Source organism: Bradyrhizobium sp. SRS-191, from assembly GCF_024586915.1.
Classification (GTDB): domain Bacteria; phylum Pseudomonadota; class Alphaproteobacteria; order Rhizobiales; family Xanthobacteraceae; genus Bradyrhizobium.
In genome coordinates this window covers 282,349-338,603 of record NZ_JANBVS010000008.1, presented here as the reverse complement: position 1 = coordinate 338,603, position 56,255 = coordinate 282,349, and the positions used below count along the sequence as shown (strand labels likewise).

Sequence of the window (56,255 nt, the reverse complement as noted above, 5' to 3'; positions counted from 1 at the left end):
CGCAGCGGATCTACGCCGATCTGCCGTTCCCCGACGGCGCCACCGACATCGTGTTCGATGAAACCCGGCCTTATCTGTCCTGCGTCGTGCCGCTGGCACTCGACGCGACGCAGGCGTTCTTCGCAAAGGAAATGACCGCGACCGGCTGGCAGCCGCTGACGGCTGACGCCGCGGCGCGCTGGCCGAATGCGGATCTCAGCGAGGCCACGCCGAACGGTGTGCGCGCCTTCTACAACCGCGTTGCTGACGACGGCCCACGCCGCCAGAATCCGGTGATGCTGACGCTGACCCGGCGGGCCGACGGCAAGACCAATGTCGAGATCCGCATCGCGCCATTCGCACTTCCGGCCCAGCTCGAAGCCGGCGACGACCGCGCCGGCCTGCCGATGCCGAAGCCGACCAAATCGTCGCAGAGCCTCGGCAGCGCGACCTCCGCGAACCGGCAGGCCAAGGGCGCCGTGATCGCCGAGCTGCCGACGGTGCTCGCCTTCTACACGCGTGAGCTGCCCGCTCGCGGCTTCCGGATCGATACGGCCCTGCCGGGCACGCCTGACGACGTGACGCTCAAGGTGGCCTCCGCCGAGGAGACCGGGACGCTCAAACTGTCGCGCAGCTACGATCTCACCATGGTCGAGATCTCGATGCGCGCGACCGAAGCGGCGCTGGCCGCGCGCGCCAAGGCCAAGAAGGACGCCGACGACAAGTTCATGGCCGACGCCGCCGCGATGGCCAAGCAGGTGATCGCCGCCGACGAGGCGCGCCGCGCGCAGCAGGCCGGCGCGATGTCGGATGCACCGGTCAAGACGCTGGCCGACAATCCCGCGCCGATCGCGCTGCCCGAGACCGCAGAGGCCGTCGAGTTCGACGGCAGCCAGGGCCGGCTGGAGTTCAAATCCAGCTCATCGGTGAAGGCGCTCGCCGGCTTCTTCCGCTCGACCCTGAAGGCGGCCGGCTACAAGGAAGCGCCGACCGTGATCGACAATCCGACCATGGCTCACCTGGAGTTTGCCGCGAAGGGCAAGTCGGTCAGCTTCACGATCATGCAGATGGGTCCGAAGGTGAACGTGACGGCCGATGGCACCGGCCTGATCGCGGCCGCCAAGCCGGCCGCCGCCGCGCAGCCGGCCAAGGACGCCACGCCGCTCGAAGCCGATCCGTCCTCCGCGCTGCCGGTGCCGAAGGAGCGCAGCGCGACCTCGCTGTCGACGTCGAAGGCCCCTGGCTTCGATCAGCCGGTCCGCTTCCAGCTCGAGGCCAGCGTGCCGGCCGAGCTGAGTGCCGTGCTGGCGTTCTACCGCGCCGAGCTGACGAAGCTCGGATGGCGGGAGAAGTCCGAGGGGGCGCAGACCGGAGCCGACAAGGCACGGCTCGCCTTCGCCTCGCCGCAAGGGCCCGCCGTCCTGACGCTCGGCCGCGCCAGGGGTGAGACCTCGGTCAATCTGGTGCAGAAGAACACGGACGCCGCGGCGAAGGCCGAGATCCTGCCGAAGCCCGGCCAGGCCAAGCTGATGCTCGGCAATGTCGGCGAGACCGACGCGGTGCTGACGATCAACAAGCAGACGGTCAAGATCTTAGCCGGCACCGGCAGCCCGAAGACGCCCAGGGGCCCGCTGCTCGATTTGCCACCCGGCAAGTACCGCTACGAGGTCAGGACCGGCAGCCGCGCTCCCTTCAACGACACCATCGAGATCGGCGCCGGCGATGTCTGGGGCCTGATGGTCGGCCCGACCGGACAGGCCCTGCCGCTGCCGCTGTACTGAGCGTTCGAACGCTCCGTTCACAACCGATCGAGACCCTGCTCCAGGCCGCCCCAACGGGCGGCCTGACGCACTGGAAGGCCCTCCGGAGCGGCGTTTCGAGGCGCCTTCCGGACACCTCCCAAAAGCCGTCCGAATCGGCGTTTCGCAGGCCTCGAAGAGGGCTCCCGAACGGCTTGAAAAACCGTTAAAAAAACCTATTTCTTCAATGTCTTAGGACACGCCTTTTTGCGCTAGGCGCGCCCCGTCTTTCATGGCACAAATAGCGTTCTCAGCACCCCAGCGCGACCTCGCCCTACGGGACCCCTTCAAAGGCCTCACATGACCGAACCCGCCCGGCAAACCATCGCCGACACCGAGCCTGCCACCGCGAACGAATACGGCGCAGAATCGATCCGGGTGCTGAAGGGCCTGGATGCCGTGCGCAAGCGCCCGGGCATGTATATCGGCGACACCGATGACGGCTCCGGCCTGCATCACATGGTCTACGAGGTCGTCGACAACGCCATCGACGAGGCGCTCGCGGGCTATGCGAGCCGCGTCGAGGTCGTGCTCAACGCCGACAATTCCGTCACCGTGCGCGACGATGGGCGCGGCATTCCCGTGGGCATCCACAAGGACGAAGGCGTCTCCGCGGCCGAGGTCATCATGACCCAGCTGCACGCCGGCGGAAAGTTCGACCAGAACTCCTACAAGGTCTCCGGCGGCCTGCACGGCGTCGGCGTGTCCGTCGTCAACGCGCTGTCGAGCAAGCTCGAGCTGCGCATCTGGCGCGAGGACAAGGAGCACCTCATCGTGTTCGCCCATGGCGACGCTGTGGCACCGCTCCAGGTCGTCGGCGATACACCCGGCAAGCGCGGCACCGAGGTGACGTTCCTCGCCTCGACCGACACCTTCAAGACCGTCGAATACGACTACGCCACGCTCGAGCATCGCCTGCGCGAGCTCGCCTTCCTCAACTCCGGCGTCCACATCATCCTCTCCGACATGCGCCACGCGGTCGAGAAGCGCGAGGAGATGTTCTATTCCGGCGGCGTCGAGGAGTTCGTCAAATATCTCGACCGCAACAAGAAGGCGATCGTTCCCAATCCGATCATGGTGCGCTCGGAAGCCAACGGCATCACCGTCGAAGCCGCGCTGTGGTGGAACGACAGCTATCATGAGAACGTGCTGTGCTTCACCAACAACATCCCGCAGCGTGACGGCGGCACCCATCTCGCCGGCTTCCGCGGCGCGCTGACGCGCCAGGTCAACGGCTATGCCGAGGCCAATGCGAAGAAGGAAAAGATCGCGCTGACCGGCGACGACTGCCGCGAAGGCCTCACGGCCGTGCTGTCGGTGAAGGTACCGGATCCGAAGTTCTCGTCGCAGACCAAGGACAAGCTGGTGTCCTCGGAAGTGCGGCCCGTGGTCGAGAACGTCATCAACGAGGCGCTGTCGGCGTGGTTCGAGGAGCATCCGTCGGAGGCCAAGACCGTCGTCGGCAAGGTGATCCAGGCCGCCGCCGCCCGCGAGGCCGCGCGAAAAGCGCGCGAGCTGACGCGCAAGAATCCGCTCAACAACATCGCATCATTGCCCGGCAAGCTTGCCGACTGCCAGGAGAAGGATCCGGCCAAGTCCGAGCTGTTCATCGTCGAGGGTGACTCGGCCGGCGGCAGCGCCAAGCAGGGCCGCAACCGCGAGTTCCAGGCGGTGTTGCCGTTGCGCGGCAAGATCCTCAATGTCGAGCGCGTGCGTCCCGACAAGATGCTCTCCAGCGAGCAGATCGGCACATTGATCACCGCGCTCGGCACTGGCATCAGCGACGACTTCTCGATCGACAAGCTGCGCTATCACAAGATCATCGTGATGACCGACGCCGACGTCGACGGCGCCCACATCCGCACCTTGCTGCTGACCTTCTTCTATCGGCAGATGCGCCAGATCATCGATCGCGGCCATCTCTACATCGCCCAGCCGCCGCTCTACAAAGTGACGCGCGGCAAGTCCGAGCAGTATCTGAAGGACAATCGGGCGCTCGAGGACTATCTGATCAACGCGGGCCTCGATGACTGCGTGTTCAAGACATCCGACGGCGAGGAGCGCAAGGGCCGCGACCTGCTGACGCTGGTCGATGAGGCTCGAAACGTCCGCAACGTTCTCGGCAATCTGCACAGCCGCTACGACCGCAAGGTCGTCGAGCAGGCGGCGATCGCCGGCGTGCTGCGCGCGGAGATCACCCGCGACATCGCCACCGCCGACGCCGCGGCCGAATACATCGCCAAACGGCTCGACGTGCTGGCGGAGGAGGTCGAGCGCGGCTGGATCGGCCATTTCGTCGAGGGCCAGGGTTTTACCTTCGAGCGCACAGTGCGCGGCGTGAAGGACGTGGCCGTGATCGACGATGCGCTGCTCGCCTCGGCCGACGCCCGCAAGCTCGACGACTACGCCGCCCGCCTGCAGGACGCCTATGCCAAGCCCGGCTTCCTGCGCCGTGGCGATACCCAGACCGTGATCCACGGCCCGGTCGACCTGTTCGAGGCCGTCACCGATTCCGGCCGCAAGGGCATCGCCATGCAGCGCTACAAAGGGCTGGGCGAGATGAACCCGCAGCAGCTCTGGGAAACCACGCTGGATACCGAAGCGCGCACGCTGCTCCAGGTGAAGGTCAAGGAGGTCGACGAGGCCGACGACATCTTCACCAAGCTGATGGGCGACGTCGTCGAGCCGCGCCGCGAGTTCATCCAGGACAATTCGCTGTCGGCCAACGTGGACGTGTAGCCCTCTAGCGCGGCCCGACAACATCGTCGTTGCCGGGCTCGGGATCGACGACGATCTTGAATTGCGTGATCGCGCCAGAAATCCGGCGCAGGACGCGCGCCGCTGCTTCCACCGATGGCCCCGCCTTCGACGCGTCGAAGTCGTCGTAGACGGCATTCCTGGCACGGTGACGCATCCTCATCAGTTCCAGCAGATCAAGGCGGAGCGCAGCATCGAACATGGCTGGCCTGCCTTTGTCCCCGTGCATCGGCCGGGAGACCCGGTCGATCAGATCCTTATGCCAGGCGTCGCCGGACGGGCTGGTCTCACCAAGGATGTCGAGAACGCGTTTGATCGCCTTCTCCAGCAGAGTGTATCCCGTTTCCATCCCATGCAGGAACGCATTCGAACGCTCCCATGCGGTATCGGGATCATCGGAATCGAAGCCACCCCGCTCGAACGTCCGGATTGCCATGCCGAGCTGATTGGTGGCACTGGCCAGGTCAGCCTCCACATCGCTCCAGCGATCATCGCTCATGGCAAGATGACCGAATGACCGGCGATGCGCGCCAGCAGGCGCTCGCTCACCTGAGACCTGAGATGTATATCGGCTGGTAGATCATGCTGACGGCACAGGTCCTCGACGAATTCAACGGCAGCGACCTCCTGCTCGGGCGGAACATCGACGATGACGTCGAAATCGCTGTCGAATGACAGGCGCTGCTGGGCGACCGATCCAAAGACGATGAAGTGGCCGCCGCATCGCTTCGCGAACGCCCTGAGACCCGTCATGACGGCCTCCGCCGCCCGCCGCCGTCTTGCGGTCTCGCGCACCTTCCGTTCCGACACTGTGACCACATCGGTCATGGCGACTCCTTGCGTGAATATCAGCGTTCCCGAGACCGAACACAATGCCTCGCCGGGCCGGGATTTGACCGGGACAGGCTCGAGCCGCGCCGGTGGCCGGCCCGCCTTAGCCGTGTTATTCACTCGACCATGCGGGTTGCGCCCCGCCCGGCGTTGCCCTGTTACCCTCTCAGAACGGACCTTTCGCGCATGGCGCCCATTCAATACATCGTCGAGGGCGGTCAGCGGCTCAAGGGCGCGATCGAGCCGTCGGGCAACAAGAACGCGGCGCTGCCGATCATCGCCGCGGCGCTGCTGACCGACCATCCGGTCACGCTCGACAACGTGCCGCGCATCCGCGACACCGAGACGCTGGTGGAGCTGGTGCGCTCGGTCGGCGCCTCCGCCGAATGGCGCGGGCGGAACCGGCTCGCGATCCATGCCAAGGACATTCGCGCCGCCGATCTCGATCCCGACCTCTGCGCGCGCATTCGGGCCTCGATCCTGCTCGCAGGTCCCCTGCTCGCCCGCTGCGGCGAAGTGGCGCTGCCGCCCCCCGGCGGCGACGTCATCGGCCGCCGCCGTCTCGACACGCATTTCCTCGCCTTCGAGCAGCTCGGCGCCACAGTCACCGCAAGCGACAAGATCGAGCTGCGCGCCTCCGGCCTCAAGGGCGCCGACGTCTTCCTTGACGAGCCCAGCGTCACCGCCACCGAGAACGCGCTGGTCGCCGCCGTCGCCGCGCATGGCACGACCTATCTGCGCAATGCGGCTTCGGAGCCGCATGTCCAGGATCTCGCGCATTTCCTGGTCGCGCTCGGCGCCAACATCGAGGGCATCGGCACCAACACGATGGTGATCCACGGCGCGAGCACGCTCGGCCAGGCGTCCTATGCGATCCAGCCCGACCACATCGAGGTCGGCTCGCTGATCGGGCTCGCCGCGGTGACCCGCTCGCCGCTGCGCATCGTGCGCGCCGGCACCGAGCATCTGCGCTCGATCCGCATGGGCTTCGAGCGGCTCGGCATCATCTGCGAGGTCTCCGGCGACGACTTGGTCGTGCCTTCCGACCAGACCATGAAGATCCGGGACGATTTCGGCGGCCACGTGCCGAAGCTGGAAGACCAGCCCTGGCCGGCCTTCCCCGCCGATTTGATGTCGATCGCGATCGTCACCGCCACGCAATGCGAGGGCGTGATCCTGATGTTCGAGAAGATGTTCGAGTCCCGGATGTTCTTCGTCGACAAGCTGATCTCAATGGGCGCCCGCATCGTGCTGTGCGATCCGCACCGCGCCATCGTGTCCGGCCCGAACCGTCTGCGCGGCGCCCGCGTCGTCTCTCCCGACATCCGCGCCGGCATGTCCATGCTGCTCGCCGCGCTCTGCGCCGAGGGCACCTCGATCATCGACAACGCCGACCAGATCGAACGCGGCTACGAGCGCATCGACGAGAGGTTGAATGCGCTGGGAGCCAAGATCACGCGGGTGCCGGAACGGGGACGGTAATCTCATTCAAGCAATACCGTCTCCGCGACATTGGCGAGAGACCGTAGGGTGGGCAAAGAGCCGCCGCAAGGCGGCTCGTGCCCACCATCGAGCCGCACACGACGCCCTCACGGCGGGCACGGCGCGAGCGGCATCGTACGCAACTGAGACACCGTGGCGCGCCTTTGCCCACCCTACGCATCGTGATAAACGTCCTGAAACATCAGCATGCGCCCGAGCTGCTGCTCGCTCTGACCCGGAAAGCCGCAGCGCGCTGCGAATTCATCAGCATCCCGATAGGTCCCGAACAGCCAGTCCCAGATCGGCAGGTCGCCGTAGTTGCCCGCGTGCACGTCAAGCTCGTGGTGCAGCGAATGCAGCTCCGGCGTCTGGACGAAATATTTCAACCAGCGCGGCGATTTGTAGTTGGCGTGATAGAAGAACTCCCCGGTCGCCGCGAACAGGTTGAACCACAACGCGCCCGCGAACGAGCAGCCGAGCAGCGGGAACAGGATGAGCGCGGCGAGCATGCCGTCGGCCAGGATCTCGATCGGGTGCTTGTAGAACGACGTCACCGTCTCGATGCGGCTCGGCGAATGATGGATCTGGTGAAACAGCCGCCACCAGCCGTTCATGTGGCGAATGCGGTGCCACCAGTAGCAGAAGAAGGTGCCGACGAACCAGGCGATGAAGCCCTGCAACATCGGCGAGCGCAGGGTGCGCAACTCAAACAGCGAGCTGCCGTCGACGAGATGCATCCACAGCCCGCAGGTCATGAGCGTGATGCCGACCTGCGACAGCGTGACGATCAGCGCCCGGCCATACCAGCCGGGGGCATTCGGCAATTCGCGACCGGGGGCGACGCGTTCGAGCGTCATGAAGGCCGCGGCGCTGGCGGCGGTCAGCAGTGGAGGAATGACGAGCGAGGTCATGGCGGCTCACCTGGGATCGCGGATCCCATGATCGCGATCCGCTCTGGCCGCCAGGACAGCACCAGACGTGTGCGCTCGTCGATGACACGTACGTGCTAGGTGGGCGCTCGGCTCCCGGTGAGCCCCGGCGCAACTACTTCAGCGCTGCAATCAGCTGGCTGCGCTTGCTGATGCCGAGCCGCTCATAGATCACCCGGAAATGATTGCCGACCGTGTGCTCGGAGATGCCGAGGCGGGTCGCGATCGTCTTGTCCGGCAGACCCATCAGCGCGAGATCGACCAGCTCGCGCTGCCGCTCCGTCAGCTTGCCGAGATCGAGCCGCGGCGCCGCGACCTGCTCGGTGGCAAGGAACAGCGCGTGCAGCACCGGCGCGATCAGGTTCAGAGACATCCGAACCTGCTGCGGCTGGTCGGCCACGACCCCGGCAAAGCTGAGATAGGTGCCGGCACTGGCGAAGGGATCGATGACTCCGTGCCCCGCGACGACACCCAGCGACAGCTGCCTGATCTCGTCGAGCTCGCGCGCGGTCGCGAATGACGGAGGATCGGAGGGATCGAGAATGAACGCCGCGCGGTTCTGCACCCACCAAGCAAAGCAGCCGCGCGCGCCGAGATCGAAGCTCTCTTCGAGCCCCGCCACGAAATCGTCCGGATAACCCGATGTCACCAGATTTTGCATTCTGATACGGCCGCCGACGAGCCGGCCATAGGCGCCGAGAAAGCGCTGGAACGGAAAGAAGCGGCGCAGCGGCCCCTCGACCCAGGCGAGGATCTGATCCTCGGTCACGGTCCCACCCGGCACGGCACCGAGCGCCTCGATCCAGGCGTTGAGGTCGGGCCGAGACTTCTCCGCGTCCCCGAGCCCGGACTTGCCATCCTTCGCGCCACGCACGCTCATCCCCCTGGTCCTGACATCTGATTATAGCACAAACGGCCTGCCTTACGCCGCGATCAGCGGGTAAAGTCGTGTCGACGTCATCCACTCTCTGCAAGATCATGACAGGTGTCTGCTTAGCTTCGGTCACGCACGACGCGCTCCGCGCGCTGGTGACGCGCGACGACGCCGCGTCGCTGGCGATCTTGCGCACAGCGGCAGCCGACGCCGACCAGTTCATCCGTCGAACCGCGATCGAGATCATCGGCCGGCACCCGAACGGGCAGGGCCTGCGCGACGTCGTCTTGACCGCACTCACCGACACGTCCGACTATGTCGTGCGCGCAAGCTGCGAGGTCATCAAAGACTGGGCATGGAATGAGGCCCACGACGCCGTGGCGCGCTTGCTGCGCACCCGGTCCCCAGCCACGCGACAAGTCGCTATCCGAGCGCTGGGCACGATCTGGCGGCCAACGGACTTTGAAGCGGTCCATCGCATCTACAATTGCGATGCCGATCTGGCAGTGAAGCGCGAGGCCGCATGGGTGTTGCGCGCACAGGCCACGGCCGCCGATTGGCAGCAGCTGTTCGAGGATTTGCGCGGCGACGACCTGCCTCGGCATCGCGTATGGGCGTGCGAACTGGCCGCCGCGTTCGGCGCCCCAACGACGATTCCCATCATGGACACGCTGTGCGCCGATCGCGACGGCCATGTTCGGAAGGCGGCGGAGAAGGCCATCACCACGCTCCGCGCGCGTCGCTCGGATGACGACAATTCCGATGCCGTCGGCATAGAGCGCCGCTAGCCGAGGCCCCCATGCAGGACGTACGTCCACGATCTCGTTCCACGCAGCAAGCATGACCTCGATCGCGCCCGCGCGGCCGTCCAGGCCGGCTATCCCACCGTTGCCCCGATCCTGCCGCAGCTGACGGCATGGCTGCAGGACGGCAATTGGCCCGTGGCTCACATTCTCGCGCCGTTCCTTGCCGCGATCGGCGCCCCCATGGCGCCGCACATCTGGCATGTCCTGAGATCGGACGATCAGGCCTGGAAGTATTGGATCCTCGGCTGGATCATGCCGTCGCTTCCGGAGGATGTCGCCGCGCAATTCCGCCCGGAGCTGGCGCGCCTCTGTCATGCGCCGACGGAGAGCGAACGACAGGAAGAGCTCGACCATCAGGCGCGCGACGTCCTCGTGCATTTCGGGTAGTCTTGACCATCGAGCACTGGCGGGACAGCCGAGGCAAAGACAATGGGGCTGGTACGCAAGTGGCTTTCGAGGTTGATCGGCAAGCCACTCAAAATCGATGACGCGTTCTTCGGGCGCCTCGTCTCCATGGGATCCTACTGGGAAGCGAGGCGGCTATTCTCGCCCACGGGAGTCGAAATCGAGCTCTTCATCGACGCCCCCGGCGAACGGCAGCCGCCCAATGCACAACAGCGCGAGTTCTTCGCATGGGTCAAGCACCACTACGTCGAGATCATGGGAAATGTCCCTCAGGTCGCACGGCCCAGGTATGAGCGGTGGTTTCGAAGATCGATCGACGTTCCGTTCGAGGCGGAATTTATGCTGACCAGCTTTTCGATTCCGGCTCCGATGGAGGGCCCGGCCGAGTGGGAGATGTCGTTCGACTCGCGGACCGATCCGAACCACATATTGGTCGTAGAGCTCCGTGGCGCAGAAGCGCTCGTCGCCCGCATGGATGGCTGAGGCTGGCAAGGCCAGCTCAGCCAAGCCCCCAGCGGGTTGACTACCGCTTTTCAGAATTTTCGCTTGCTTTATTTCCGAACTTCAGAAATACTACACCCATCCCGTCCTCATGAGAGGGACGCTTCGCGATCGTCACGGACCGTTGAGGGTGGGATGCGATGGATGCGGCGGCTCACAGCGTGCACTTGGGTAGCGCCCCGAGGCTGGTACGTGGACGAATGAGACGTCGCATACGGCGAAATCGTATGGTCCTGGCCTCCCGACGCTGAGGTCAAGCCGGCGGGCGATCCGCGGGTGACGGTGGCCAACAAGCCCGGCGCACCGAGGAGAGTACGTATAGCCGTTCCAACCATTGCGCAGGGAAGGCCGGTTGTGCGGCCCACCTGTGGTGACTGCCGCCTGCTACTTCTTTTGCAGGCGGGCCATGGGTGTGGTCAAGCACCCGGCCTTCCCTGCGCCCTCTCACTTCCGAGGGCCGCCGATCCGGTAGAGCTCGGGCGCGAAACGCGCCGCGAGACCGCGGAGCCGCGGGCGACAAGATGCGACGCGAAACATGATCGTCGATACCCAGGCCAAACTGCGCCCACACGCCGCACGGCCATGCCGTGAAACATGCCGCGGTGATGTGCATGCGCTCGCCAAGGCTGCTATAGCCGCGCCCATGACCCGCAGCATTGGAACCGAGACCGCGCCGCCGGAAGCGCCGGCACCACCGCTCGCCCTCGAACTCTGGGAGACGATCCGGCTCGCCGCGCCGATGGCGCTGACGCAATTGTCGCAGATCGCGATGATGTCGACTGACCTCGCCCTCATCGGCCGGCTCGGCGGCGATGCGGTCGCGGCGGCGGCTCTGTCCGGTACCGTGTATTTCGTCGGCTCGACCTTCGGCATGGGCCTAATGTCGGCCGTTGCGCCGCTGGCCGCGCAGGCATTCGGCGCTGACGATGCCGGACTGGTCCGCCGCGCCTTGCGTGTGGGACTGTGGACCGGTCTTTTCATCGCGCTGCCGATCATGCTGATCGCGCTGAACGGCGAGGCCATCCTGCTGGCGCTCGGGCAAACGCCAGGCGTGGCGCATCTCGCGCAGGACTATCTGGCCGGCCTTGCCTGGGGCGTCGCGCCGATGCTGTGGTTCCTGGCGTTGCGCAGCTTCATGGGTGCGGTCAATCGCCCCGAGCCGGTGCTCTGGATCACGCTCACGGCGATCCCGCTCAACGCACTGCTGGTGTATCCGCTGCTTTACGGCCATTGGGGCTTTCCGCAACTCGGCCTGACCGGCGTCGGGCTCGCGACATCGACGGTGAATCTTGCAACCTTTCTCGCCGGGCTATGGTTTGCCGTCGCGCGTCCGCCCTTCCGCGACTATCACATCCTGGCACGACCGGGACAGATCGACTGGCCGCTGATGCGGCAGTTGCTGATCATCGGCGCACCGATCTCGTTGTCCTTTCTGCTCGAATACGGCCTGTTTTCGGCGGCCGCGATCCTGATGGGGCTGATCAGCACGCCCGCGCTGGCCGCGCATCAGATCGCGCTGCAGATCACCGCGATCCTGTTCATGGTGCCGTTCGGCATCAGCATGGCCGCGACCGTGCGCGTCGGCCATGCCGCCGGACGCGGCGATGCACATGGCGTCCGCCGCGCCGGACTGATGGCGCTGCTGCTCGGCTTCGTCCTCGCGGTCGCGTTCACGCTCGGCATCATCCTCGCGCGGTTCGACATCGTGCGGCTGTTCATCGGCTCCGGCGGTGCCGATGCAACAGCGACGGCGGCGCTCGCGGCCACGCTGCTGCTGGTCGGGACGACCTTCTTCATCACCGACGCACTGCAGACCATCGCGGTCGGCGCGTTGCGCGGCATCAAGGATACGCGCATTCCCTTGCTGCTTGCCGTGCTCGGCTATTGGCTGATCGGCTTTCCGGCCTCTTACGGGCTGGGCCTGCACACTGCGCTCGGCGCGATCGGCATCTGGATCGGGCTGTCGCTCGGCACCGCGATCTACGCCGCACTGCTCGTGCTGCGCTTCCTGCGGCTGTCGCGATGATGTCAGGCTCCGGCGGTATCGGAGCTCTCCACCGGCTCCGGCCGGTGCGGCTTGCCGGTCGATGTGCCGGCCCACTCGGCGACCACGCGCTCGAGGTCGATCAAGTTCTGCCGCATCTGGTCGAGCGAGAAGCCGAGCGCGAAGAAGCGCTCGGCGGCATCGCCGGGCAGGCCGCGCGTGAGTCCGTCGCTGCGCACGGCCGCCACGGCTTCCGCATAGGCCTTGACGGCGACGTGAACCGGCCAGATCGCCGGCGGGCCGGAGCCGTTGCGGATAGCCGCGGCAGAACCACGCAGATAGCCCGCGATGGCGTCGCTGACGCGCGTCACCGGTCCCGACAGGCGCGCCTGCAGCTCCGACGGCAGCGGCACCACGCTGGCGCGGCCGATCATGACGACGTCATGGCGCAAGCGCAGAATGGTCCGCAGCAGCGGACCGGTGTCGGCGCCGGACGACAGCCGCGCAGAACGTTCGCGCTCGGCCTCGGCGCCGGTGGCGTTCAGTTCTCCCCAAGCGGTGCCGATGCCGTCCTGGATCCGGTGCAGCGCGTCGTTGTCGCGGCCGCGCGACAGGCCGGCGAGCAGCTCGGTGAAAGCGGCTGCGATCAGTTCGAGCAGGCGTCCGGCGGCGCTACGCATCTGCACATGGGCGCGGGACGGCAGCACCACGAACGACACGGCAAGCCCGGTGAGCGCGCCGACGGCGACCTCGAACACGCGATCGACGGCCGAACCCAGCGGGTCGAGATGACCCATGGTCGGCACCAGCAGCACGATCACCGCGGTGACGGTCGCGGCATTGAGACTCGGATTGAGCGCAGCGATGAAGGCAAGCGGCGTCACCGCCAGAATCAGCATGCCCAGCAGTTGCAGCTCGCCGGAATGCGGAATGAACACGGTGATGGCGCCGCCATAGATCGCGCCGCCGATGGTGCCGAACATGTAGTCGCGCGTCGCCTTCAGCGAGCGCCCGACGCTGCCTTGCGTGACGATCAGCGAGGTCAGCACCGCCCACAGCGGCAGCTTGAGCTGGAGCGCGGTGGCGATGGCAAAGGCGAGCGTCGCCGCCACCGTGCCGCGGACGGCGAGCGACATCTGCGCCTTGCGGGCGCGCACCCGGCCGAACAGCTCCTTCATCGACGGCATCAGTCACTCACCTCGAACGGACCAGCGCGGTCCCGGCATGGCAGCTCTTCGCGGCGCGGAACCGGCTTGAAAGGCGGAATCAGTCTGCCTACGGTCGCCGCAACGATGTGAGGAAACACGATGGCCCAGGAAACCGCAACGCTCGCCGCCTATGTCGCAGAGCTGAAATATGACGATATCCCGCCCGAGGTGCTCGACCGCGCCAAGGTGCTGACGCTGGATTTTCTGGGCAGCGCGATCCGCGCCCGGCGCGAGGCGGAATCGACACCGTCCGTAGTCAACATGCTGGCGGCTCTGAAGCTCGATGCGGCGGGCGAAGCCACCGTGTTCGGCGATGGCAGAACCTGGACGCCCGCGGTGGCGGCGCTGCTCAACGGCACGATGGGGCATTCGCTCGACTTCGACGACACCCACGCCGATTCCTCGCTGCATCCGAGTGCGCCGGTGGTCCCGGCGGCTTTCGCCGTCGGCGAGATGGTCGGTGCGTCCGGCCGCGAGGTGCTGACCGCGATTGTCGCCGGCTACGAGGTGTGCTGCCGGCTCGGCAACGCACTCGATCCGACCTCGCATTATGCCCGAGGCTTCCATCCGACCGCGACCGCCGGCACCTATGGCGCCGCGGCCGCTGCGGGCAAACTGTTCGGATTGTCCGAGCAGCAGCTGATCTACGCGTTCGGCGTCTCCGGCAGCCAGGCCGCGGGATCGCTGCAGTTTCTCGTCAACGGCGCCTGGAACAAGCGCTATCAGGTCGGCGCCTCCGCGATGAACGGCGTCATTGCCGCGACGCTCGCCAAGAACGACTTCGTCGGTGCGATCGAATCCGTCGAAGGCAAGCACGGCCTGCTGGTCGGCTACACCGACACGCCGCATCATGAGAAGGCGGTCGCGGGTCTCGGCACGACCTACGAGACGATGAAGATCGGTGTGAAGCCCTATCCGAGCTGCCGCTACACCCACGCCGCGATCGACGCCATCATCGCGCTGCGCCGCGAGCACAATCTCACTCCCGACCAGATCAAGCGCGTCGAGATCGGCCTGCATCGCAACGGCATCACCTTGACGGGCGACGCGAGCACCAAGCGGCATCCGACCTCGATCGTCGGCGGCCAGTTCTCGATGTTCTTCACCGGCGCGCTGGCGCTCGACCAGGGCCGCTTCGGCTGGGACGACTACACGAGGCTCGGCGACAACGCGATCAATACGCTCGCCGACAAGTTCGACGTCGTGCAGGACGACAAATTGGAAGGCCGCAGCCATCCGTTCGGCGCGCGCGTCACCATCACAACCGAGGACGGCGTGCACGAACGCCTGCATGACGATCCCTCGGGCGAGCCGACCTCGTTCCCCTCGGCGCAGGCGATGAGCGACAAATTCATCACCCTCGCCCGTCCGGTGCTGAGCAGCCGTGCGCAAACCTTCGCCGATGCGATCTTGTCGCTGGAGCGGTTCGAGCGTGTCGAGCAGGCCACCGCTTTGGGGAGAACGTAGCGCATGCGTCATTCCCCTCGCGTCGCCGCGATCACCTCGCTCACCAGCTGCGCCACGCCGTCGGCCTCCGGCGGCCAGTTCACGGTGCGGCCGAAGCGCGCGATGACCAGGCGCTCGGAGGGGATGACGATGACATATTGACCGATCGTGCCCTTGGCGAAGAACGCATCGCGCGGCCAGCCATGGGAGATGCGGTAGTTGGCGCCAAAGCTGTCGCCGCGATTGGTCCAGAAGCCGGCGCCGAGGCCGACGAAGGCACCGGGTGTGGGAGTGGCGACATAGTCGACCCAGCCTGCGGGCAGGATACGACGGCCGCCGAGGACGCCGTCGTCGAGATAGAGCTGGCCAAGCCGCGCCCAGTCGCGCGCCGGGGCCAGCATCTGGCTCGAACCCTCCGGCGTGCCGGCGGCATCGAATTCGATGGTGACGTTGCGCATGCCGAGCGGATCGAACAGCTCGCGGTGCGCGAAGCGAAGGACATCCGAAGCACTGCCGCCGGCGGCGTCGCGGATGAGATGAGAGAGGATGACGGTGTTGCCATCGTGATAGTTGCTGGTGGTGCCCGGTGCGGTTTCGAGTGGAATGGATTCGGCGTAGGCGGCCCGATCGGGCTCGACGAATTTCATCCGGTTGACCGGCTCCAGCGCCGACAGCAACGAAGCCTGCAACGAGCTGCCGAGCGCGAGCCCGGCGGTGTGGCGGAGGAGATGATCGACGGTGATGGCCCGGCGCGGGTCGCCCTCTCGCTGCCAAGCCGCGACCGGCGCCGGCGCGTCCAGCGCGAGCTTGCCCTGGCGGATGAGAATGCCGATCAGGGTCGCGGTCATCGACTTGGTCGCGGAGAACCCGAGCAAGGGCGTCTCGATCGTGTAGCCCGGCGCATACCGTTCGGCGATCAGCTTGCCGTCCTTGAGCACGACGACCGCGTGCGTCCGCCGGAACGGCGGCGCCTCCGGCTCGGCAAAGGCATGGTCGAGCGCTGCGGCGAGGGCAGGCGTGGCCGGCGGCACGACATGCGGCGGAGCGATTTCCGGCAGGAGAGCCGGCTGCGGCTGCGACGGCCGGATGGTCGGCCAATCCCCACCCTCGCCATGATCCATGTGGCAGCCGAGACCGTCGCGAAACACCGCGCGGCTGCGGCCGAGCCCGAGCAGGGTCACGGTGACGTTCTTGGCCGGGCGATCGACGCGGACATCCATCGCCCAGGTCAGCAGGCCCGCACCGGGCATGGCGGACCGGGTCTCGGACAGGACACGGTCCGGGTCGAGGCCGGAGACGAATGTCTCCGAGCACAGAACGCTGGCGATGAAGCCCGTCGCGACTTTCGGCACGTCCCGGGCGCGAGCCGCTCCGAGGGCGGCAACAGTAAGAGCGGTCACGGCGGTGGCAGTGAGCAGCAGGCGGCGGCGGGTCATGGAGAGCTCCGGCAGAGGGACCTGCCGGACCACACCGCGACGGGAGCTTGGAGGCTCGCCGATTTCGAAAGATGCACTTGCCGGAATTGGCGAAGGTCTCGCCGATTTCGGAAATCCTCTGTGATTTCAATGCTGAAATCATCACGCCGGCGCCAGCCGCAGGCGCCGGAACTCGGTCGGCGTCACGCCCGTCGCGGCCTTGAAGGCGCGGTTGAAGGGGCCCAGCGACTGGAAGCCCGCGTCCAGCGCGATGGTGATGACGGGCACCTCGGCCTGGGCGGGATCGGCGAGCGCGGCCTTGGCCTCCTCGATGCGGTGGTTGTTCAGGAAGGTATTGAAGTTGCGGTAGCCGAGCTCGCCATTGATCAGCCGCCGCAGGCGGTATTCGGGAATGGAAAGCCGGCTCGCCAGCATGCCGATGGTGACGTTCTCCTGGCGGTAGATCCGCTCGTCCGCCATCAGCCGCATCAGCGCCTCGACCAGCTTGCGGTTGGCGGCTGGCTCGGCCGCCGCGACGGGCGCCGGTACGCTGACCGCGGCGCGCGGCGCCTCCGCGGCGAAGACGTCGGCGGCGCCCACCTTCAGCAGCATCAGCGTGACGGTGCCGACGACGGCCAAGAACATCGCCGCATTGACGACGTTGGCGAACTCCGACGGACCAGTGCCGGCCGCGAACATCTGCAGCAGCGCGTTGACGCCGCCGTAACCAAGCGCCGCAATGACGACGAAGGCGCGGACACGACGGCGGCCCTCGACCAGATCGGCCGACCAGGAGCGGATCGTCTGTCCAAGCGTCAGGCCGACGAAGCCGAGCGCCAGCAGGTTGTTCGCGACGATCGCGAGCCGCGCATGTCCGCCTGGCCCGAGCACGAGACAGCTCATCAGACTGAAGCCGACCACCGCAAGCCAGATCAGGCCGTGCAGCCCACGCGGTGCGAAACCGTCGTCGAACAGCGCGCGGCAGAACAGCCAGAGCACCACGACATCGGCTGTCGCCATCGCAATCAGCGGCGCGAACGCCGGCGACGGCGTGGCGGTGGCGCCGATGTTGAACGTCATGGCATGCGCGGCCGAGCCGAGCGCCAGCGCGATCGCGAGCCGGCCGACCGACCGCTTGCCCAGATCGCGCCACAGCGTCACCGCCAGCACGGCGAGCAGCGCGATGGCAGCGGCGCGGAGCGCGAGATCGACGTGTTCGAGCGGCATCATCACAAGTCCATTGTCGGCGGTGGAACTCTAGGCCGGAGCGCTGCGGCGTTCAAATCGCACGGACATCGCGACCTCATGCCCTGCCCTCGCCTGCGCGAAACTGCTAAGCTCCAACGTCCACATCTCAGGAGCGCCCCATGAGCTGGCAGCCATCGATCGACCCCGAATTCGGCGATCCCACCTCCTGCGATGCGCTGGAGCATGTCATCGTGCCGCGCACCCGCGATCTCGGCGACGGCTTTGCCGTGCGCCGCGCGCTGCCGCATGGCCGGCGGCAGATGGTCGGCCCGTTCATCTTCTTCGATCATTTCGGCCCGGTGCAATTCGTCTCCGGCAAGGGCATGGACGTGCGGCCGCATCCGCATATCGGGCTTGCCACCGTCACCTATCTGTTCGACGGCGCGATCATGCATCGCGACAGCGAGGGCAACGTGCAGGAGATCCAGCCCGGCGCGATGAACCTGATGACCGCCGGCCGCGGCATCGCGCATTCCGAGCGCACGCCGGACGTCCAGCGGCAGAACGGCCAGCAGATGCTGGGCCTGCAGAGCTGGATCGCGCTGCCGGTTGAATCCGAGGAGATCGCGCCGAGCTTCCAGCACTACGCGGCCGGCGCGCTGCCGACCGTCAGCGACACCGGCTTCTCCGCGCGGATCATCGCCGGCAAGGCGTTCGGCAAAGCCTCGCCGGTGACGATGGTCTCGCCCTGGTTCTATGTCGAGGTCAGGGCGCAGGCCGGCACGGTGGTGCCGCTCGATCCCGATCACGAGGAACGGGCGATCTACATCGTCGATGGCGAAATCGAGATCGCGCGCGAGCGCCACGAGGGGCCGCGGCTCCTGATCTTCCGCCCGGGCGACGCGATCAGCGTGCGCACGGTGAAGCCGACCCGGATGATGTTCCTCGGCGGCGACGCGCTGGAGGGGCCGCGCCACGTCTGGTGGAATTTCGTCTCCTCCAGCAAGGAGCGCATCGAGCAGGCCAAGCAGGACTGGAAAACCGGCCGCTTCGCCGCCGTTCCGCAGGAGCACGAGTTCATTCCGCTGCCGGAATAGGCTATGGGGAACCATGCTCCCTTTCGAAGGCCCTGAACGATGACCACGCTTCTCGCCAGCAATCTGCCGCTTCCGAAGATCGGCCGCGGCAAGGTCCGCGACATCTATGCCGTCGGCGACGACCGCGTGCTGCTGCTGACCACCGACCGTATCTCCGCCTTCGACGTCGTGATGAACGAGACCATCCCGATGAAGGGCGCGGTGCTGACGCAGATCTCCGCCTATTGGTTCAACGCGCTCGAAGGCGTCGTGCATCACCACATGATCTCGGCCGACACCGATACGATCATCGCCGAGGTGCCGGCGCTCGCACCGCATCGCGAGGAGATCCTCGGCCGCGCAATGCTGTGCAAGCGCACCACCGTGTTTCCGATCGAATGCGTGATCCGCGGCTATCTCTCGGGCTCCGCCTGGAAGGAATATGCGGCCAGCGGCACGCTGGCCGGCGAGCAGCTGCCGGCGGGCCTGGTCGAAAGCCAGAAGCTGGAGCCCGCGATCTTCAGCCCGGCGACCAAGGCCGAGACCGGTCATGACGAGAACATCACCATCGCCCGGATGCGCGAGGTGGTCGGCGACGACACGGCGTACACGCTCGAGAGCATGACGCGCGCGGTCTATACGCTCGGCGAAACGCTGGCGCGCGAGCAGGGCATCATCATCGCCGACACCAAGTTCGAGTTCGGCCGCGACAAGGATGGCAACATCATCCTGATCGACGAGGTGATGACGCCGGACAGCTCGCGGTTCTGGGCGGTCGATGCCTATCAGCCGGGGAAGCCGCAGCCGAGCTTCGACAAGCAGCCGCTGCGCGACTATCTCGATTCCGAGCGCAAGGCCGGCCGCTGGAACGGCGACGCCCCACCGCCGCCGCTGCCGCAGAGCGTGGTGGACGCGACGAGCCAGCGTTATCTCGAGGCGTTCCGGCGGGTCACGGGAAGTGAGCTGACGATCTGAAGGGGCGGAGCTGTCGCATCCGACGATTGGAGTGGTGCGCTCGTCCGTCTCCACATCGTCATGGCCGGGCTTGTCCCGGCCATCTACGTCGTTCAGCACGCTGAGAACCGCGTGGATGCCCGGGACAAGCCCGGGCATGACGGAGTCACTAACTGCCGGAATTGTTGGTCGCGAAAACCTGGTATTAGCCCTGCCGCAAGCGGGGCAAGGTGAGCACCGACCGGCCGCATCTGGCGTCTTCCCACTCCAAATACTTCGAACGAAGATCATCCTCGACGCGCCGCATCGACCTCGCGGCTTGTTATGCCCGAGTTCTGCTGAATCGATCTCGCCCCGAAATCGCGAGGGCGCAGGGAAGGCCGGGAGCTGGCTGCTCCCATGGCCCGCGTGCGAAAAAAAAATGCACGCGGCGGTCACCACAGGTTCAGCCGAGACATCCCGGCCCTCCCTGCGCGATGGGTTTAACGTCTGCTCCGTGCTCTCCCCGGGGACCGGCTTGTTTGCCCCCGTCATCAGCGCGACACGTCATGTCACGCCGGCTTAGCGCCAGCTTCGGGGCGCCAGGACCACACGGCTTGAACGTCCGCGAGCAGTCAATCGTCCAGCGCATCAGCACCTGACAGACCCGCGGCCACCGCTCCCCGCCTCTACGTATCGTGACGACGCGTACGCCCCTCAGCATGAGGACGGGATGCGTGGAGTAGAGCACGTTTTCTGAAAAATAGCAACCGAATTCTTTTTTGGCCTGTCTCACCTTTTCGTGGCCGTCGGGTGGGCAAAGGCGCGCCCATCTGCCGCGATCGGCGGGCCCTGTCGATCGCGCCGTGCCCACCATCGGGAGCCGAGCAAGCGTCGCGGTGGGCACGGCGCGAGAGGCATGGCGCCCGAGCCGAAACAATGCGAGCGCGCCTTTGCCCGCCCTACGGCCTACAGGCTGAGTGACGCAGGACATCAAGCCAATCCACCGTCAATCGGCGCCCGCAAACTGCCGCTCGACATGAAACGATTTGGCCGTCACCAGCCACTCGCCGTCGATCAAGTGGAGGCAAAGATAGTCGACATACAGGGTTTGATCGACCCTGACCCTCACCTTCGCAAGCGCTTGTGACGGGGCTGCAAGGTCGATCAGCAGCACCTCCTGCTGGCGCGGCGCCGCCTTCGCCTCGGGCGATGGCGTTGTCTCCAACACGCGGCGATACGCGGCCGCGGTCAGGACGCGCAGCTCCTGGCCGCGAAAGCCGTGCAGCTGGGCGGTCGGTGCAAACACGCGATCGAAGCGGCTCACATCGGAATCGAACATCAGGTCGAAATAGCGATCGATGGCAGCGAGGACGTCTTGGTGCAAAGCAGTATCTTTCATCTCCAGATCACCGGGTCGTTGACATCAGATGATCTTGGCGCGGAATGCGGGGGCATGTCCTTGCGAACCATGCTAGCTTTCGATCCCTCCGCGCAACGAACGGTCCTTTCAGCATCCGAATGGGACGAGACATGCCAAAAACCACGCTCGATGCCATCGACCAACGCATCATCGGTGAGCTGCAAGCAGATGCACGGTTGAGCAATGTCGAACTTGCGGATCGCGTCGGACTCTCGCCTTCTCCCTGCCTTCGGCGCGTGAAGCGGCTGGAGCGCGAGGGCATCATTCAGGGCTATCGCGCGGTCCTCAACCGCGACAGCGTCGGGCTCGGCTTTTCCGCGTATCTCGCCGTCAAGATCGAGGGGCACGCCAACGTGCATGCGCTGGACTTTGAGGACACCGTTTGCGCAATGCCCGAAGTTCTCGCCTGTCATCTGGTGTCCGGAGACTCCGACTACCTGCTCGAAGTGGTGACGGCCGATCTGGAGCACTACCGTCGCTTCCTGGTCGAACGATTGCTGAACCTGCCGATCGTCCGGGAGGTCAAAAGCAACATCGCCATTCAGACCCGCAAGGCGACGGCCCCGTTGCCGCTGGGGCCGCGACTGTAAGGACGAGCGCAGGCGACCGGTGAAACCAATGATTTCAGGGCGTCGCCCGCACAAGGACGCGGCAGCTTCGTCATGGGCCTGAGCACGAACACCCCCATCATCCTGTTGCCCGGCATGGACGGAACGGGAGAGTTGCTGAGCCTCTTGCCGCACGTCTATCGGCGCATGGTCTCACGCATATCGTCGCATACCCTGCCGATCTTTGCCTCGACTACGACCAGCTCACGGCCTTTGTCATCGAACGTTTGCCCCGCACGCCCTTCGTCATCCTAGGCGAGTCGTTTTCAGGCCCGAGCGCCATCGAGATCGCAGCGACACAGCCGCACGTCGCAGGGCTTATTCTCGCATCGAGCTTTGCGCATCATCCGCTGCCGACATGGCTGGCGTTGTTCACGTCGCTGCTCGATCTCAGCTGGATTCCGACGCGAATGATTTCCATGGTTTTGATCGGGTCTGCGGCACCATCGGACTTGAAGCTGCGCTTGAGCGACGTCCTGAGCGCAGTACCGCGAGACATCATCAGGGCACGGGCCAACGATGTACTCCGAGTGGATCGGCGCAGCCGCCTCAGCCAGACAAGATGTCCGATGCTTTGCCTGCATGGTAGCCGGGACTGGATGGTTCACCCCAGATACGTCGCCGAGTTCCTTGCGCTCCGACCCGACTGCCAGCTGAAATGGCTGGACGCGCCACATATGCTGCTGGCGACCCACGTGAATGCGGCGGCGGCTATCGACGAGTTCTGTAGCCAATTGGAGTGAAGCGACGGCATTTTGCGAGTCCTGCACGAGAGGAGCTGCCAATGCAGACCCGCCGTCAATCGACATTGTGAGACCAGAACAGACTAATCACTTCGTGACAGGTGTCTGGCGAGGAATTCACTCAACGCATCGATCCTTGCCGGCCGCACGTGCGCGGCCGGCGTGATGAAGTACAAGCCGCCGCCCGGGAGCTTCCATTCCGGCAGCAGGATCTCCAGCCGGCCCCCGGCCACGTGGGGATCGGCGACGAAGCATGGCAACTCCGCGATACCGATGCCGTCCAACAGGGCCGGCAGCAGCGCATCGACGTTGGTCACCGACAGCGGTCCGGTCGGTGTCACCGCGGCCTCGCGGCCGTCGCTGTGCGTGAGGTGCCATGTCGCTGTCCGTGCGCGATAGGCGTAGCCGAGGCAATGATGGACATTCAGCTCGGCGGGCGATTGCGGCCGGCCGTAGCGGGCGATGTAGCTGGGTGACGCCACGAGGAACCGGCCCATCGGCCGCAGGCGCCTGGCGATCAAGGATGAGTCGGGGAGTGCCGCGATCCGCAACGCGGCATCGAAGCCGCCGCCGATCAGGTCGACCGTGGCGTCGCTGAGATGCAGGTTGAGCGTGATCTCGGGGAATTCGCGCACGAAGGCGGGAAGCAGCGGGCTGACCTCGCGCAGACCGAACGACATCGGCACGGCGAGATTGATGGTGCCGCGCGGCCGGCTCGACAATTCGCGCGCAGCGCTTTCCGCTTCCTCGGCCTCCCGCAGCATGCGCGCGCCGCGCTCGGCAAGCGTCCGGCCGAAATCGGTGAGCGCCACCTTGCGCGAGGTGCGATTGAATACCCGGGCGCCGAGCCGGTCCTCCAGGCGGGTGATCGCCCGAGAGACGGTTGCCACCGAGAGGTTGAGCGCGCGGGCGGCGCCGGCGAACGAGCGCTCCTCGGCGACCCTCGCCAGCAGCGCGAGACCCTCGAAATCGGGTAAGCGAGTAGACAACATCGACTTTCCTGCAATGATAGCTTTCAAATGTTTCTATATCGGAATGCTGAAGCCCCCGCCATCTTCTGTTGGTCATCACGACAGGAGAAACCACCATGTCCCAGAAGCTCAACGGAAAGATCGCGGTCGTCACCGGTGGCACCAGCGGCATCGGCCTCGCGACCGCCAAGCGGTTCGCCGCCGAAGGCGCCCAGGTCGTCATCACGGGACGGCGCAAGCCGGAGCTCGAGGCCGCCGTGGCCGCCATCGGCAGGAGCGCGACCGGCGTCCAGGCGGATGCGGCGAAGCTCGCGGACCTCGATACCCTGTTCCAGAAGGTGAAGCAGGATTTCGGCCGCATCGACGTGCTGTTCGTCAACGCCGGCGGCGGCTCGATGCTGCCGCTCGGCCAGATCACCGAGCAGCAATATGACGACACCTTCGACCGCAACGTGAAGGGCGTCCTGTTCACCGTACAGAAGGCGCTGCCGCTATTGCGCGACGGCGCATCGGTGATCCTGACCGGCTCGACCGCGGGCACCGAGGGCACGGCCGCGTTCAGCGTCTACGGCGCCTCGAAGGCCGCGGTCCGCGCTTTCGCGCGCAACTGGATCCTCGACCTCAAGGACCGAAACATCCGCGTCAACACGCTGAGCCCGGGCGCCACCAAGACACCTGGTCTCGTCGAACTCGCCGGCCCCGACGCAGCACAGCAGCAGGGGCTGCTTGATTATCTCGCTTCGCGCATTCCGCTCGGACGGGTCGGCGACCCCGACGAGATCGCCAAGGCGGCGGTGTTCCTTGCGTCGGATGATTCCAGTTTCGTCAACGGCGCCGAGCTGTTCGTCGATGGCGGACAGGCGCAGGTGTGAGGCCGCATCCTGCGGATTCCTCCTAAGTGAAAGACAAGCCAATGACTGAGAATGAACGCATCATCCGCAAGCTCTACGAGGTCGCGGAGGTCCAGGATTCGCGCGGCTTCACGGCCATGTTCACCGACGACGGCTACTTCTGGGACGTGTCCGCCGGCAAGCGCTACGAGGGCACGGACGTCGGCAAGACCGTCGACATTTATGCCGAAGCATTTCCCGACATGCATCGGGCGCTCGATCGCATCTATGTCGAAGGCGAGGTCGTCGTGGTCGAGCTGTCGCTCAACGGCACGCACAAGGGCCCGCTAGCGCTGCCGCTCGGCACGATCCCGGCGACCGGTCGCGAGATCCACGCGCCGTGCTGTGATGTCTTTCACCTTGAAAACGGCAGGGTGAAATCGTTTCACTGCTATACGGCCGCCACCATCATGATGGGTCAGCTCGGCCTGCTCGGCAATCTCGCCAACCCGGCGAGCCACTGAACCACATCGATCACGACAGCACCGCGTGCGGCCTCACCGCGCGCGGGAACGCCAGGCAATCACAGGAACGAGTCATGTCGAATCCATCAGACGAGTACGACCATCTTCTCCGGTCGAACCTCAATCGCGTCTTCAACGAGCGCGATCCGGCAAAGCGCGCGGAGGCGATCGCCGAGCTGTTCGTTGAGACGCCCATCATGTTCGAACCGACCAACATCGTCAGCGGTCGGGCCGAGATTTCCCGCGTCGCCGGAGATCTGCTCCAGCAGTTCGGACCTGATTTCGTCTTCGTGCCCGTCGCCGCCGCAGTGGGTCACCATGGAATGGCGCATCTGCCTTGGCAGGCAGGCCCGAAAGACGGACCGGTGGCAGTGACCGGCGCTGACGTGGCGGAGATCGTCGATGGCCGGATCGCACGGCTTTGGGTGCTATTGAACCCGGCGGCTTAGACGACTCCGGTAGGCCTCGCCCTTCGAGACGCCCGCCTGCGGCGGGCTCCTCGGGGTGAGGAGCGCCGGAGGCGCGTCTCGAACCATGAGGCCCCAGCTACTCCTCGAACCCCACGAACACCGTCGCGTCCTTCACCGACTTGCGCTCCGACACCACGGCATTGGCTGGGAAGTCGTGGTCCGGCCAGCCGAGCGCGATGCTCTTCATGATGACCTGGTCGTCGGCGATGCCGGCGTGCTCGCGCACGACGGGCGACTGCATGATGCCCTGGCTGTTGATGACGGCGCCGAGGCCGCGCGACCAGGCGGCATTGACGAGCGCCGTGGTCACGGCACCGCAATCGAACGGCGTGTCGTCGCTGCCGTGGAGTACGCGGTCGTAGGTCACGATGATGCAGACCGGCGCGTCGAACTGACGGAAGCCGCGCAGCACCCAGTCCTGGCGTTTGTCCTTGTCGTCACGCGCGATGCCCATGGCGGAGAACAATTGCTTGGCGACGCCGATCTGGCGCTCACGATGCTGGCCGTCGAAGGGCTGGCCGATACGAAACTCGCGCGACTGCGGCACGCCGGCGAGCATGCGCTCGGTGTTGCCGGCGCGAATGCGATCGAGCGGCTCGCCGGTGATGACGTAGAAATTCCACGGCTGGGTGTTCATCGAGGACGGCGCGCGCATCGCCAGCGTGAGGATCTCCTCGATGAGCGCCCTGGGCACGGGATCGGGCTTGTAGCCGCGGATGCTGCGGCGGCCGAGGATGACGTCATCGAAGTTCATGCGCGTGGTATTCCTGCCCTGACATTGTTTTGTTCGCGATTGTCGCGGCTTTTAAGCTCCGGCGCAAGATTGCAAGGCGATACCAGGCGTCGATGCGCCGGCTATGCGCTCGCCTGGAGCTAGCGCGTCAGCATCGACAGGACCGTGCGCGCCAGATCGGACGGATTGTCCACCAGACGGTCAGCGCCCGCGGTTTCCAGCTCATCGCGGCCGCCATAGCCCCAGAGCACGCCGAGGCTGCGCATGCCGACCGCGTGCGCGCCGGCGACATCGTGGCGCCGGTCGCCGACCATCACGCCATGCTGGGCTGCGATATTCCGCTCCATGAGAATATGCGCGAGCAGCTCGGGCTTGTGGTCGAGCTCGCCTGACGGCACCGAGCCGTGAATGGCTTGGAAATACGACGCCAGATCGAGATGCTCCAAGATGCGGCGCGCGAACAGCTCGCGCTTCGATGTCGCCAGATAGATCCGCAAGCCGGCGCGATGCATCTCGTGGAGCTCATCGCGGATGCCGGGATAGAGCGCGCAGTCGAACAGGCCGACGTCACCATAGTGCTGCCGATAGGCCAGGACCGCTTCGTCGACACGGTCGTCGCCATGGGCCCGCAGCAGCACATGCATCATGTCCTGCAAGGGCGGTCCGATGAATCCAGTAAAGTCGAGGGTCTCGTCAGGCGCATGACCGAGCGACCGCAACGCCGCCAGCGCGCTCGCGGCAATGCTGGGGCGGGAGTCGATCAGGGTGCCGTCGAGGTCGAGCAGGACCGAATGAAGCTGGGACATGACCGAGCATAGGCGCGGCCGCTTGCGACGTAAACGCTGCTCGCGCATGATCCGGAAAAGTGGAAACCGGTTTTCCGAAAAGATCATGCTCAAACAAAGAGATAAGATCATGATGCGTTTCCGCCGAAACGCATCATGATCTAGAGCATGCAAGGCGATTCTGTCTCAGGTGCTGCCGAACACCCATTCGAGCGCGGCGTTCTGCGCATGCAGCAGAAACGCCTTGGCCTGCGCCACGCGACAGGCGCGATGCCGCATGGCGTCCTCAGAGACCTCCTGCCCCCGCGTCACCGGCGGACATGGGAGGAACTCCAGATCCGGCCGGAGGCCGTCCAGGAGCGCGGCCGTGATCTGATAGTCCTGCAAGACGCCGGCTTCTTCGTCTCTCGGCCAGCAATCCGTGATGATCACGTCGGCATCCTGCAAGGCGTTGAGATCGGTCGTGACGTGAAAGCGCGGTGACTCTCCCGGCGCATGCCACCGCGCCGGATAGACCTGGACGACGTCGATCGGGAGCACCTGCGCGGCCTCGATCCAGGAGCCCAGGATGTTCGCGGCCGGCGCCACCACGGCGATCTTCAATCCCTCGATCGCGCCGCGGCGATGCCACAGGAAGGCGAGGTCGCCAAGCGTCTCGCAGGGATGATTCTGCCGCGTGCGCGCGTTGACGACCGGCGCCTGCGCCCAGTGGGACAAGGCATAGAGCATCTCGAGCTCGGGCGTCCGGCAGACCACCGCATCGAACCAGTTGTCGAGATAGGCGGCGAGATCCTCGACCGCCTCCGTGGCGTTGAGACGGATCGGCGCGTGCACGCAGACGCCGCCCATGGCTTGAACACCGAGATCGAAGGCGGTGGTGTTGCGCCAGCCGCCATCGTCGACCACGAGCGCGATGCGCCGGCCCGCCAGCACTTGCGGCATCGCACGCGCCTGCCAGCAGGAGCCAAGCTCCTGCGCGCGCATCAGCATGCCCAGGATGTCAGAGGCATCGAGGTCGCTCAGGGCCAGGATGTCACGATCTCCCGTCATGCACTCTCACCACATCCGGGGAACATCCAAGAATCATGAAAGGATCATCCAAGGATCATCTCAGGATCACGCCGATCGATCTCGAAGTCCGGTTCGTATCCGGCATGCGCCGTTCGCAATTGCCGTGGTTACAGCACCAGCATAACCTTCGCCAAAAATCCAGGGAAGGAACCGCGCGATGGCACAGATCACCACGATCGATACCGGCCTCTATCGCATTCCGCTCAGCGTCACGCTGACCGACAGCACGCATGGCGAGATGACGGCGTTCGAGCTGATCACCTGCCGGGTGCGCGATGCCGACGGCGCCGAGGGCACGGGCTACTCCTACACCGTGGGGCGCAATGGCACTGCCGTGGCCGACATCGCCCGGCGCGAGATCCCCGATCTCGTCGTGGGCCAGGAGGCTGACGACACCGAGGCGATTTGGCACCGGGTGTGGTGGGCCTGCATTATGGCGGGCGCGGCGGACCCGTCGTGCTGGCGCTGTCGGCGCTCGACATCGCGCTGTGGGATCTGAAGGCCCGGCGCGCCGGCTTGCCGCTGTTCAGGCTGCTCGGTGGCTTCGATGCGCGCGTGCCCTGCTATGCCGGCGGCATCGATCTCGACCTCTCAATCGATGCGCTGTTGAAGCAGACCGACGACAACCTTGCCCGCGGCTTTCGCGCCCTCAAGATGAAGGTCGGCCGGCCCGATCTCGGCGCCGACATCGGGCGCGTCAAGGCGATGCGCGGCCATCTCGGCGACGGCTTTCCGCTGATGGCCGACGCCAACATGAAATGGACCGTGGAGGAAGCGATCCGCGCAGCCCGCGCGTTGCAGCCGTTTGATCTGACCTGGCTGGAGGAGCCGACCATTCCCGACGACATCGCCGGTCATCAGCGGATTCTCTCCGCGGGTGGCGTGCCGATCGCGGCCGGCGAGAACCTGCGCTCGCTGTGGGACTTCAAGAACTACATCAGTGCCGGTGCCGTGTCCTATCCCGAGCCCGACGTCACCAATTGCGGCGGCGTCAGCGCCTTCATGAAGATCGCGCGGTTGGCGGAGGCGTTCAACCTGCCGGTCACCAGCCATGGCGCGCACGACATCACCGTGCACCTGCTCGCCGCCTGCCCGAACCGTTCGTTTCTCGAAGCCCACGGCTTCGGCCTCGACCGCTACATCGAACATCCGCTGGTGCTGGAGAACGGCATGGCCGTGGCGCCGACCCGGCCGGGGCACGGCATCACGTTCGACTGGATGGGCTTGGCGGCGCTGGTGCCGTGAGGCGACGCCGAGCATTCGCTGAACTGATCAGGCCTTCGCACTCGGACGGCTCGACACTTCCTCGTACCATCGCCCGAGATGGCGGAGATGATCCGGCGGATCGAGCTTGGCGCGGACGGCGAAATCCACCGTCACCATGGCGCTGATATCGGCGATCGTGAAAGCCTTGCCGCAGACGAACGGGTGGTCCGCCAGCCGCGCGTCGAGCCCCGCGAAGTAGTGCGCCGTGCGCAGGCGGCCGCGCTCGGCAAGCGCCGGGATCTGGTCGAGCGGCAACGGGCCCGGCAGTGCGCGGTGCTCGAGCCCCGGCATGCTGTTTCGGAACGCTTCCTGAATGGCGCAGATGCCGTCCCATTCGATCCGCCGCACCCAGCATTCGATGACGGCCCGCTCCTCCGCGCTGCGTCCCATCAGGGCGGGCTCGGGATGCAGCTCCTCGATGTAGCGGCAGATCGCGATGATGTCGGTGATGGCGGCACCGCTGTCGAGCTGCAGCACGGGAACGGTGCATTGCGGATTCAGCGCGCGAAATTCCGGCCGAAACTGCTCGCCTGCGCGCAGGTCGAGCTGAACGGTGGGAATCGTGACGCCCTTCTCGCTGAGGAAGATGCGCACCCGGCGCGGGCTTGGCGCAGTCGGCGAATCGTAAAGCTTCATCGCGTTCTCTCTGCATGCTGTCTCGGATCGGTGCGCGAAAGCCGCGGGACGGCGCGGCTACGCCATGCCGAAGATGTCGTCCTGGCCCATCCGCACCGCGCGCAAGGCGCGGGTCCGGCGCCATTCCTCCTGCTGCGCCGACACGGCATAGGTGATCAGCAGCGAGCGGCGGCGCGCGCCGCTGCGGTTGCGCGTCGCGCCGTGCAGCAGGTTGACGTCGAACAGCAGGATGTCGCCGGCGTCGCCCGCCGTCACGAAGGGCGCCGCCTGCGCATCATCCGCGTCGCGGTGATGCGTCCCCGGCGCGATCTGCGTCGCGCCATTGTCCGGGCCGAAGCCATCGAGAAAGGCGAGCGCCGAGACCGCGTCGGTGCAGAGCCGGTCGACGCCGTCGCGATGCAGCGGCTGCTGCCCGCCATCGGCGAGCGGCTCGCGGCCCTCGACCTGGCCGAGGAAGAACGGCGCCTTCAGGATATGATGCACGGCGGCGAGCATCACAGGCAGCCGGCAGACGCGCTGCACGGTCGGGTCGAGATCGACCATTGCGTGGCGCCAGTCGCGGCCGCGCGGCACCGGCCATTGCTCTGAAGGAACCGTCCCTGCCTCGAACGCGTCGCGCAGCGGTGGCAGCCAGTCCGCGGGGATCGCGCCACGCAGCAGCAGATAGCCGTCGGCATCGAGCCGGCGCGCCTCGGCTTCGGCGAGTTGGCCGGCGCGTGTGCTCGTCGATGCCGAAATCATGGCCGCATCCACACTCTCAGGTGTCGTTGTTAGGTCGACGCATCTTCAACGAAGGATCGCCTCGCCGCAAGCGGCATCGCGCCCCCTCGAGAACGACGGGCCTGTCACAAATTTCCGCTTGCGCGACGCGCGGGCCCGCCTACGAGTGAGCCATTGATTAGAGGCATATTGACGTGAGCAGAACCCTGACTGCCGGCCGCACCGATCCCATCATGCGGCGCGGGCTCGACGATATTCTCGGCGGCGTGGCCGCCAGCGTGCTGACCATCACCTACGGCCTGTCCTATTCGCTGCTGATCTTCGCCGGGCCGCTCGCGCTTGATCTCGGCCGGGGCATCGGCATCACCTTCATGGTATCAGCCGTGATGGCGCTGGTGCTCGGGCTCGGCAGCTCGCTGCCGTTTGCGATCGGCGCGCCCGACAGCTCGACCGCCGCCGTCACGGCGATCCTGGCGGCATCGCTCGCCGAGCGCATCATCGCCGCCGACCCCGGCGCGTCGCCGTTCATGCCGGTCGTGATCACCCTCGGTCTGACCAGTCTCGTCACCGGCGCCGTGCTGTGGGTTTGCGGCATCAGCCGGGTCGGGCGCATGATCCGCTATGTGCCTTATCCCGTGGTCGGCGGCTTCCTCGGGGCCACCGGCGCGCTGATCGTGATCGGCGCGATCGGCGTGATCACCGGGCATCGGCTGCAGCTCTCGACCTTGCCCGGCTTCGCCAACGCGCAGACCGGTTATGAGTTCGCCGCCGCAGCGGCGATGGCGGTCCTGCTGTATCTGACCTGGCACCGCTCACGGAATCCGTTCGGCCTGCCCGTGGTGCTGGTCAGCGGCACGATCGCGGCCCATCTCGGCTTCTGGCTGTGCGGCATCACGCCGGTCGAGGCGCAGGCGATGGGCTGGACCTTCCAGCCGCCGCCGCAGGTCGCGCTGGTGTGGCCCTGGACGGCCGATGCGCTCGGCAGCTATCCGTGGGCGGCGTTATCAGACCTGTCCGGCAACATCGTCGCGGTGATCTTCGTCACCGCCGCCAGCACACTGTTCAACACGGCGGGGATCGAGGTCGCCACCCATCGCGAGGCCGATGTCGAGCGTGAGCTCGCGGTCACCGGCGTCGCCAATGCGCTCGCCGCCGTGCTCGGCGGCTACACCGGCTGCATTTCCATCAGCCGCACCGCGCTCAACGTCAAGGCCGGCGGCACCGGGCGACTCTCCGGCCTCACCGTGGCCGCCGTCTCGGTGCTGATGCTGGCGCTGTCGCAGCCGCTGCTCGGCTACATGCCGAAATTCGTGCTCGGCGGCCTCCTGCTCTATCTCGGCGCCGACACGCTGCACAAATGGGCCGTGCAGTCGCGACGGCGTCTGTCGAAGACCGACTACGCCTCGCTGCTGCTGATCATCGCGATCATCCTGCAATGGGGCTTCATCGCGGGAATCCTGATCGGCATCGTCATCGGCTGCGCCGCCTTCGCATTGAGCGCGTCTCGCGTCAGCGCGGTCAAATACGGCTTCGACGGCACCGAATATCGCTCCTCGCTCGATCGCTCGCGCGATCATCAGGCGGTGCTGTCCGCGCAGGGGCGCGAGGTGCAGGGACTGAGCCTGCAGAGCTATCTGTTCTTCGGTTCGGCGAACCGGCTGTATCAGCAGGTCAAGCTGCTGCTGGCGCGCCGCGCGGAATGCCGCTTCCTGGTGTTCGACTTCAAGCTCGTGACCGGCATCGATTCGTCGGCCGCCTACAGCTTCGCGCAGATCAAGCGGCTCGCGGTCGAGCGCGACATCAAGCTGGTGCTGGTGCACCTGCCGCGCTCCGTCGAGCGCACGCTGCGCGCCAGCGAGTTCATCAACAAGGATGTGCTGATCGCGCCCGAGCTCGACCATGCTCTGGAATGGTGCGAGAACGCGATCATCGCGCGTCACCACGCGCATGCGGAGGACGAGGCGTCGCTGCGCGACTGGCTCACCCGCATCCTCGGCAGCGAGGTCGAGGCTGGCGAGCTGATGGCGCGCTGCATCAGGCTCGACGTCGGCGCCGGCACCACGGTGGTGCGCGCCGGCGAACCCGCCGCCTCGATGCATTTCATCCTCGACGGCCGCGTCGGGATCATGGTGCCGTCCGAGCACGGCGGCAGCACGCGTGTGCGCAGTCTCGGCCGCTACACGACGATCGGCGAGATGGGCCTGGTGGCACAGACGCCGCGCAGCGCCACGATCCAGGCCGAGACCGACAGCGTGCTCTACGAGCTCACCATGCCGCAGTTCCAGGTGATCACCCGCGAGCATCCGGCGCTGGCGCAGAAGCTGCTCACCTATTTCGTGACGATCATGGCCGAGCGGCTGAGCTTCGCCAGCCGCACCATCGCCGTGCTGCGACGATAGGTCACCGCGCCCCGCCCCTCGGCCCTTCGACGATTAACGCCTTGGTAACCGGGTCGGCGTACCCCTCGAATGACATCGTTTGTCACGATAGGAAACATCAGGAAAGGGAGCGCTCGCGCTCCGGAAGAGCCCATGGCCGTCGTCTCCTCCAGCACGAGCTACATCGCCCCCGCTGCGGAGCGGATGTACCGCCAGAGCAACCTGCTCGGCGAGTGGAAGGGCTCGTGGACGGCCAACGGCCAGGCGGTGAGCTTCAAGGTCGTCAACATCCGCGGCGCGGCCGCGACGGTGGAGTACACCCACAACGGCCGCACCGAGCGCGGCATCGGCCAGGTCAACGGCTCGACGATCGATTTCGGCGCGGTCACGCTCGGCACCAAGAACGGAAAGAACGCGGTTCTGCTGTTCTCGGCCGGCGGCGGCAAGGCCAGCGCGGTGCTCGAGAAGCAGGCGCCGCCCGCCAGCGAGAGCAACCTCGCCGGCAGCTGGGCCGGCTATTCCGGCGAGAACGACATGAGCGCGAGCTTCCGTGTGCTCTCGGTCAACGGCAAGCAGGCGCAGGTCAGCGTGACCAACAACGGCATCACGCGCACGGGCACCGGCCTCGTCTACGACAACGTCATCATGTTCGAGCAGACGCAACTCTCGACCAAGGACGGCAAGAGCGGGACGGTGATCTACCAGATCAACAACAAGTCCTACTCCGTCCCGGTCAACAAGCTGCCCGCGGCCGTTTAAGTCGTCGGCTGGCGGGCCGGGGCTTATACCCCGGCCATCATCACGTATTTGATCTCGAGATATTCCTCGATGCCGTGATGCGAGCCCTCGCGCCCGAGGCCGCTCTCCTTGACGCCGCCGAACGGCGCCACCTCGGTCGTGATCAGGCCGGTGTTGACGCCGACCATGCCGGCCTCCAGCGCTTCCGCGACGCGCCAGACGCGGCCGAGATCGCGGGCGTAGAAGTAGGACGCCAGGCCGAACGGCGAGGCGTTGCACATCGCGATGACGTCGTCCTCGTCCTTGAACCTGATCACCGGAGCAAGCGGACCGAAGGTCTCCTCATGCGCGACCAGCGCATCCGCCTTGACGTCGCGCAGCACGGTTGGCTCGAAGAAGGTGCGGCCCAGCGCATGACGCTTGCCGCCGGTGACGACCTTGGCGCCGCCCTTGACCGCGTCCGCGATGTGGCGCTCGACCTTCTCGACCGCCTCGGCGTTGATCAGCGGCCCCTGGGTCACGCCGGCCTCGGTGCCGTCGCCGATCTTCATCGCTGCGACCTTGGCGGCGAGCTTCTCGACGAAGGCGTCGTAGATCCCGTCCTGCGCGTAGAGGCGGTTGGCGCAGACGCAGGTCTGGCCCATGTTGCGGTATTTCGAGACGATCGCGCCCTCGACCGCGGCATCGACGTCGGCGTCGTCGAACACCACGAACGGCGCGTTGCCGCCGAGCTCGAGGCCGAGCTTCTTCACCGTGCCGGCCGACTGGCGGTACAGGATCTTGCCGACCTCGGTCGAGCCGGTGAAGCCGACGAAGCGGACAGCCGGGTGTTCGCACAATACCTTGCCGATGGGCGGCGCATCGCCGGTGATGATGTTGAGTGCACCCTTCGGGATGCCGGCGCGCTCGGCCAGCACGGCAAGCGCCAGCGCCGACAGGGGGGTCTCGTTGGCCGGCTTCAGCACCACGGTGCAGCCGGCCGCCAGCGCCGGCGAGACCTTGCGGGTGATCATCGAGTTCGGAAAATTCCACGGCGTGATCGCGCCGCAGACGCCGATCGGCTGCTTCAGCGCGAGGAGGCGCGCATCGGGCTTCTGCGTCGGGATGGTCTCGCCGTAGACGCGGCGGGCCTCCTCGGCGAAGAATTCGATATAGGCGGCGCCGATATCGACCTCGCCGAGCGCCTCGGCCAGCGGCTTGCCCTGCTCGGAGGTCAGGATCAGCGCCAGGTCCTCGCGGTTTGCAATGATCAGCTCGAACCATTTGCGCAGGATGTTGGAGCGCTGCTTGGCGGTCTGCTTGGCCCACAGCGGAAAGGCACGCGACGCGGCCTCGACGGCCTGCGTCGTCTCGGCGGCGCCGAGCTGCGCGATCTTGGCGAGCTCCGCGCCTGTCGCGGGATTGTTGACCGGAAACTCCGGCGTGCCGATCCAGGCGCCGTCGATGTAGCACTGTTCGCGCAGCAGCGAGGCGTCCTTCAGGCGCTCGCGCAAAGTCGCGGTGGCAGGCGCAGTGGAGCGGGCGGCGGCGGTCGGTGTCATCGGGGCGTCTCCTCGAAACGGTCGATCTGTCGCGCGCGACTATAGCCGCGGCCCGTCACGGGCGCACCGCGTGTGCGCCTCCCGAACGGTACATTCGACCAATCCATTCGTGCCTTGACGGCACCAAATGCGGCGCCCGCGGTCCGGACCCGATCGGTGCGGCCTCAGGCCGCGCCGCTCATATAGGTCTCGCGACGGCCGATCATCCGTTCGGCGGCAGCCTTGGCGTCGGCCTTGGTCGAGGTCGCGCAGGTCCGGTATTCGAGGTCCGGCAACGCGGCCGGATCGCGGCGCCCGAACCATGACTTCTGCCCCACGGGCAGCAGCGCCAGCGCCTGCGCCACATTGTCGACCGCGCCGAACGAATACAGCGCCCCGGTCGCGGCCACGCGCACTTCGTAGATCCCCGGCGTGATCGGTGCCTCGATATTGTCACCGCGACCCGGGCGGGGATACCGCTTCCACTCGCTCCATTTCGAAATCATATCGCCCCCAAGGCGGACGTTGCCGCCAAAGCCATCTCGCCGGCCAGAAAAAGCCGGTTGTTGAACCCTTTAATGCAAAAATGGTTGCAACTCACAACAGTCCGAGGCCCGTGGTGGGAACATGGCGCCCATGTGACGGGCTCGCGGCTCGATGGAACTAATCATGATTCTCTGAGGAATTTGAAGCGCTGTGGCGTTCTCGCCCCGGCTCTCCCGCCTCATCTTCGTTCGCGCCGCATCATCACGAGATCGCGACCGGCTGCGTCGGCAGGGGTTCTTGCCGCCCGGATCGCGGCGGGGAACAATCCCGTACCGCCGAACAAGAGCGGGACGGAGGAGACCATGCAGAACAAGACCGACATCGATAGCGTGCTGCGGCAGAAGGCGGAAGCGCGGGACATCCCTGGCGTCGTCGCGGTCGCAGCTGATGGCAACGGGGTGATCTATGAGGGCGCCTTCGGGAAGCGCGACCTCGGCCGCGACGATCCGATGACCGCCGACAGCGTGTTCTGGATCGCCTCGATGACCAAGGCGATCACCTGCGCCGCCGGCATGCAACTGGTCGAGCAGGGCATGCTGTCGCTGGATGCGCCGATCGGCACATTGCTGCCGGATCTCGCCGCCCCCCGGGTGCTCGACGGCTTCGACGGCCAGGGCGAACCGATCCTGCGCCCCGCCAAGACCGCGATCACCTTGCGGCACCTGATGACCCACACTGCCGGCTTCTGCTACGACATGTGGAACGGCGACATGGCGGCCTATGTGCAGAAGGCCGGCACGCCCGGGATCATCACCTGCAAGAACGACGCGCTGAAGATGCCGCTGGCCTCCGATCCCGGCACGCGCTGGGAATACGGCATCAACATCGACTTCGTCGGCAAGGCGGTGGAAGCCGCGAGCGGCCAGAAGCTCGACACTTACTTGCGCGACAATCTGTTCGCGCCGCTCGGCATGGACGACACCGGCTTCAAGCTCGGCGCCTCGCAGCGCGCCCGCCTGGTCGGCATGCATGCGCGCGGCGAGGACGGCAGCCTCGCGCCGATCCCGTTCGAGATCGAGCAGGAGCCGGAATTCCACATGGGCGGCGGCGGCCTGTACGGCACGGCCGGCGACTACATCCGCTTCACCCGGATGATCCTCAACAACGGCCGCGGCAATGGCAACCAGGTGCTGAAGCCCGAAACGGTCGCGGCGATGCGCGACAACCACATCGGCGAGCTCGAGATGACGAAGATGGCCGCGGCCGTCCCCGGCGTGACCAACGACGTCGACCTTTATCCGGACATCGTGAAGAAATGGGGCCTCAGCTTCATGATCACGACGGCGCAGACTCCGGAAGGCCGCAGCGCCGGCAGCCTCGCCTGGGCCGGCCTCGCCAACACCTACTACTGGATCGATCCGGCACGCGACGTCACCGGAGTGATCCTGATGCAGCTCCTGCCGTTCGCCGACCGGCTGTGCCTGGAGACGTTCGCGGGCTTCGAGCGCGGGGTCTATGCCGGGCTGGATGCGGCGGGCAAGAAGGCGGCGTGATCCGCTGAGCGCGCGGGGGCGGGCGACCGAGACGGTCACGCGCCTTCGTGCGCTCGTCGACCAAACTAATCAGCTTCTTGGTTGGCGTACGACAGACCCCGCAGCACGACAGGTGCGCTCCCTCTCCCCGTCCTTCACGGGGAGAGGGTTGGGGTGAGGGGCAGACGCACGAGTGGTATTCGTGGTAAGACCTGTACCCCCTCACCCGGATCGCATCTGGCGATGCGATCCGACCTCTCCCCGCAAGCGGGGCGAGGTTAAGAGGCACCGAGCTAGCCGCCTCAGTGCCCCTTCTATCAGTTAAACCTTCAACCCGGTCTGCGCGGCCAGCTCCTTCAGCGACACCTGCGGCCTCGCGCCGATGTGCTGGATCACCTCGGCCGCAGCCAGGCCGCCGAGCTTGCCGGCGATCTCGTAGCCGGTCTTGCGCACGAGGCCGAACAGGAAGCCCGCGGCGAACAGGTCGCCGGCGCCGGTCGTGTCCACCAGCGTCTCGATCGGATGCGCCGGCACCGCGATGACGCCGTCATTCGACACCACGACGCAGCCCTTGTCGCTGCGGGTGACGATCCCCAGCGTGGCGTCCTCGCGCAGCTGCTTGAGCGCGCCGTCGAAGTCTGAGGTCTGGTACAATGAATGCAGCTCAGCCTCGTTGGCGAAGACGAGATCGACGGTGCCGCCGCGCATCAGGTCGAGGAACTCCTCGCGATAGCGATCGACGCAGAACGCATCCGACAAGGTCAGTGCGACCTCGCGTCCCGCATCATGGGCGATCGTCGCGGCCTTGACGAACGCGTCCTTGGCGTCCTTGGGATCCCACAAATAGCCCTCAAGATAGACGATCCGCGCGGCCGCAATCTGCGCGGGATCGATGTCGGCCGTGGTCAGGTTTTGCGCGGCACCGAGATAGGTATTCATGGTGCGCTCGCCGTCCGGCGTGACGATGATGTAGGAGCAGCCGGTGGCCGGACCGTCGGCGGCGGGCGCCGTGTCGAACGCGACGCCGGCGGCGCGGATGTCGTGCGTGTACATCTTGCCGATCTGGTCGCCCTTGACCTTGCCCACATAAGCAGCACGCGCGCCGAGGCTGGCGAGACCGACGATGGTATTGGCGCCCGAGCCACCCGACATTTCCGTCGCCGGACCCATATCCGCATAGATGGCCGCCGCACGCGCCTCGTCGATCAGCGCCATGCCGCCCTTGGTCATGCCGTGCTTGGTGAGGAAAGCCTCATCGGCCTGCACCAGCACGTCGAAAATCGCGTTGCCGATCCCGAGAACATCGTATTTCGCGTCAGTCATCCACTGGCCCCGTTTACGGCGTTTGCAAACGCTGCGGCCTATCACAAGCGGCGCTGCTATAGAAGCCTCATGATCCGATCATTCGTGACCGTGTTGTCAGGAACACTCAGCTCGCGCCTGCTCGGCTTCGGCAGGGACGCGCTGATCGCCGCGCTGCTCGGCGCGGGGCCGGTCGCGGATGCATTCCTCGCGGCATTCCAGCTCGTCAACGTCATCAGGCGGCTGCTGACGGAAGGCGCGCTCAACGCGGCGCTCGTGCCGGCCTGGCTGCGGATATCCCGGCAGGCGGGCAGCACGCGTGCTGCAGCTTTTGCCGGCCGCGTGCTCGGCACCGTCAGCGCCGGGCTGTTCGTGGCAACGATCGTGCTGGCGCTGCTGATGCCATGGATCATCACCGTGCTTGCGCCCGGCTTCGCCGGTGAAGAGACGCTCACCCTCGCCGTCAATGATGCCCGGCTGATGCTGCCTTATCTCGCCTTTGCCGGGCCCTCGACCGTGCTGCTCGCGCTGTCGACGGCGCAGGGACGCTTCGCGCTCGCGGCTTTCGCACCGCTGCTGTTCAACGTCGCGCTGATCGCAACCACGATCGTGCTGCTGATGCAACATCCGGATCCGTCGTCCGCCGCACTGCTGCTCGCCGCCACGATCGGCATCGCCGGACTGCTGCAGCTCGCCATGCTGGCGCAAGGTGGAAAGCACCTTCGCATCGCCTGGCCGATCCGTGTCTCGACCGACGCCGAGATGCGCCGCTTCTTCACCAAGGCGCTGCCCGGCATGGTCGCCAGCGCTGGTCCGCAATTGCTCGCGGTCGGCGGAGCGATCGTCGCGTCCACCACGCCGTCAGCCGTGTCATGGCTGTATTTCGCCAACCGGCTGATCGAGCTGCCGCTCGGCCTCGTCGGCGTCGCGATGGGCACCGTGCTCGTGCCCGAGCTGAGCCGCGCATTGCAGTCAGGTGATCAGGAGGCGCTGTCCGAGGTGCAGTCGCGTGGTCTCGAGCTGACGATCGGGCTGGCGCTGCCCGCGACGCTCGGCCTGATCATCCTGAACGAGCCGGTCGTTCGTTTGCTGTTCGAACACGGCGCCTTCACCCCCGGCGATGCCGCGGCGACGGCGCGGGTGCTGACCTGGCTCGCGGCCGCATTGCCGGCTCAGGTGCTGACCAAGGCGCTGCAGCCTGCCTTCTTCGCGCGCGAGGATACGCAGACGCCGCTGCGCGCGACGCTGATCGGATGCGGTGCGGCGATCGCGCTGGCGTTCCTGCTCGCGCAACCGTTCGGCGCCGCCGGCATCGCTGCGGGTCTGGCGCTCGGCGCCTGGGCCAATGCGGCGGTGCTGATCCGTCGCGGCACCGCGAGCTTCGGATTCGCCATCTCGCCCGATGCGCGGCGCCGGCTGCCGCGCATCGCGCTGGCAGCCGCGGCGATGGGCGGGGTTCTCTGGATGGTCGCAGCGCGTGTCAGCGAGCCATCAGGCGGCCATCTCGGCGCCGCGCTCGTTCTCGCGGCCCTGATCGGCGGCGCCATCCTCTTTTACGCCGCGCTTCTGCTGGCTCTCGGCGTCGTCGATTGGAAGGAAGCCGCCCGGGCCTTCCGGCAAAAGCCAGCCCGCGACTTGCACCTTTAAGGCGCTCGTGCCAAACGACGCTCCAAATCCACCATCCGGAACAGTGACCATGGCCTTCGTGGAACGGGTTTTCTCGGGCGTCCAGCCGACCGGCAACCTGCATCTCGGCAACTATCTCGGCGCGATCGTCAACTTCGTGAAGATGCAGGAGACGCACAACTGCATCTATTGCGTCGTCGACATGCACGCGATCACGATGCCGATCGACGTCTGGGGCGGCCCGGCCGAGCTCGCGCGCAACACGCGCGAGGTGACCGCGGCCTTCATCGCCGCCGGCATCGACCCGAAGAAGCACATCGTGTTCAATCAGAGCCAGGTCTCCGGCCATGCCGAGCTCGCCTGGATCTTCAACTGCGTGGCGCGCATCGGCTGGCTGAACCGCATGACGCAGTTCAAGGAGAAGGCCGGCAAGGACCGCGAGAATGCGTCGGTCGGTCTGTACGATTATCCGGTGCTGATGGCGGCGGACATCCTGCTGTACCGCGCCACCCATGTTCCGGTCGGCGAGGACCAGAAGCAGCATCTCGAGCTCTCGCGCGACATCGCGCAGAAGTTCAACAATGATTTCGGCGACTCGATCCGGGCCCAGGGTTTCGGCGACGGCCTGTTCTTTCCGTTGCCCGAACCGTTCATCACCGGCCCCGCGACGCGCGTGATGTCGCTGCGCGACGGCACCAAGAAGATGTCGAAGTCGGATGCGTCGGACTATTCGCGCATCAACCTGACCGACGATGCCGACACCATCGCGCAGAAGGTCCGCAAGGCGAAGACCGATCCGGAGCCGCTGCCGAGCGAGGAGAAGGGGCTGGATACGCGTCCCGAGGCCGACAACCTCGTCGGCATCTATGCGGCGCTGTCGGATCGCAGCAAGGCGGACGTGCTCAGGGACTTCGGCGGTGGCCAGTTCTCCAGCTTCAAGAACGCGCTGGTCGAGCTGTGCGTCACCAAGCTCGGCCCCATCGCCGCCGAGATGAAGCGCCTGACGGCCGACCCGGGCTATGTCGACTCCGTGCTGGTCGACGGCGGCGAGCGCGCCCAGGCGATCGCCGCGGAGACGATGAAGACCGCCAAGGATATCGTCGGCTTCATCCGCAAGGCGTGATGCATAGCGGCTGACCGCAGCAGCGCATCGATCTGCGCTGCCCGCCGATCCCGCGTGGAACCCGCGGCCCCTCTCCCCAACGGAGACGGGCTGTGGCAGCATCACGGCGGATCGACTTGCAGCAGCAGGCGGGAACGAGGATGGCGGCGCAGCGGCAGAGCTACCAGACCGGCCATGCGCCGAAATGCCTGGTCGTGGTCGACGACAGCGAGGAATGGGACCGCGCGATCCGCTATGCCGGCCGCTGGGCCGTGCGGGCCGGCGGCCGTATCGTGTTGCTGCACGTCATCGAGACCGAGGATCAGAACCAGCAATGGCTGGGGGTTGCCGATCTCATGCGCGCCGAGGCCCAGGACGAAGCCAATGCCGCGCTCGATCAGGCGGCCGCATTGCTGTCCGCCATCGGCGCGCCCGCGCCCGACCGGCTCATTCGCGAGGGCGAGCCGACCGCGCAGATCCTGGCCAGCATCGAGCAGGACAGCGACATCGCTCTGCTGGTGCTCGCGGCCCATTCCGGCCCCGAAGGCCCGGGCCCGCTGGTGACCCACGTCACCAAGACGATCGGGGCCTTCCCGATTCCGCTGGTGATCGTCCCCGGCGACCTCGACGACGCCGATATCGACGCACTTTCATAGGGTTGGCGAGGCAGCGCGGGGAGCGCCCTCTTGATCGTGCGCGCCCCCGCGCCATCTGCTATGACGACACCACAGGCCGGCCTTGAACCGGCGCTGCCGGAGAAAACCATGTTCATCCAGACTGAAGCCACCCCCAATCCCGCCACCTTGAAGTTCATCCCGGGCCGCGTCGTGCTGTCGAGCGGAACGATGGAGTTTGCGAGCCGCGACGCCGCGGCCCGTTCGCCCCTCGCCGAGCGGCTGTTCGCCGTCGACGGCGTCACCGGCGTGTTCTACGGCGCCGACTTCATCACCGTGACCAAGACCGACGGCGAGTGGCAGCACCTCAAGCCGGCCATCCTCGGCGCGATCATGGAGCACTACATGTCGGGCGCGCCGCTGCTCGCCGATGGCAGTGCCGCCAACGACGAATCCGCCGACGAGGACGATGAGTTCTACGACGAGGCGGACACCGAGACGGTCGGCATGATCAAGGACCTCATCGAGAGCCGCGTCCGCCCCGCGGTCGCCAATGACGGCGGCGACATCACCTTCCGCGGCTTCAAGGACGGCATCGTCTATCTCAACATGAAGGGCGCCTGCTCCGGCTGCCCGTCATCGACGGCCACCCTGCAGCACGGCATCCAGAACCTGCTGAAGCACTTCGTGCCGGAAGTGGTCGAAGTCCGGCCGATGTGACGGGAGGCGCGTAGCGAATAGGGAGTAGCGAGTGGGGAATAGCGAGGCGGCATCGCCCATTCGCTATTCGCCACTTCCCTTCTCACGCCGCCTTGCCGATGCTGGCGGCCTCGGCCGCCGCCTGGCGCATGTTCGACGACATTTCGCTGGTCACGGTGCTCTGCTCGCCGACCGCCTGCGCCGTCGATGACACGTACTCGCTGACGTTCTGGATCGCGGCCTTGATGGCGTCGAGCGCACCGACGACGTCGGATGAGATGCCGTTGAGATGTTCGATTTCGCTGCCGATGCGATCGGTCGCCTGCTTGGCCTGATTGGCCAGGTTCTTCACCTCGCCGGCGACCACCGCAAAGCCGCGCCCGGCTTCACCGGCACGCGCGGATTCGATCGTCGCGTTGAGCGCGAGCAGGTTGATCTGGCCGGTGATGCTGCCGATCAGTTCGACGATGCTGCTCATCGCGCCGGCCGCCGAGGACAGCCGCTTGGCCTGCTGGTCGGCGTCCTCGACGCGCGTCACCGCCGCGGTGGCGGTCTCCTTCGACCTGGCCATGGCGTCGGCGATCTGCTGCACCGATGAATTGAGCTGCTCGGCACCGGCGGCAACGTGCTCCATCATGCCGCGGACCTTGTCGCCCTTCATGCGGGTGATCACCTGCGAGGTGACGTCGGTCGCGAACTTCACGATCTTGAACGGCTTGCCGGTGAGATCCTTGATCGGGTTGTAGGTCGCCTGGATCCAGACCTGCCGGCCGCCTTTGCCGGCACGCTCGTACTCGCCGCTCTGAAACTCGCCGCGCGCCAGCGCGGCCCAGAACTCGCGATAATCAGCGTTGTCGCTCGCGCCCTGCGGCATGAACATGCGGTGGTGCTGGCCCTTGATCTCGGCGAGCGTGTAGCCGAGCGTCTCGAGGAAATTATCGTTGGCGTCGAGCACACGGCCGCTCAGATCGAACTCGATCACCGCCTGGGACTTGCGGATCGCCGCGATCTGGCCGGCGAAATCGGCAGCGTTCAGCTTCTGCTGCGTGACATCAGAGGCGTATTTCACGACCTTGAACGGCCGTCCGGTGTCGTCGAGGATCGGGTTGTAGGAGGCGAGGATCCAGACCTCCTTGTTGTCCTTGCCGCAGCGCTTGAACTCGCCCGAGCGGAACTCGCCGCGATTGAGGCTCGCCCAGAACTCCTTGTAGGTGGCGCTGTCACGCTCGCCCGGCAGCACGAACATGCTGTGATGCCGTCCCTTGATCTCGGTCAGCGAGTAGCCCATCGCATTGAGGAACTGGTCGTTGGCGTCGATGATGGTGCCGTCGAGATCGAACTCGATCACCGCCTGGGCCCGTCCGATGGCAGCGATCTTGCCGGCATCCTCGATGCTGCGCATCTTCTGCGCCGTGATGTCGGAGGCGAATTTGATGATCTTCACCGCCTTGCCGCCGTCGAGCACGGGATTGTAGCTGGCCTGGATCCAGACCGGGCGGTTGCCCTTGCCAAAACGCTTGTACTCGCCCGAGCGGAACTTGCCGGCTCTGAGATCGCTCCAGAAGGCGCGATAATCGGCGCTGTCGCGCATCTCGGGCGCCACGAACATCTGATGATGCCGCCCCTGGATTTCGGCCAGCGAGTAGCCCATCGCGTCGAGAAAATTCTTGTTGGCGGTGATGATCGTGCCGTCGGTGCCGAATTCGATCACGGCCTGCGAGCGATTGATCGCCTCGACCTGGGCCATCGCATCACGCGACGCCGCTCCGGCTGACCAGAATGACATGGAAGATCCTCTTTTCGGATGTGGGGCGGCGCCGTTCTCGTGGAGGGAGCGCCAGCCGTCGCGATGTTTGCGGGGGACAACTCCCACCGGGTCGGAAAGATTTGCTTAAATGATCGGAAATTCAGTAGTTTACCTGCTCGGTGGTTGCGGCTTGATGCGTTTTTCCTGATCAGGATGTAAGAAGACGGCAACCGACTTCATCAAAGTACCCAAAAAGGTATTCCGCGCTCCCTCACTGCGAACCCAACGGATGTTGATCCTCGCCATCGATACTGCCCTCGACCATTGCGCCGCCGGCGTTCTCAATACTGATTCGGCCGAGATGATCGCCCAGGACGTGCTGCCCATGAAGCGCGGACATGCCGAGGCCTTGATGCCGCTGCTCGCACGCGTGATGCAGCAATCCGGCATCGGCTTCGCCGATCTCGACCGAGTCGCGGTCACGACCGGCCCAGGTAGTTTCACGGGGCTGCGGGTCGGGCTCTCCGCCGCACGCGGCATTGGCCTGGCCGCTCACAAGCCGGTGGTCGGCGTCACCACATTGTCAGCCTATGCCGCACCGGTCGTCAGCGAGGACCGCAATCATCCGGTGATCTCGGCGATCGATGCCCGGCACGATCATCTCTACTATCAGGTCGTGAGCGGCAGCGGCGAGGAGCTGGTCGCGCCCCAGGTGGCGTCGATCGACGACGTGCTCGCCGCCGCACGATTCGGCGCGCCGCATCTGGTCGGCAATGCCGCGGCGATCCTCGCGGAGCGCTGGCCGCACGGGGACGCAGCGCCCGTCGCGGTTGATACTCAGCCCGGCCCGGATATCGCGTGGGTCGCCTGGCTGGGCGCGGCGGCAGATCCTGCGCACGCGCCGGCGCGGCCGTTCTATCTGCGCGCGCCCGACGTCAAACCGCCCGCGGGCGCAATGCTCGATCCGGTGCAGACGGCCGTCTCCTGATGAACATGTTCTTCCGGTGGCTCAGCCGCCCCAAACCCTCGATCGAGGCTGCCACGCCGCGCGACGCCGCCCGTCTGGCGCAGATCCACGCCGCCTCGTTTCATCGCGGCTGGGGCGAGGGCGAGTTCGAGACGATGCTTGTCGAGCGCAACACGCTCATCCATCGCTTGCAACTCGGTCGCAAACTCATCGGCTTCATCGTCTCACGCATCGGCGCCGACGAGGCGGAGATTTTAACGGTCGCACTTGACCCAAATCAGCGCGGTCGCGGCCTCTCTCGTGATTTGTTGCTGACGCATCTGGGGCATCTTGCAGGTCGCGGAGTCCGGACGGTTTTTCTCGAGGTCGAGGAAAACAACCAGCCGGCCCGGCGACTCTATGAACGTGCCGGATTTGCGACCGTCGGCCGGCGGGAACGCTATTACCTTCAGCCCGGCGGAGAACAGTTGAACGCGCTTCTGATGCGCCGGGACTTGTCGTAACCTGCGCTTGGTGGCAGAAAGCGCATCCTTGAGGCGAGAGACGATGACCTCCTTGAAAACAACGCCAGCGCTCAGTTCCACCGGCATCGAGGCCCGCTGCGCCGCCACCGGCATGCGGATGACCGAGCAGCGCCGGGTGATCGCCCGCGTGCTCGCGGAAGCTTCCGATCATCCGGACGTCGAAGAGTTGTATCGGCGCTGCGTCGCTGTCGACGACAAGATCTCGATCTCCACGGTGTACCGCACCGTGAAGCTGTTCGAGGACGCCGGCATCATCGAGCGCCACGATTTTCGCGAAGGCCGCGCCCGCTACGAGCAGATGCGCGACAGCCATCACGATCACCTGATCAATCTGCGCGACGGCAAGGTGATCGAATTCACCTCCGAGGAAATCGAGAAGCTGCAGGCGGAGATCGCCCGCAAGCTCGGCTACAAGCTCGTCGACCATCGCCTGGAGCTGTATTGCGTGCCGCTCGACGAAGAGACGAATGGCTGACGCAGCGCAGGCCTCCCCGCTCGATCTCGTCATTTTCGATTGCGACGGCGTGCTGGTCGACAGCGAGGTGATCTCCTGTCAGGCGCACGCCGACGTGCTCAGCCTGTGCGGCTATCCGATTACGGCCGCCGAGGTGTTCGACCGGTTTCTCGGCCGCTCCTCGAAACAGGCGACCATGGAGGTCGAGGCCGAGCTCGGCCGCAGCCTGCCCGACGATTTCAATGCGAGGTTGCAGGAGCGCCTGTTCCGGACGTTCGAGCAGGAGCTGCACCCGGTCACAGGCATTACCGACGCGCTCGACGCGCTCGACGTGCCGGTCTGCGTCGCCTCCTCCGGCTCGCATCAGCGCATGCGCGTGAGCCTCGGCACCACCCGGCTGTATGACCGGCTGGCACCGCACATCTTCTCCTCCTCGCAGGTCGAGAACGGCAAGCCGGCGCCTGACCTGTTTCTGTTCGCGGCCGCCCAGATGAACGCGCGTCCGGCGGCCTGCGTCGTCGTCGAGGACAGCATCGCCGGGATCCGGGGCGGCCTCGCCGCCGGTATGAGGGTGCTCGGGTTCCACGGCGGCAGCCATTGCCGCCCTGGTCATGCCGACAGCCTGCGCCAGGCCGGCGCCACGTTGGTTTTCGACGACATGCGGCAATTGCCGGCGATTCTGAGCCAGCTTGGCGAGAAAACCGCCCGGCTCGCTGGATTTTCGGCGGTCTAGCCTATATCTGAGCGCGGCGCCGAGATTGGCGCTCCCGACCGCATGCAAGGTTTCATGACGCCGCCGCGCAAGCTGCACATCAAGTCCTATGGCTGCCAGATGAACGTCTACGATGCCCAGCGCATGGTGGACACGCTCGCGCCTGAGGGCTTCGTCGAGACCGCCGATGCCGGCGACGCCGACCTCGTGATCCTGAACACCTGCCACATCCGCGAAAAGGCGTCCGAGAAGGTCTATTCGGAGCTTGGACGCCTCAGGGTGGCGAAGGAGGAGGCGGCGAAGGGCGGCCGTGCGATGCAGATCGCGGTGGCGGGCTGCGTGGCGCAGGCGGAAGGCGAAGAGATCATCGCCCGCGCGCCCACCGTCGACGTCGTGGTCGGGCCTCAGAGCTATCATCATCTGCCGCAGCTGCTGGCCCAGGCCGGCCGCGGCGAGCGCGCGATCGAGACCGAATTCCCGGCCGAGGACAAGTTCGGCTACCTCGCCAGGCCCAGCCGCGAGGCCATTCGCGCCCGCGGCGTCTCGGCCTTCGTGACGGTGCAGGAAGGTTGCGACAAGTTCTGCACCTTCTGCGTGGTGCCGTATACGCGCGGCAGCGAGATGTCGCGGCCGGTGGCGCGCATCGTCGACGATGTCATGCAGCTGACCGACAGCGGCGTCCGCGAGATCACGCTGATCGGCCAGAACGTCAACGCCTATCACGGCGAAGGCCCCGACGGCCGTACCTGGACCCTCGGCCGGCTGCTGTACAGGATCGCCGAGATTCCGGGCGTGGCGCGCATCCGCTACTCCACCAGCCATCCCAACGATGTCGATGACAGCCTGATCGCGGCGCATCGCGATCTCCAGGCGGTGATGCCGTTCGTGCATCTTCCCGTGCAGTCCGGATGCGACCGCATCCTCGGCGCTATGAACCGCAAACACAGCGCGGCCGATTACAGGAAAGTCGTCGACCGTTTTCGCGCGGTGCGGCCGGATATTGCATTCTCTTCGGACTTCATCGTCGGGTTCCCCGGCGAGACCGAGGAAGATTTTCGCGCCACCCTCGCGCTGATCGACCAAATCGGCTACGCTGCAGCTTATTCTTTCAAATATTCGTCGCGCCCGGGCACTCCGGCAGCGGACATGCAGGAGATGGTGTCAGCGACCGAGATGGACGAGCGATTGGAGCGACTCCAGAGCTTGATCGACAGCCAGCAGGCAGCCTTCAACAAGGCCGCGATTGGCTCGGTCGTCGACGTGTTGTTCGAACGCGCCGCGCGCAAGCCCGGTCAGCTGGTCGGACGCACCGCCTATCTGCAGCCGGCCCATGTCATGGCATCCGACGACATCATCGGTCAGGTCCTGCCTGTCAGGATCGACAGCCTCGAACGTTACAGCCTGCTTGGCGAACTCGTCACGACAGGCGCGGCGCCCCGCCCGGGCGCTGCATCCCTCATGTCCATCGGAGGCTGAGCACTTGCCCAAGAGCGCATCGGATTCATCTTCCCTCGCTCCCAGCCGCAAGTTCGACCGCGACATGTCCATGCCCCCTGAAACCCAGGTCGTCATCGACTTCGACGACAACCGTGCTGCATCCGCCCTGGTCGGTCCCTACGGCCAGAATCTGGCGCTGGTCGAGCGCCGGCTCGGCGTCGTGGTCGATTCCCGCGGCAACCACATCACCATCGGCGGCAGCCGCGACGGCTGCGACGCCGCGCGCCGCGTGCTGGAATCGCTGTATGCCCAGGCCGTGAAGGGGCAGGACCTGTCGCAGGGCGACGTCGAAGGCGCGATCCGCGCCGTGGTGGCACAGGGATCGCTGTTCGAGTTCGACGCCAAGAACGGCAAGAACGCGTTCGACAGCATCAATCTGCGCAAGCGCCAGGTGCGCGCGCGCACCGCTGCCCAGGATTCCTACATCCGCGCCTTGAAGCGCCACGAGCTGGTGTTCGGCATCGGCCCGGCTGGCACCGGCAAGACCTGGCTCGCGGTCGCGCATGCCGCGCAGCTGTTCGAGCGCAAGGAAGTCGATCGCATCATCCTGTCGCGCCCCGCGGTCGAGGCCGGCGAGCGGCTCGGCTTCCTGCCCGGTGATCTCCGCGAGAAGGTCGATCCCTATCTGCGCCCGATCTACGACGCGCTCTACGACCTGATGGATGCGCGCGTCGTCGAGCGCGCGCTGCAGGCCAACGAGATCGAGATCGCTCCGCTCGCCTTCATGCGCGGGCGCACGCTCACCAATGCCGCGATCATCCTCGACGAGGCGCAGAACACGACATCGATGCAGATGAAGATGTTCCTGACGCGTCTCGGCGAGAACAGCCGCATGATCATCACCGGCGATCCCTCGCAGGTCGACTTGCCGAACGGCCAGACCTCAGGCCTCGCCGAGGCCGCGCGCCTGCTCGACGGAGTCGAGGGGATTGCGCAGGTCAGGTTCACCGGCGACGACGTCATTCGCCACGAATTGGTGGCGCGCATCGTTGCCGCCTATGAGGGTCCGAAAGCCCGCTGACGCGAGAGCAAGCACGCCGATGCGCGCATCGTGAAGCGCCATCCGCACAGATATCGATTAGGATGCCACAAAGTCCCATTCCCATTACCGAGGTCATTGTCGCCGCCGATTGCTGGCAGGACCAGCCCGACGCCGAAGACGTCATACAACGCGCCATCCTCGCCGCCGCCGAGATGGTGGAGGCTGATGTCGGCGACGCCGAAATCGCGGTCATGCTGACCGATGACCAAGGCATCCGCACGCTGAACAGCAACTGGCGCGGCATCGACAAGCCGACCAACGTGCTGTCGTTTCCGGCGCTGCAGCCGACCGGCCCGCGCGGCGACGATGACGCGCCGCGCATGCTCGGCGACATCGCCATTGCCTATGAGACGATGCGGCGCGAGGCCGACGACGAGCAGAAGCCGTTCGAGCATCATCTCAGCCATCTCACCGTACACGGCTTCCTGCATCTGATCGGCTACGATCACGAAACGGATGACGAGGCCGAGGAGATGGAGGCGCTGGAGACCGAGATCCTGGCCCATCTCGGCATCCCCGATCCCTATGCCGACCGGGAACGGATCAATTGACCATGGCCGATTCCGAGCCCATCCACGACAATCCGCGCAACACGCGCAACCTGCCCGCCGTGGTGCCGCCCTCCGAACTCGGCCGCTCGCCGAGCGAGAGCTGGCTACTGCGCGCGTTGCGCAATCTGTTCGGCTGGAAGGGCGGCGGCTCCGTCCGCGACGACCTGCAGGTCGTGCTCGATGCCTCGACGCCCGATGACATCGGCTTCTCCGCTGTCGAGCGTACGCTCCTGCGCAACATCCTCGATCTGCATGAGCGCCGCATCGCCGACGTCATGGTGCATCGCGCCGACATCGTCGCCGTCAGGCGCGACATCACGCTCGGCGAGCTGATGAGCCTGTTCGAGAGCGCGTCGCATTCTCGGCTGGTCGTCTACAACGATACGCTCGACGACCCCGAGGGCATGGTGCACATCCGCGACCTGCTCGCTTACATGACGGCGCAGGCGCGCATCTCCGATGATGCAAAGGCCCGGCGCAAGAAGCCGCTGCCCGCCGGGCTCGACCTGAAGAGCGTCGAGCTGTCGATGCCGCTGTTCGAGGCCAACATCATCCGCAAGCTGCTCTATGTGCCGCCATCGATGCGGGCCATCGACCTGCTGGCGCAGATGCAGGCGTCGCGCATTCATCTCGCGCTGGTGGTCGACGAATATGGCGGCACCGACGGGTTGGTCTCGATCGAAGACATCGTCGAGCAGATCGTCGGCGAGATCGACGACGAGCATGACAGCGACGAGCCGCCGGCGATCATGCGCCAGGCCGACAACGCCTTCATTGCGGATGCCCGCGCCAGCCTCGATGACGTGCGCCGGGTGATCGGCGAGGAGTTCGTGACCGGCGAGGCCGGCGAGGGCGTCGAGACGCTCGGCGGCTATCTCGTCAACCATGTCGGCCGGCTGCCGGTGCGCGGCGAGCTGATTTCCGGGCCCGGCAATTTCGAGGTCGAGGTGCTCGACGCCGATCCGCGCCGGGTCAAGCGGCTGCGGATCGCGCCGCGCAAGGAGCGCCCCGTGCCGCGGCCGCCGCGCGAGAGCCGGCGCCGCGAGGCGCTGCCCGAGGCGGGCGCGCCGTCGGAGCCGCCGCGGCCGGCCGATGCCAGCCCGGCGCCCAGCAGTGACGACAGCAGCCCGCCACAAGGCGACGGAGCAAGCTCACAGTGATCCGCACCACGATGATGCGCGACCTCGCCGCCAGCGTCGTTCTGGCCTGGGGTTGGAAGCGCGCGGCGATCGCGCTCGCCGCAGGCGCCCTCTCCGCGCTGGCGATGGCCCCGTTCAATGCGTGGCCGGTGCTCGCCGTCACCTTCCCCGTTCTGGTCTGGCTCATCGACGGCGCGGCCGCCGGACGCCGTCGCGGCATCCCGGCGGCGGCGCTGACCGGCTTCTGCTTCGGCATGGGCTATTTCGTGCCCGGCCTGTACTGGATCGGCCAAGCGTTCCTGGTCGATGCCGACACCTTCGCCTGGCTGATGCCGTTCGCGGTGCTCGGGCTGCCCGCTTATCTGTCGTTGTTCCCGGCATTGGGCTTCGCGCTGGCCCGCTTGATTTGGACCCGCGATTCCAGCCGCATCCTGGCGCTGGCGGCGTGTCTGACGGCGAGCGAATGGCTGCGCGGCCACGCGCTGACCGGCTTTCCCTGGAACACGTTCGGCTACGCCCTGTCGCAGCCGCTCGCGCTGGCGCAATCGGCCTCGTTGATCGGCATCTGGGGCATGACGTTCCTCACCATCGCGATCTTCGCCAGCCCCGCGGTGCTGATCGACGGCAAGAGCTGGCGCGAGCGCTTTCGGGTTCCGGCCGCAGCCGGCGCGCTGCTGATCGTGATGGGCGTGTTCGGCGCCGTCAGGCTCGGCCAGCATCCGACCGCGTATGTCGCCGATCTCAAGCTGCGGATCATGCAGCCCAACCTGCAACAGGATGTCAAATTCAACTACGGCGCCAAGGCCGAGGTGATGCGGCGCTACCTGGCGCTGTCGGACCGCGCCACGGGGCCCAATGCGACCGGCGTGCGCGACACCAACGTGCTGATCTGGCCTGAATCGGCGTTTCCGTTCTTCCTGACCCGCGAAGCCGACGCCATGGGCCAGATCGCCGACCTGCTGTCGCCTGGCACGGTGCTGATCACCGGTTCGGTGCGCGCCCCGGACGGCCCGCGCACCACGCCGATCACCCGCGCCTATAATTCGATCTATGTGATCGACCACGACGGCACCGTGCTGTCCGTCTACGACAAGCTGCATCTGGTGCCGTTCGGTGAGTTCCTGCCGTTCCAGAACCTGCTCGAGCGGATCGGGCTGGAGCAGCTGACCCGCGTGCAGGGCGGCTTCATTGCAGGCACGATAAGACGCAACCTGGACGTGCCACACGCACCGCGTGTTCTTCCTTTGATCTGCTACGAGGCCATCTTTCCGAGTGATAGTGTGCCTCACGAGGAGCGACCGGGCTGGATCGTCAATCTCACCAATGACGGCTGGTTCGGCATTTCGACTGGTCCGCATCAGCATCTGCAGCAGGCGCAGTGGCGTGCGATCGAACAGGGGCTTCCATTAGTTCGATCAGCGAACACAGGCATCTCCGCAGTGATCGATCCCGTCGGCCGCATCGTCGCGCAACTATCTCTCGGTGCGGAAGGCGTGCTGGATTCCGCGCTGCCTGTTGCGCTGCAGCCCTCTATTTATGCGAGATTCGGCGATGTTCCGGCGGCAATCCTGTTAGTGCTCGCCCTGAGCACGGTCGTTCGCAGACGTGTTGCTCAAAAGCTTCCCTGACGGCAGCAAGATCTGAATTCTTTCCGGGTGCGTAAGATTTTTTTTGACATCCAAAACCCCAAGTGTTGACAGATAGCTGCTGCAATTCGCATTCTCGCGCGGCAGCATGATCCGCTCAGTTCGCTGCTCGACCGTCCATCGTTAGTACGACATGCGAGCAGAAATTGACGGTGTGAGCGCCTGAGGCATACTGCGATCGCCTCGTTCCGAGGCCCTGATTCAAGGAGTTGAGAGATGTCGACGAAAGCGCCCAACCCTGTTGACAAGCATGTCGGCAGCCGGGTGCGGATGCGCCGTATCATGTTGGGCATGAGCCAGGAAAAACTTGGTGAGGCTCTCGGACTCACGTTCCAGCAGATACAGAAGTACGAAAAAGGCACCAATCGAGTCGGCGCCAGCCGGATCCAGCAGATCTCCGAAGTCCTGCAGGTCCCTGTCTCGTTCCTGTTCGAAGGCGTCCCGAGTGGTGGGACCAATGGTGAAGCTTTCGGCGAGGGCGCCTCTCCGGCCTATGTGTCTGATTTCCTGGCAACCTCCGAAGGACTGGCGTTGACCCGCGCATTCACGCGGATCCACGACTCCAAGCTTCGCCGCAGCATCGTCGACCTGGTCGAGCAGATCGCTGATCGCGAGGCACCGGAAGAGGGCTAGAGCTGAGCCACGCTGATGCGCTGGCGCTGACATTCCTATTGCGACCGCTCTCATATGAATGCTTCTCATATGAATGTCAGCGCCTCCGGGGGGCCATGAGCGAAGCCAGCTTGGCGGACGTTGCGGACACGGCTCGTGTTCCGCAATGCCGATGAGCCGATAGACAAGTTCGATAATGATGATTAGAGCGCGATGGCTCCCCTTCGGGAAACGCTGTCGCGCTCTAAATCATTTTGTGCGCATGTGACGCCGGGCAGCGGGCAGCAGCGCCGGCCGAGATCCGCGCGCGACGGCCCCCAATTGATACCTTTTACTAACCATCGAGAACTCTTGATCTAAGCTCATGACCGTCAGCGCAAATCCGTTCGATAGCCGCACAATTCTCGAGGGCATCCGCCAATGGGTCGAGATCGAGAGCCCGACCGACGCCCCCGATCAGGTCAACCGACTGGCCTCCGTGGTCGCCGAAGGCTATCGCGGGCTCGATGTCACGATCGAGCGGATCGCCGGCCGCGATGGTTGCGGCGATCACCTGGTGGTGCGCTCGTCGTGGGGCCAGAAGGAGCCGGGCATCCTGGTCCTCAGTCATCTCGACACCGTGCATCCGCTCGGCTTCATCGAGCGCCTGCCGTTCTCGATCGACGGCGACATCGCTTACGGTCCCGGCATCTACGACATGAAGGGCGGCGCCTATCTCGCCTATCACGCCTTCCGCCAACTCTGCATCGCCGGCGAGCCAACGCCACTCGGCATTACTCATTTGTTCGTCTCCGACGAGGAGATCGGCAGTCCGACATCCCGCGACCTGATCGAGGAGGAAGGCCGCAAGGCCAAATACGTGCTCGTCACCGAGCCGGCGCGCGATGGCGGCAAGATCGTTACCGGCCGCAAGGGCGTCGCCCGTTTCGACGTGTCGATCCGCGGCGTGCCTGCACATGCCGGAGCACGTCCGCAGGATGGACGCAGTGCGATCCGCGAACTCGCCAACGTGATCCACGCCCTCGAAGCGCTGAATGATCCCGCGCGCGGCATCACCGTGAATGTCGGCGTCGTGCGCGGCGGCACGCGCCCGAACGTCATCGCCGAGGAGGCCTATGCCGAAGTCGATGCGCGGCTGCCCACACCCGGTGATGCCGACGAGATCGTGCCCAAGATCCTCGGCTTGAAATCGCGCAGCGAGGGCGTCACCGTCGACGTCAGGGGCGAAGTCAATCGGCCGCCTTACGTCAAGGGCAATGCCGGCGCAGCGCTGTTCGAGCACGCGAGAACGCTCGCTGAAGAGCTCGGCTTCGATCTCGTCGACACCTATACGGGCGGCGGCTCCGACGGCAATTTCACCGCGCCGTTCACGGCGACGCTCGACGGTCTCGGCGTCGACGGCAAGGGCGCGCATACGCATTACGAGCAGATGTTCATCTCTTCGATCGAGCCGCGGGCGCGGCTGCTCCACCGCCTCTATCAGACGCTGCGATGAGCACCGCGATGATGCCCATCGATGACGATCACACCGGCACCGAGGCCATGCACGGCCAGGGCTCGTTCTTCGGCCGGCGCAAGGGCCACAAGCTCCGTGCGCATCAAGCCGATCTGGTCGAGAACCTGCTGCCGCACCTCGCGCTCGATCTCTCCGCTCCGGCCGATGTCGTGCTGCCGACGCTGTACGACCCGCCGGTCGAGGCGCTGCGTCTCGAGATCGGCTTCGGCGGCGGCGAGCATCTCGCCGCCGAGGCCAAGGCTTATCCGACGACCGGCTTCATCGGCTGCGAGCCCTACGTCAACGGCATGGCCAAGATCCTCTCAGCGATCGAAGCCGACAACATCGCCAATGTCAGGCTGCTCGCCGGCGATGCCGCCGAACTGCTCGCCTGGCTGCCACCGCAATCGCTGCAACGGATCGATCTGATCCATCCTGATCCCTGGCCGAAGCGGCGACATTGGAAGCGGCGCTTCGTGCAGGACGCGACCATCGTCGCAATGGCCCGCGCGCTCAAACCCGGCGGCGAATTCCGTTTCGTCAGCGACATCGCCGACTATTGCGCCTGGACGCTCTGGCATCTGCTTCGCTCGCCCGACTTCGTCTGGACGGCGGAGCGCGCCGATGACTGGCGCCTGCCCTGGCCGAACTACACGATGACGCGCTACGGCCGGAAGGCCACGCGCGAGGGTCGCGTGGCGAACTACCTGATCTTCCGGCGGCGTTGAGTCCTACGGATTGAAGCATGATCCGGAGAAGTGCGCAGCGGTTTTCCGAAAAGATCATGCGCGAACAACAACCTGAAGCGCGATGACGATTCATCCCAATCTCATCGCGCTTCAGTGGCGCGTCTTCCAGAACGCGACCACGCGATCGGCCGTCGATGACGACAGGCGCGCGTAATTCACGCGGATGGCATCGAGCTCGCGCTGCGCCGGCACCCGCCTCGGCCCGAGGCGAAGCTGAATCAGCGCCTGCACGGTGCTCCAGGCGAGCCCGATGGTCCGGCCGAGAATGAGCAGCGGATCGTGGCGATCGCCCGACACCAGGCGGTCGAGAGTCGCGAGCTTCAGCCCCGTCATCGCGGCCAGCGCGGCGATGACCTCCTCATATCTGTGCTCGCACGCAAAGCCGAGCAGCGCGGCTTCGTCCAGGGCGTCGGCTTCATAGAGCGACAGAATCGTCCGCTGCGCCGGCACGAAGTTGCGCTTGCTGACGCTTGCGCTCACGGTCCCTGCGAGCTCCGCAACGGCCTGCCTGATCTTTGTCTGCCGCTCCGGCCCGACCACATCGAACAGCCGGCGCTTGACGACATCCAGGGCGCCTTCGAGCAGCCGCTTGAGGTGCTCATCGGAGAGATCGTCACGTTTGCCGACTGCAAGCGTCAGCACGCCGTCGAAGCTCGCACGGTTGATCAGGTCCGAATAGCCGCGTTCGGAAAACTCCGCCCCATCATTCGCTGCCGTCCGCCGGACCACA

52 protein-coding genes and 2 pseudogenes (2 of these 54 only partly in view) are annotated in these 56,255 nt (G+C 66.0%); 35 read left to right on the top strand and 19 right to left on the bottom strand.

Annotation, left to right across the window (positions count from 1 at the left end; genetic code table 11):
- Nucleotides 1-1,760, top strand: the 3' portion of a protein-coding gene (locus NLR35_RS17455) for a hypothetical protein (RefSeq protein ID WP_257167750.1). It extends 382 nt beyond the left edge of the window; only the last 1,760 of its 2,142 coding nucleotides appear in the window; its start codon lies off the left edge, out of view; its stop codon occupies nt 1,758-1,760.
- Between the two features lie 318 nt (nt 1,761-2,078).
- Nucleotides 2,079-4,517, top strand: a complete 2,439-nt coding sequence (gene gyrB, locus NLR35_RS17450) for a DNA topoisomerase (ATP-hydrolyzing) subunit B (RefSeq protein WP_257167749.1) — start codon at nt 2,079-2,081, stop codon at nt 4,515-4,517.
- 4 nt (nt 4,518-4,521) lie between these two features.
- On the opposite strand, the gene NLR35_RS17445 is transcribed toward gyrB, so the two are convergent.
- Nucleotides 4,522-5,034, bottom strand: coding sequence for a hypothetical protein (locus tag NLR35_RS17445; RefSeq protein WP_257167748.1), 513 nt, complete (start codon nt 5,032-5,034; stop codon nt 4,522-4,524).
- Nucleotides 5,031-5,330, bottom strand: a complete 300-nt coding sequence (locus tag NLR35_RS17440) for a nucleotidyltransferase domain-containing protein (protein WP_257167747.1) — start codon at nt 5,328-5,330, stop codon at nt 5,031-5,033. Before NLR35_RS17440 ends, NLR35_RS17445 begins: the two co-directional genes overlap by 4 nt.
- 222 nt (nt 5,331-5,552) lie before the next feature.
- On the opposite strand from NLR35_RS17440, the gene murA reads away from it, so the two are divergent.
- Nucleotides 5,553-6,848 carry a UDP-N-acetylglucosamine 1-carboxyvinyltransferase gene (gene murA / locus NLR35_RS17435; protein WP_257167746.1) on the top strand — a complete coding sequence of 432 codons (1,296 nt, stop codon included), beginning with the start codon at nt 5,553-5,555 and terminating at the stop codon, nt 6,846-6,848.
- A 173-nt stretch (nt 6,849-7,021) separates the two neighbouring features.
- On the opposite strand, the gene NLR35_RS17430 is transcribed toward murA, so the two are convergent.
- Entirely contained in the window at nt 7,022-7,759 is a 738-nt protein-coding gene (locus NLR35_RS17430) for a sterol desaturase family protein (RefSeq protein WP_257167745.1), read from the bottom strand.
- Nucleotides 7,760-7,892: 133 nt separating this feature from the next.
- Entirely contained in the window at nt 7,893-8,657 is a 765-nt protein-coding gene (locus tag NLR35_RS17425; protein WP_257167744.1) for a LuxR family transcriptional regulator, read from the bottom strand.
- 68 nt (nt 8,658-8,725) lie between these two features.
- On the opposite strand from NLR35_RS17425, the gene NLR35_RS17420 reads away from it, so the two are divergent.
- From NLR35_RS17420 to NLR35_RS17405, 4 genes and pseudogenes are all read left to right on the top strand, one after another.
- Nucleotides 8,726-9,439 carry a HEAT repeat domain-containing protein gene (locus NLR35_RS17420; protein ID WP_257167743.1) on the top strand — a complete coding sequence of 238 codons (714 nt, stop codon included), beginning with the start codon at nt 8,726-8,728 and terminating at the stop codon, nt 9,437-9,439.
- A gap of 45 nt (nt 9,440-9,484) precedes the next feature.
- Nucleotides 9,485-9,844: pseudogene (locus tag NLR35_RS17415) on the top strand (DUF5071 domain-containing protein); the annotation flags it as partial.
- A 42-nt stretch (nt 9,845-9,886) separates the two neighbouring features.
- Entirely contained in the window at nt 9,887-10,345 is a 459-nt protein-coding gene (locus tag NLR35_RS17410) for a hypothetical protein (protein ID WP_257167742.1), read from the top strand.
- Nucleotides 10,346-11,006: 661 nt separating this feature from the next.
- Entirely contained in the window at nt 11,007-12,389 is a 1,383-nt protein-coding gene (locus NLR35_RS17405; RefSeq protein WP_257167741.1) for an MATE family efflux transporter, read from the top strand.
- Between the two features lie 2 nt (nt 12,390-12,391).
- Here NLR35_RS17405 and NLR35_RS17400 read toward each other — a convergent pair whose 3' ends face one another.
- Nucleotides 12,392-13,534, bottom strand: a complete 1,143-nt coding sequence (locus NLR35_RS17400) for an FUSC family protein (RefSeq protein WP_257167740.1) — start codon at nt 13,532-13,534, stop codon at nt 12,392-12,394.
- Nucleotides 13,535-13,654: 120 nt separating this feature from the next.
- On the opposite strand from NLR35_RS17400, the gene NLR35_RS17395 reads away from it, so the two are divergent.
- Nucleotides 13,655-15,022, top strand: a complete 1,368-nt coding sequence (locus tag NLR35_RS17395; protein WP_257167739.1) for an MmgE/PrpD family protein — start codon at nt 13,655-13,657, stop codon at nt 15,020-15,022.
- 8 nt (nt 15,023-15,030) lie between these two features.
- Here NLR35_RS17395 and NLR35_RS17390 read toward each other — a convergent pair whose 3' ends face one another.
- Together NLR35_RS17390 and NLR35_RS17385 are read right to left on the bottom strand one after the other, a co-directional pair.
- Nucleotides 15,031-16,437 (bottom strand): serine hydrolase, encoded by a 1,407-nt coding sequence (locus tag NLR35_RS17390; protein ID WP_257167738.1) that lies wholly within the window; start codon nt 16,435-16,437, stop codon nt 15,031-15,033.
- A 141-nt stretch (nt 16,438-16,578) separates the two neighbouring features.
- Nucleotides 16,579-17,643: a helix-turn-helix domain-containing protein gene (locus NLR35_RS17385; RefSeq protein WP_257167776.1), complete on the bottom strand. Its 1,065-nt coding sequence runs from the start codon at nt 17,641-17,643 to the stop codon at nt 16,579-16,581.
- Between the two features lie 140 nt (nt 17,644-17,783).
- Here NLR35_RS17385 and NLR35_RS17380 point away from each other — a divergent pair, with 140 nt between their 5' ends.
- A complete protein-coding gene (locus tag NLR35_RS17380) occupies nt 17,784-18,701 on the top strand; it encodes a pirin family protein (RefSeq protein WP_257167737.1) in 918 nt (305 codons plus the stop codon).
- 39 nt (nt 18,702-18,740) lie between these two features.
- Nucleotides 18,741-19,655 carry a phosphoribosylaminoimidazolesuccinocarboxamide synthase gene (locus NLR35_RS17375; RefSeq protein ID WP_257167736.1) on the top strand — a complete coding sequence of 305 codons (915 nt, stop codon included), beginning with the start codon at nt 18,741-18,743 and terminating at the stop codon, nt 19,653-19,655.
- Between the two features lie 967 nt (nt 19,656-20,622).
- Here NLR35_RS17375 and NLR35_RS17370 read toward each other — a convergent pair.
- Nucleotides 20,623-21,015, bottom strand: a complete 393-nt coding sequence (locus tag NLR35_RS17370) for a nuclear transport factor 2 family protein (protein ID WP_257167735.1) — start codon at nt 21,013-21,015, stop codon at nt 20,623-20,625.
- A 131-nt stretch (nt 21,016-21,146) separates the two neighbouring features.
- Here NLR35_RS17370 and NLR35_RS17365 point away from each other — a divergent pair, with 131 nt between their 5' ends.
- Both NLR35_RS17365 and NLR35_RS34330 read left to right on the top strand, forming a co-directional pair.
- The gene (locus tag NLR35_RS17365) at nt 21,147-21,626 is read left to right on the top strand and encodes an Lrp/AsnC family transcriptional regulator (protein ID WP_257167734.1); all 480 of its coding nucleotides are present in this window, start codon (nt 21,147-21,149) and stop codon (nt 21,624-21,626) included.
- A gap of 179 nt (nt 21,627-21,805) precedes the next feature.
- The gene (locus tag NLR35_RS34330; RefSeq protein WP_374940826.1) at nt 21,806-22,387 is read left to right on the top strand and encodes an alpha/beta fold hydrolase; all 582 of its coding nucleotides are present in this window, start codon (nt 21,806-21,808) and stop codon (nt 22,385-22,387) included.
- A gap of 83 nt (nt 22,388-22,470) precedes the next feature.
- Here NLR35_RS34330 and NLR35_RS17355 read toward each other — a convergent pair whose 3' ends face one another.
- Entirely contained in the window at nt 22,471-23,379 is a 909-nt protein-coding gene (locus NLR35_RS17355) for a LysR family transcriptional regulator (RefSeq protein WP_257167732.1), read from the bottom strand.
- Between the two features lie 95 nt (nt 23,380-23,474).
- Between NLR35_RS17355 and NLR35_RS17350 the strand changes: the two genes are divergently transcribed.
- The 3 genes from NLR35_RS17350 (at nt 23,475) to NLR35_RS17340 (ending at nt 25,161) form a co-directional block, all read left to right on the top strand.
- Complete coding sequence (locus NLR35_RS17350; protein WP_257167731.1) at nt 23,475-24,230, top strand: SDR family NAD(P)-dependent oxidoreductase; 756 nt, start codon at nt 23,475-23,477, stop codon at nt 24,228-24,230.
- A gap of 41 nt (nt 24,231-24,271) precedes the next feature.
- Nucleotides 24,272-24,712, top strand: a complete 441-nt coding sequence (locus tag NLR35_RS17345; RefSeq protein ID WP_257167730.1) for a nuclear transport factor 2 family protein — start codon at nt 24,272-24,274, stop codon at nt 24,710-24,712.
- Nucleotides 24,713-24,786: 74 nt separating this feature from the next.
- The gene (locus NLR35_RS17340; protein ID WP_257167729.1) at nt 24,787-25,161 is read left to right on the top strand and encodes a nuclear transport factor 2 family protein; all 375 of its coding nucleotides are present in this window, start codon (nt 24,787-24,789) and stop codon (nt 25,159-25,161) included.
- A 97-nt stretch (nt 25,162-25,258) separates the two neighbouring features.
- Here the strand turns inward: NLR35_RS17340 and NLR35_RS17335 are convergent, their stop codons facing one another.
- The 3 genes from NLR35_RS17335 to NLR35_RS17325 form a co-directional block, all read right to left on the bottom strand.
- The gene (locus NLR35_RS17335) at nt 25,259-25,936 is read right to left on the bottom strand and encodes a nitroreductase (protein ID WP_257167728.1); all 678 of its coding nucleotides are present in this window, start codon (nt 25,934-25,936) and stop codon (nt 25,259-25,261) included.
- A 119-nt stretch (nt 25,937-26,055) separates the two neighbouring features.
- Nucleotides 26,056-26,721, bottom strand: coding sequence for an HAD hydrolase-like protein (locus tag NLR35_RS17330; RefSeq protein ID WP_257167775.1), 666 nt, complete (start codon nt 26,719-26,721; stop codon nt 26,056-26,058).
- A gap of 165 nt (nt 26,722-26,886) precedes the next feature.
- The gene (locus NLR35_RS17325) at nt 26,887-27,750 is read right to left on the bottom strand and encodes an ornithine carbamoyltransferase (RefSeq protein ID WP_257167727.1); all 864 of its coding nucleotides are present in this window, start codon (nt 27,748-27,750) and stop codon (nt 26,887-26,889) included.
- 178 nt (nt 27,751-27,928) lie between these two features.
- On the opposite strand from NLR35_RS17325, the pseudogene NLR35_RS17320 reads away from it, so the two are divergent.
- Nucleotides 27,929-29,016, top strand: a pseudogene (locus NLR35_RS17320) (mandelate racemase/muconate lactonizing enzyme family protein).
- A gap of 27 nt (nt 29,017-29,043) precedes the next feature.
- Here the strand turns inward: NLR35_RS17320 and NLR35_RS17315 are convergent.
- Nucleotides 29,044-29,673, bottom strand: coding sequence for a glutathione S-transferase family protein (locus NLR35_RS17315; protein ID WP_257167726.1), 630 nt, complete (start codon nt 29,671-29,673; stop codon nt 29,044-29,046).
- Between the two features lie 57 nt (nt 29,674-29,730).
- On the bottom strand, nt 29,731-30,414 hold the full coding sequence (locus NLR35_RS17310; RefSeq protein WP_257167725.1) for a phytanoyl-CoA dioxygenase family protein: 684 nt from the start codon (nt 30,412-30,414) through the stop codon (nt 29,731-29,733).
- A 212-nt stretch (nt 30,415-30,626) separates the two neighbouring features.
- Between NLR35_RS17310 and NLR35_RS17305 the strand changes: the two genes are divergently transcribed.
- The gene (locus NLR35_RS17305) at nt 30,627-32,792 is read left to right on the top strand and encodes an SLC26A/SulP transporter family protein (protein ID WP_257167774.1); all 2,166 of its coding nucleotides are present in this window, start codon (nt 30,627-30,629) and stop codon (nt 32,790-32,792) included.
- A 132-nt stretch (nt 32,793-32,924) separates the two neighbouring features.
- Entirely contained in the window at nt 32,925-33,530 is a 606-nt protein-coding gene (locus NLR35_RS17300; protein WP_257167724.1) for a hypothetical protein, read from the top strand.
- Between the two features lie 23 nt (nt 33,531-33,553).
- Here the strand turns inward: NLR35_RS17300 and NLR35_RS17295 are convergent, their stop codons facing one another.
- Together NLR35_RS17295 and NLR35_RS17290 are read right to left on the bottom strand one after the other, a co-directional pair.
- Nucleotides 33,554-35,050, bottom strand: coding sequence for an NAD-dependent succinate-semialdehyde dehydrogenase (locus tag NLR35_RS17295; RefSeq protein WP_257167722.1), 1,497 nt, complete (start codon nt 35,048-35,050; stop codon nt 33,554-33,556).
- Nucleotides 35,051-35,214: 164 nt separating this feature from the next.
- Nucleotides 35,215-35,535: a hypothetical protein gene (locus tag NLR35_RS17290; protein WP_006610916.1), complete on the bottom strand. Its 321-nt coding sequence runs from the start codon at nt 35,533-35,535 to the stop codon at nt 35,215-35,217.
- A gap of 342 nt (nt 35,536-35,877) precedes the next feature.
- Between NLR35_RS17290 and NLR35_RS17285 the strand changes: the two genes are divergently transcribed.
- Nucleotides 35,878-37,068, top strand: coding sequence for a serine hydrolase (locus NLR35_RS17285; RefSeq protein ID WP_257167721.1), 1,191 nt, complete (start codon nt 35,878-35,880; stop codon nt 37,066-37,068).
- Between the two features lie 300 nt (nt 37,069-37,368).
- Here the strand turns inward: NLR35_RS17285 and NLR35_RS17280 are convergent, their stop codons facing one another.
- Nucleotides 37,369-38,370, bottom strand: coding sequence for an adenosine kinase (locus NLR35_RS17280; protein ID WP_257167720.1), 1,002 nt, complete (start codon nt 38,368-38,370; stop codon nt 37,369-37,371).
- Nucleotides 38,371-38,439: 69 nt separating this feature from the next.
- Between NLR35_RS17280 and murJ the strand changes: the two genes are divergently transcribed.
- From murJ to NLR35_RS17260, 4 genes are all read left to right on the top strand, one after another.
- The gene (gene murJ / locus NLR35_RS17275) at nt 38,440-39,996 is read left to right on the top strand and encodes a murein biosynthesis integral membrane protein MurJ (protein WP_257167719.1); all 1,557 of its coding nucleotides are present in this window, start codon (nt 38,440-38,442) and stop codon (nt 39,994-39,996) included.
- Nucleotides 39,997-40,045: 49 nt separating this feature from the next.
- Nucleotides 40,046-41,098 carry a tryptophan--tRNA ligase gene (gene trpS, locus NLR35_RS17270; RefSeq protein WP_035641537.1) on the top strand — a complete coding sequence of 351 codons (1,053 nt, stop codon included), beginning with the start codon at nt 40,046-40,048 and terminating at the stop codon, nt 41,096-41,098.
- 140 nt (nt 41,099-41,238) lie between these two features.
- Nucleotides 41,239-41,733 carry a universal stress protein gene (locus tag NLR35_RS17265; RefSeq protein WP_257167773.1) on the top strand — a complete coding sequence of 165 codons (495 nt, stop codon included), beginning with the start codon at nt 41,239-41,241 and terminating at the stop codon, nt 41,731-41,733.
- Nucleotides 41,734-41,841: 108 nt separating this feature from the next.
- Nucleotides 41,842-42,411 carry a NifU family protein gene (locus NLR35_RS17260; protein ID WP_257167718.1) on the top strand — a complete coding sequence of 190 codons (570 nt, stop codon included), beginning with the start codon at nt 41,842-41,844 and terminating at the stop codon, nt 42,409-42,411.
- 82 nt (nt 42,412-42,493) lie between these two features.
- Here NLR35_RS17260 and NLR35_RS17255 read toward each other — a convergent pair whose 3' ends face one another.
- Nucleotides 42,494-44,176, bottom strand: coding sequence for a PAS domain-containing methyl-accepting chemotaxis protein (locus NLR35_RS17255; RefSeq protein WP_257167717.1), 1,683 nt, complete (start codon nt 44,174-44,176; stop codon nt 42,494-42,496).
- Nucleotides 44,177-44,426: 250 nt separating this feature from the next.
- On the opposite strand from NLR35_RS17255, the gene tsaB reads away from it, so the two are divergent.
- The 12 genes from tsaB to NLR35_RS17195 all read left to right on the top strand — a co-directional run bounded on the left by tsaB (nt 44,427) and on the right by NLR35_RS17195 (nt 55,504).
- On the top strand, nt 44,427-45,125 hold the full coding sequence (gene tsaB / locus NLR35_RS17250; protein ID WP_257167716.1) for a tRNA (adenosine(37)-N6)-threonylcarbamoyltransferase complex dimerization subunit type 1 TsaB: 699 nt from the start codon (nt 44,427-44,429) through the stop codon (nt 45,123-45,125).
- The gene (gene rimI, locus NLR35_RS17245; RefSeq protein WP_257167715.1) at nt 45,125-45,607 is read left to right on the top strand and encodes a ribosomal protein S18-alanine N-acetyltransferase; all 483 of its coding nucleotides are present in this window, start codon (nt 45,125-45,127) and stop codon (nt 45,605-45,607) included. The genes tsaB and rimI overlap by 1 nt, the downstream gene beginning before the upstream one ends.
- A 43-nt stretch (nt 45,608-45,650) precedes the next feature.
- Nucleotides 45,651-46,103, top strand: a complete 453-nt coding sequence (locus NLR35_RS17240) for a Fur family transcriptional regulator (RefSeq protein WP_006615442.1) — start codon at nt 45,651-45,653, stop codon at nt 46,101-46,103.
- The gene (locus tag NLR35_RS17235; protein ID WP_257167714.1) at nt 46,096-46,815 is read left to right on the top strand and encodes an HAD family hydrolase; all 720 of its coding nucleotides are present in this window, start codon (nt 46,096-46,098) and stop codon (nt 46,813-46,815) included. The genes NLR35_RS17240 and NLR35_RS17235 overlap by 8 nt, the downstream gene beginning before the upstream one ends.
- A gap of 54 nt (nt 46,816-46,869) precedes the next feature.
- The gene (gene miaB, locus NLR35_RS17230) at nt 46,870-48,270 is read left to right on the top strand and encodes a tRNA (N6-isopentenyl adenosine(37)-C2)-methylthiotransferase MiaB (RefSeq protein ID WP_257167772.1); all 1,401 of its coding nucleotides are present in this window, start codon (nt 46,870-46,872) and stop codon (nt 48,268-48,270) included.
- A gap of 64 nt (nt 48,271-48,334) precedes the next feature.
- Nucleotides 48,335-49,312 carry a PhoH family protein gene (locus NLR35_RS17225; protein ID WP_257167713.1) on the top strand — a complete coding sequence of 326 codons (978 nt, stop codon included), beginning with the start codon at nt 48,335-48,337 and terminating at the stop codon, nt 49,310-49,312.
- 62 nt (nt 49,313-49,374) lie between these two features.
- Nucleotides 49,375-49,884, top strand: a complete 510-nt coding sequence (gene ybeY / locus NLR35_RS17220; RefSeq protein WP_257167712.1) for an rRNA maturation RNase YbeY — start codon at nt 49,375-49,377, stop codon at nt 49,882-49,884.
- 2 nt (nt 49,885-49,886) lie between these two features.
- A complete protein-coding gene (locus tag NLR35_RS17215; protein ID WP_257167711.1) occupies nt 49,887-51,044 on the top strand; it encodes a hemolysin family protein in 1,158 nt (385 codons plus the stop codon).
- Between the two features lie 11 nt (nt 51,045-51,055).
- Nucleotides 51,056-52,651, top strand: coding sequence for an apolipoprotein N-acyltransferase (gene lnt / locus NLR35_RS17210; protein ID WP_257167771.1), 1,596 nt, complete (start codon nt 51,056-51,058; stop codon nt 52,649-52,651).
- 234 nt (nt 52,652-52,885) lie between these two features.
- Nucleotides 52,886-53,302 carry a helix-turn-helix domain-containing protein gene (locus NLR35_RS17205; protein ID WP_006615449.1) on the top strand — a complete coding sequence of 139 codons (417 nt, stop codon included), beginning with the start codon at nt 52,886-52,888 and terminating at the stop codon, nt 53,300-53,302.
- Nucleotides 53,303-53,645: 343 nt separating this feature from the next.
- On the top strand, nt 53,646-54,776 hold the full coding sequence (locus NLR35_RS17200; RefSeq protein WP_257167710.1) for a M20 family metallopeptidase: 1,131 nt from the start codon (nt 53,646-53,648) through the stop codon (nt 54,774-54,776).
- Nucleotides 54,773-55,504 (top strand): tRNA (guanine(46)-N(7))-methyltransferase TrmB, encoded by a 732-nt coding sequence (locus tag NLR35_RS17195; RefSeq protein ID WP_257167709.1) that lies wholly within the window; start codon nt 54,773-54,775, stop codon nt 55,502-55,504. Before NLR35_RS17200 ends, NLR35_RS17195 begins: the two co-directional genes overlap by 4 nt.
- 111 nt (nt 55,505-55,615) lie before the next feature.
- Here the strand turns inward: NLR35_RS17195 and NLR35_RS17190 are convergent, their stop codons facing one another.
- Nucleotides 55,616-56,255: the 3' portion of a DUF2336 domain-containing protein gene (locus NLR35_RS17190; protein WP_257167708.1), read on the bottom strand. The gene runs 437 nt beyond the window's last position; only the last 640 of its 1,077 coding nucleotides appear in the window; the start codon falls outside the window, past its right edge; its stop codon occupies nt 55,616-55,618.

Bases quoted from the DNA above. Each gene is read 5' to 3' on its own strand.
- gyrB (WP_257167749.1), top strand. From the start codon at position 2,079: ATGACCGAACCCGCCCGGCAAACCATCGCCGACACCGAGCCTGCCACC.
- NLR35_RS17445 (WP_257167748.1), bottom strand. From the start codon at position 5,034: ATGAGCGATGATCGCTGGAGCGATGTGGAGGCTGACCTGGCCAGTGCC.
- murA (WP_257167746.1), top strand. From the start codon at position 5,553: ATGGCGCCCATTCAATACATCGTCGAGGGCGGTCAGCGGCTCAAGGGC.
- NLR35_RS17430 (WP_257167745.1), bottom strand. From the start codon at position 7,759: ATGACCTCGCTCGTCATTCCTCCACTGCTGACCGCCGCCAGCGCCGCG.
- NLR35_RS17425 (WP_257167744.1), bottom strand. From the start codon at position 8,657: ATGAGCGTGCGTGGCGCGAAGGATGGCAAGTCCGGGCTCGGGGACGCG.
- NLR35_RS17410 (WP_257167742.1), top strand. From the start codon at position 9,887: ATGGGGCTGGTACGCAAGTGGCTTTCGAGGTTGATCGGCAAGCCACTC.
- NLR35_RS17405 (WP_257167741.1), top strand. From the start codon at position 11,007: ATGACCCGCAGCATTGGAACCGAGACCGCGCCGCCGGAAGCGCCGGCA.
- NLR35_RS17400 (WP_257167740.1), bottom strand. From the start codon at position 13,534: ATGCCGTCGATGAAGGAGCTGTTCGGCCGGGTGCGCGCCCGCAAGGCG.
- NLR35_RS17395 (WP_257167739.1), top strand. From the start codon at position 13,655: ATGGCCCAGGAAACCGCAACGCTCGCCGCCTATGTCGCAGAGCTGAAA.
- NLR35_RS17390 (WP_257167738.1), bottom strand. From the start codon at position 16,437: ATGACCCGCCGCCGCCTGCTGCTCACTGCCACCGCCGTGACCGCTCTT.
- NLR35_RS17385 (WP_257167776.1), bottom strand. From the start codon at position 17,643: ATGCCGCTCGAACACGTCGATCTCGCGCTCCGCGCCGCTGCCATCGCG.
- NLR35_RS17380 (WP_257167737.1), top strand. From the start codon at position 17,784: ATGAGCTGGCAGCCATCGATCGACCCCGAATTCGGCGATCCCACCTCC.
- NLR35_RS17375 (WP_257167736.1), top strand. From the start codon at position 18,741: ATGACCACGCTTCTCGCCAGCAATCTGCCGCTTCCGAAGATCGGCCGC.
- NLR35_RS17370 (WP_257167735.1), bottom strand. From the start codon at position 21,015: ATGAAAGATACTGCTTTGCACCAAGACGTCCTCGCTGCCATCGATCGC.
- NLR35_RS17365 (WP_257167734.1), top strand. From the start codon at position 21,147: ATGCCAAAAACCACGCTCGATGCCATCGACCAACGCATCATCGGTGAG.
- NLR35_RS17355 (WP_257167732.1), bottom strand. From the start codon at position 23,379: ATGTTGTCTACTCGCTTACCCGATTTCGAGGGTCTCGCGCTGCTGGCG.
- NLR35_RS17350 (WP_257167731.1), top strand. From the start codon at position 23,475: ATGTCCCAGAAGCTCAACGGAAAGATCGCGGTCGTCACCGGTGGCACC.
- NLR35_RS17345 (WP_257167730.1), top strand. From the start codon at position 24,272: ATGACTGAGAATGAACGCATCATCCGCAAGCTCTACGAGGTCGCGGAG.
- NLR35_RS17340 (WP_257167729.1), top strand. From the start codon at position 24,787: ATGTCGAATCCATCAGACGAGTACGACCATCTTCTCCGGTCGAACCTC.
- NLR35_RS17335 (WP_257167728.1), bottom strand. From the start codon at position 25,936: ATGAACTTCGATGACGTCATCCTCGGCCGCCGCAGCATCCGCGGCTAC.
- NLR35_RS17330 (WP_257167775.1), bottom strand. From the start codon at position 26,721: ATGTCCCAGCTTCATTCGGTCCTGCTCGACCTCGACGGCACCCTGATC.
- NLR35_RS17325 (WP_257167727.1), bottom strand. From the start codon at position 27,750: ATGACGGGAGATCGTGACATCCTGGCCCTGAGCGACCTCGATGCCTCT.
- NLR35_RS17315 (WP_257167726.1), bottom strand. From the start codon at position 29,673: ATGAAGCTTTACGATTCGCCGACTGCGCCAAGCCCGCGCCGGGTGCGC.
- NLR35_RS17310 (WP_257167725.1), bottom strand. From the start codon at position 30,414: ATGATTTCGGCATCGACGAGCACACGCGCCGGCCAACTCGCCGAAGCC.
- NLR35_RS17305 (WP_257167774.1), top strand. From the start codon at position 30,627: ATGCGGCGCGGGCTCGACGATATTCTCGGCGGCGTGGCCGCCAGCGTG.
- NLR35_RS17300 (WP_257167724.1), top strand. From the start codon at position 32,925: ATGGCCGTCGTCTCCTCCAGCACGAGCTACATCGCCCCCGCTGCGGAG.
- NLR35_RS17295 (WP_257167722.1), bottom strand. From the start codon at position 35,050: ATGACACCGACCGCCGCCGCCCGCTCCACTGCGCCTGCCACCGCGACT.
- NLR35_RS17290 (WP_006610916.1), bottom strand. From the start codon at position 35,535: ATGATTTCGAAATGGAGCGAGTGGAAGCGGTATCCCCGCCCGGGTCGC.
- NLR35_RS17285 (WP_257167721.1), top strand. From the start codon at position 35,878: ATGCAGAACAAGACCGACATCGATAGCGTGCTGCGGCAGAAGGCGGAA.
- NLR35_RS17280 (WP_257167720.1), bottom strand. From the start codon at position 38,370: ATGACTGACGCGAAATACGATGTTCTCGGGATCGGCAACGCGATTTTC.
- murJ (WP_257167719.1), top strand. From the start codon at position 38,440: ATGATCCGATCATTCGTGACCGTGTTGTCAGGAACACTCAGCTCGCGC.
- trpS (WP_035641537.1), top strand. From the start codon at position 40,046: ATGGCCTTCGTGGAACGGGTTTTCTCGGGCGTCCAGCCGACCGGCAAC.
- NLR35_RS17265 (WP_257167773.1), top strand. From the start codon at position 41,239: ATGGCGGCGCAGCGGCAGAGCTACCAGACCGGCCATGCGCCGAAATGC.
- NLR35_RS17260 (WP_257167718.1), top strand. From the start codon at position 41,842: ATGTTCATCCAGACTGAAGCCACCCCCAATCCCGCCACCTTGAAGTTC.
- NLR35_RS17255 (WP_257167717.1), bottom strand. From the start codon at position 44,176: ATGTCATTCTGGTCAGCCGGAGCGGCGTCGCGTGATGCGATGGCCCAG.
- tsaB (WP_257167716.1), top strand. From the start codon at position 44,427: ATGTTGATCCTCGCCATCGATACTGCCCTCGACCATTGCGCCGCCGGC.
- rimI (WP_257167715.1), top strand. From the start codon at position 45,125: ATGAACATGTTCTTCCGGTGGCTCAGCCGCCCCAAACCCTCGATCGAG.
- NLR35_RS17240 (WP_006615442.1), top strand. From the start codon at position 45,651: ATGACCTCCTTGAAAACAACGCCAGCGCTCAGTTCCACCGGCATCGAG.
- NLR35_RS17235 (WP_257167714.1), top strand. From the start codon at position 46,096: ATGGCTGACGCAGCGCAGGCCTCCCCGCTCGATCTCGTCATTTTCGAT.
- miaB (WP_257167772.1), top strand. From the start codon at position 46,870: ATGACGCCGCCGCGCAAGCTGCACATCAAGTCCTATGGCTGCCAGATG.
- NLR35_RS17225 (WP_257167713.1), top strand. From the start codon at position 48,335: ATGTCCATGCCCCCTGAAACCCAGGTCGTCATCGACTTCGACGACAAC.
- ybeY (WP_257167712.1), top strand. From the start codon at position 49,375: ATGCCACAAAGTCCCATTCCCATTACCGAGGTCATTGTCGCCGCCGAT.
- NLR35_RS17215 (WP_257167711.1), top strand. From the start codon at position 49,887: ATGGCCGATTCCGAGCCCATCCACGACAATCCGCGCAACACGCGCAAC.
- lnt (WP_257167771.1), top strand. From the start codon at position 51,056: ATGATGCGCGACCTCGCCGCCAGCGTCGTTCTGGCCTGGGGTTGGAAG.
- NLR35_RS17205 (WP_006615449.1), top strand. From the start codon at position 52,886: ATGTCGACGAAAGCGCCCAACCCTGTTGACAAGCATGTCGGCAGCCGG.
- NLR35_RS17200 (WP_257167710.1), top strand. From the start codon at position 53,646: ATGACCGTCAGCGCAAATCCGTTCGATAGCCGCACAATTCTCGAGGGC.
- NLR35_RS17195 (WP_257167709.1), top strand. From the start codon at position 54,773: ATGAGCACCGCGATGATGCCCATCGATGACGATCACACCGGCACCGAG.